The following is a 43,117-nucleotide window of genomic DNA, read 5'->3' on the forward strand; positions in this document are numbered from 1 at the left end:
AAGGGGCCCTCTCCCATAGTCTTCCCGGTCATCTTGTATGGTATTCAAGAATGCTACGCTTTGCTCTTGAATGACATACAAGAAAACCGGAGCCCGACAATGAATACCCTGCGGCACAGCCCCCAAGACCTGACCTGTGACAGTCAGCGAACCGGGTTTGACTCCGGCGGAACCTGGTGTGCAGCCACCCTGCACCGGCCAGCGAAGGCCTCAGCAGAAACACTGCCGGCTATCCTCATGCTGCACGGCTGGGGCGGAATACAGGATGCGTTAACGGTGTCCTACTACGAGGAATTTACCCGGGCGGGCTATGTGGTCATGACTTTTGATTATCGCGGCTGGGGCGACAGTGCCGGCCTGCCGCGACATGTGATTTCCGCCCGCCAGCGGGTGGCCGATGGCGATGCCGCCCTGGCCTTCCTGAAAAGCCAGCCAGGCATCGACCCACGTCGCATCGTGCTGTGGGGCTCATCCTTTGGTGGGGGCCATGCGGTGGAACTGGCCGCCGAGCACCCTGAATTGGCCGGGGCAATTGCCCAGGTCCCCATGCTGGATGGCATGGCCGCAGTACGCGCTGTCCCCCTGCCACGGCTGTTGCGCTTTGGGATCTACGCCATGGCAGACCTGCTTAAGCCGGGCCAGCCGATCTACCTGCCCGTGGTCAGCAAACCCGGAGCGTTTTCCTCCATGGATCGGGACGATGCCGGCAAAGCCCTGCAACTGGCCGAAATCAGCATCGGTCGTCGTTACGACAACCGCGTAGCAGCCCGCTCCATGATGACCATGGGCCCCTACCGTCCTTTCAAGCGCCTCAAGGACATCCGCATCCCGACTCTGCTGCTCGGTGCCAGCCAGGATTCCGTCGCCCCCTTTACGGAAAGTACCCTTCGCAAGGTAAACAACCCCAACCTGACCATCACCAGCATTGAAGCCAATCACTTCGAACCCTATTTCGAACCGGCATTCAGCGGCGTGATACGCCAGCAACTGATGTTTCTGGAAGGACTGGACGGCTTTGCGCAGGAGGCAGATCAAAGGCAGAGTGCCTGACAGTGAAACGTTGAGCCGCTGACGCCACTCTCGTGGCGTCATACCCGTCCAGGTCGATCTGCACGCTTGCCGGCTCTTTGTTTTCCCTTTTTATATGTCCTGACTGCCTCGTTGTTTCTCCACTTTCATCCGTGCCGACGCAATGTTCATCAAACGCCGGAACTGTACGCATTCAAGGTGACTGGGCGCCGGGCATTTTGCCGCATGGCGCAGGCCGTCACGCATGGCAGACAGTTTGCGGATAGTGTCATCCAGCGCATCGGCTTTTGCCGACAAGGCATGCCGGTCGATGCTGGGCTCACCGCCGGCATCGAACATTTCGCCGATTTCATCCAGCGTGAATCCCGCTGCCCGCCCCAGGGCAATCAATGCCAGCTGGTCCAGCACTCGCGGGGCAAATATCCGCTTTAGCCCTCTGCGCCCCGTGGAGAGGATCAGCCCTTTCTCTTCGTAATATCGCAGCGTCGACGCCGGCACGCCGGACCGGCGCACCACTTCGGTAATATCCAACACGACCTTAACCTCAAGCCAGCTTCAAGTTGCAGATTATCATCAAAGTCATCTTGAGGAAGCCCCATGGATAACGTCACTGAGTTCCTGAGCAGCATCATTGTCATCGGGATTTGCGCCACCCTGGTCATGGACGCCTGGAGCTGGCTACGCCAGCCCATACTGGGAGTCGCTCCACCCAACTACGCCATGGTTGGCCGCTGGTTGCTGCATATGCGCCACGGGCAATTCCGCCACACCGCCATTGCCACCTCACCCGCCATGCCCGGTGAAAAGGCCACGGGCTGGCTGACCCATTATCTTACCGGCCTGGCCTTCGCGGGGATTCTGCTGGGTATAGGAGGGCAAAGCTGGATCGACCAGCCCACCCTGGTGCCGGCATTGCTGGTTGGCATCGGCACTGTTGCCGCGCCGTTTCTGTTGATGCAGCCAGGCATGGGGGCCGGCATTGCGGCCTCCCGCATGCCGACGCCCAACGCTGCCCGCCTGCAAAGTCTGCTGACCCATACCGTATTTGGCCTGGGCCTGTATCTGGGTGGCTGGGTGTCACAGGGGATACTGGGTTGATGATCACGCTGAACATGGCACCCGGCGATAGTAACCATTGGCCTGTGCAGCCATGTATCCTGTACCAACCTCTGCACCTTGCCCGTGTCTCGCGGGCAGGCCTGGACACATCATCAGGAGCGCCATGACCACCTTACTGCTGAATCTGCGCCGGGTTCCGGACGACGAGGCCGATGAAGTTCGCGCCTTGCTGGAACAGCACCAGATCCTGTTCTATGAGACCGCCCCGAGCATGTGGGGGATCTCCTCCGGCGGCATCTGGCTGACCCAGCCCGATGACCGGGAGCGAGCCAAGACATTACTGGCCGACTATCAGCAGGAACGCGCCCGGCGTCAGCGAGAGGCCTATGAGGAGGCGCAACGGGAAGGGACGGCCCCGACACTGGCAGGGCGACTGCGTGAACAGCCGCTTCGCGTGGCAGGATTGTTCGTGGTGGTGCTGGTGCTGTTACTGGTAACGCTGCTGCCGTTTCTGACTCTGGGTTAGGGACACTCTGGAGAATTCCTTTTCTACCATGCCCCCGGTCTTGTTGCTCAGTGCTTGCGTGCACCCAGCACTTTGCGCCAGAGCGGGCGCGGCTGCTCCTTGCGTTCTTCATCCATGCGGGAAAGCATGCCGGTAATGGCATCCGAGACCTGTTCACGCAATTGCCAGAGCACCGCAGGATCTTTTTCCTGGCCTTGCAGGTGAGCCGTTGGAATGGGCTTGCCGATGGCAAAGCGGAAAGGCTCGGCCTTGGGCAGCAAGGTAGGCCCGATGCCTTTCACTAACGGCATGAACAGATCACCGCCGCGCATCAGCGAGTTGATCTTGTCGTTGCCCAGCAACCGCTTGCCAAGCCAGCCGTTGGCAAAATCGTCACCGTCATAAACGATGTCGTAGGCCTCATCACAGCCCAGTGAGGCAAAGGGGATAATGTCGAACCCCTGCTCAATGGCCATGTAGACAAAGCCGGTTCGTTTCTTCCACACCAGCTGGTTGATCTCGTCCCGACGCTTGGCCACCTCGCGGGCGCCGCCCGGAAAAACCAGCACATGCTGGCCGCTTTCCATCAGTCGGCGACAGTTTTCACGGGTACCCGGCACGGCGCCAAAACGAGTCACCAGCTTGCCCCACACCGGCGTCGGGAAGTGGAAGTGATCCCCCAGGGAGCGCGGGAACACCCCGGTCTGCCGATACAGTTCGTAGACGAACAGCGGGGAATCCAGCACGCCCATCAGCGCGTGATTCCCCACAAACAGGCCCGGTCGCTGCGGGTCCACATTCTCCGCGCCTTCCAGCGTCGCGTCGAAATAGCGGCGCTGCATGGCCGTCACACCGGCCATGGTGCGCAGGGACGGCGGGCGGAAATCTTCAATGGGGATCTCGATATCGGACACGGTTACCTCGGTCTGTCTTCGCTGGTGTCAGCGCCAGGGTGGGCAAGACTAGCATTATACAGGCTGGATACCATGGCAGGGCCGCCGCTGACGGCCAGTCGACAAGGGCTTGAAATCAGCGACGAGAAGGGTTCCCGTCCGGAAGTGCCAGCGGCAATCACTCGGATGTATCGGCTTGCGCCAATTGCAGCAGGTCGCGGGCGTAGGCATTCACGTCAAAGGACGCTTCTTGGTTCATGCTGACAGCAATATGCGCTGCCAGCACATCCGCCATTTTTTCCAGCGCTTCTTCACGACCCACCCCCTGGCCGATCAGGTCCATGATCACCAGCCCCGCCTCACGGGGGTGGCCATCGGCAATCTGGTTTTCCACCGCGTCCACCAGAGCCTTCTGTGCAAAATCGTCTTCTGCCTGTTCCATTTCCTGCATGATACGTCCCGTTCTTTATTCACTTAGCGTCGTGCACAGGATATCACCTGGTGTTCCATCCCATAACAACAGACAAGCCATCCTCGGCCCTTTCACCGCCAAACCACCACCGGGTAAAGGGCGGCTCTCCATAAATGTATATACATTGACTATCTATATGATAGCCGATAGGGTTATTGAGTGCCGCGCTTAAACCGGCGAACATGCTGCCCTATTTTCTTAATGACGGTTATCGATATGTCGAAGACCAAAACGCCAAAGAAAAATAGCCAGCTGATCATTCGCATTAATGATGAAGAGCGTGCTCGGTTTGTCTCACTCTGTGAGGAGCTAGATACCAGTGCTGCACGTGAGGTACGCCGGTTTATTCGCAGCTTTATCAAGGACCAGGAAAAGCAGTCCGGCAATTAGCCGTATTTCCCCGGCCCGCTACAACTATCCAGAAAAGGAAACTGCGATCATGTCCAAGCGTAAAAAACTGAAGAAAGCGATCAAGAACAGCAAATCCAAAATCTCCAAGCAGGAAAGCACGCTGAAGAAGTTGAAGAAGAAGCTCAAGAAGCTGTAAGCGCTTCCAGAATCAAGGGCCAGTTCCGCTGGCCCTTCTTGCCCTGATCCAGATCAGACCTTCCCGCCCCGCCTCAATCCTGAATCAACCAGGCAGTCAACTTTGACGCCAATATATCCAGCACGGCCTCCTGATCCATCCCGGACGGAGCCATCAATACCAGATGCAGCAAACTGCCGGCGGTTGAGGTAGCCATCAGGTAGAGCGAGTAAGGATGCACCTTCACCCGATACTGCTGACGGGTTTTCTGCAAGCCGGTCTGCAAAACTTCCTGCAATTCTTTCTGCAGTTGCCGGGTCGCAGGTAGCCGGTGCAGATACGGCACCTGAAATACCAGCACCCGCAACAGCTTGCGATGCCTGCGCATCAGCGAATACAGCGCGCCCAGAAAATGGCGCATGGCCACATGCAGGTCGTTACGGTTATCGGTCAGATCCAGGCGGTTTTGCAGCAGGGACGTGGTTTCCGACAGCAGCTCTTCCGTAAGGCGGGCCACCACGGCTTCCTTGCCCGGGAAATACTCATACACCGAACCGATGCTGACTCCGGCCACCTCGGCGATGGCATTGGTGCTCAGCCCCGTATAACCATGACGTTCCAGAATCCGAGCACAGGCGCCCACCATGGCAGCCACCGACGCCTTCGAGCGCGCCTGCTTGGGTTCTTTTTTCATTTTGAAATCAGCAGCTTGCCACTTTTCTGTGCGCATGATTCAAAGGCCTGTTCCAGTCAGCAAATCCGAGTTTTTCCGAGTATATGCTCAGATTACAATGGCTGCACGAATACTCCTTGCCGCAAGTTATGAGACCCGTATGGCCAACGATATCCAGTTCAGACGCCCTAGAATCGGCCCCTATATCAGCCGCTTTCGTAATCATTGGGCCTGGAATGCCAAAAGCCTGCTGACGCCCCGGCAGGCCCTGCACGACCGCGTGCAAGGCAAGGTGGTATTACTCACCGGTGCCAGTTCCGGCATTGGCGAAGGCGTGGCTGAGAAACTGGCCGATGCCGGCGCCACCCTGTTGCTGGTGGCGCGCAATGCAGAAAAACTGGAAGCCATTGCCAGCAAAATAAAAAAACGTGGCGGCAAGGCCTGCATTTATCCCGGCGACCTGACCGACCTGGAAGAGTGCGACCGCATCTGCCAGCAGGCTCTGGCGGATCACGGGCGGGTGGATATTCTGATCAACAATGCCGGCCGCTCCATTCGCCGCTCGATCAAATTTACCGTGAACCGTTTCCACGATTACGAGCGCACCATGCAGCTCAACTATTTTGCCGCGCTGCGCCTGGCCGTGAACCTGTTACCGGGTATGGAAGCCCGCGATGAAGGCCATATCATCAATGTATCCACCGTGGGCGTGCAGGCCAACCCGGCCCGCTTTTCCGCCTACCTGGGTTCCAAGTGGGCACTGGAAGGCTGGACCTGGGTAGCGGCCAATGAATATGCCCATACCAACCTGCGCTTTTCTTCCATCAACTATCCGCTGGTGCGCACGCCAATGATTGCGCCCACCAAAATCTATGACTACCTGCCAGTGATGTCTCCAGAAACGGCGGTGAACTGGCTACTGGATGTGGTCATCACCCAGAACAAACGCAAGCTCGGCATTTTCGGCAAGGGAGCCCTGGCCATGTATTACCTGCTGCCGAAGACCTCTGAGTCCATCGTTAACCTGAGCTACCAGAGCCTGTTTGAAACCCCGCCGGCAGATTATGTGTCGCGCAAGGATCGCTCTACAGGCGACGATGCCATAGCAGACAGGGACAACGACAGAAAGGTGAGACCGTTTCGTGCCAGAGAGAACAAACACCGGGCCTAGCTGGCCCGTCTGCTCAGTGAACACCCCAGCGGGCCGGGAGCCGGCCTGGACCGGAATACACACTCAGTGCCGTCACCGCCACCAGTATCAATATAATGCCAACAACCTGAGAACCAGCCAGGCTTTCATGCAATATCAACACACCAAATAATGACGCGGTCACCGGCTCAACCATGGCCACGATGGAGGCCACGGCCGGAGCCACATTCCTGAGGCCGACCACATAAAGCACAAACGACAGCCCTGCGCCCAGAACACCCAGCCCGACAAACAGCGGCCAATCCGATGACTTGGCGGCCGCCATAATCTGACCAATATCCGCCGGCCACACCAGCATCATGACCAACACCGAAAATGCGATGAACAGAATCGCCTGGGGACTGCCATGGGGTGCGGCGTATTTGAATCCGAAAATGAATACGGCATAGCAGACCCCGGCCAGCATACCGGCAGTAACGCCGATCACCGTCACCCCTTGCGCCCCCATGTCATACACGCGGGTCAGCAAAACGATACCCAGCATCACCACCGCAATGGCGGCCCACTTCAAAACAGATGGCTGCTCAAGTCTCAAGGCAAACGACACCAGGTAAACGAACACCGGTGCGCAGTACATCAGCGTGGCCGCCACCGCCACACTGCCCTGGGAAATACTGAGAAAATAGAACGCGAAATTACCGGCGACACCCAGGCCGGCAATCACAGACCAACCCCATAAGCGCTGACTCGTCAGGCCATGCCCACCCGGCTGCAGCATCAGCCAGACCAGCACCAGGAGCAGACCAATCGCGCCCCGGTAGAACGACACCAGGTACGCACTCCAGCCTTCGGCCATCAACATACCGCCAATGCCACCTGACAGCCCCCAGCACAGGGCCGCCACAATCACCAACGCTGTGCTCACGCGCGCCATCTGCACTCCCGCCTCCCTGGCACCCTGCAAGGCGCGCCAGGCGACAACGAACGAACCAACACGCAAGCCGCATTTTCATGGGCTCTCATCTGTCACTGAAACGCAGATTTTTTCTGTATCCAACATCCGCGGAAAGCACCGCAGGCAGGTCGGAAGCAGTCAGTCGTGGTCGTCACAGGACCACGGGAACGTGATCACCGGTGAGAAAAGGGAAGGTCATAAACGCCGGCTGACACCACGGTCATGCAGACCATGATGCCAGCCCTCAAGAAACAGGCGGGAACAATCAGGCGGAGGCAGCCGCTTCCTGCTCAGCCAGGAAACTGTCGATCTGCAGCAGCAACTCACGGTTATCGTGATCCCAGGGATGGAAACCCGGGCGGAAGTAATCCAGGTAGTTGCCTATCTGCTTACGCAGCATGCCGATATCGCCGAAGGTGTAGTGGAAAAACTTCTGCCAGCCCTTCCAGTCCGTCAGCTTGCCCTGCTCGCGCAACACTTCAAGAAAGACCGGAATCACCAGCCCCCAGAACACCACCGTTGCCAGACCCAGTCCGAAACAACGCAGCCCATAGGCGCCAACACCTTTACCCATGACCGCCGTCCAGACATCAAATGCCACCGCCTTGTGCTCGGTTTCTTCCAGTGCATGCCAGCGCCACAACGCGGCATAGGCCGGGTCGGCGCCTTCAACAACGCGAGGATCACTCAACACACTATCCGCGAGCAGTCCGGTGAAATGTTCCAGGGCAATGGTGCCGCTCAGGGACACCGGGGCACTGTACTTGTTGAAGGTCTTGAGCACGCCCTCCACCAGACGCTCGAATTTGGGCGCCACCGAGGAAACCGCAAACAGGGCATCGTTATATTCTTCATGCTCCCGGCCATGCATGGCTTCCTGACCGATGAACGCGGTCACCGCCTTCTTCAGCTCGGGGTCGGTAATCTGATCCCGGTAGGCACGCACACTGTCGATAAAGAAGCGCTCACCCACAGGCAGGATGGTGGAGAAGGTGTTCAGAAACGCCGTCAGCACGGGCCCGCCCGGAGTGTGCCAGTCTGAAATCCGTTTGGGGTCCACGTTGAAGCGAATACTCCTGCGCGTCGGCACCAGCATGGGCTTGGCGCGGGTATTATCTGTTACCAGACGTAGCGCTGCAGACAGCTTTCTCATTGTAATCTCCAGTCATCATAATGCCCTCAGGCACACTGATAGCATGCCGGGAAAAACAAGGGCCTCATCTAAACATACGCAGGGACCCTTGGCACGATGCTAAAACTTGCATCGCACAAGCCATTATTCATAAGGCACCAGCCGCCGTTAAAGCCACGTGAGCCCTGATTCAGCATACCGCAAAGCGCGATGGGAAATGGCCTTATCAGGGCGACTTTTCACTGTCTGCGGTTTGTATGGAAAAGGTCTCAGGAGCGCCCTGCCGGTCACACAAACAGTACTTACCACCACAAAAACCCGGTGATAATCTGTTTCACTGACGTTGTGATGGATATCGGTACCCGCCCCCACCAGCGAACCCTGGCCGGAACAGATGCCTCTGTCGAGCCGCACCGTAAATAACAGACAAGAAAAGGGATGCAGCCATGGAAAACGACTTTGACTATCTCATTATCGGTGGGGGATCCGCAGGGTGTGCCCTGGCCGGGCGACTGAGTGAAGACCCGGACACCCGCGTCTGCCTGCTCGAAGCCGGGGGCCAGGGTGACGGGCTACTGGTCAATGTGCCCTCCGGCGCCGTGGCCATGCTCTCCAAGCCCATCAACAACTGGGTCATGGAAACCGTGCCGCAGAAAGGCCTGAATGGCCGCCAGGGTTTCCAACCCCGTGGCAAGTGCCTGGGCGGCTCCTCCGCCATCAATGCCATGGTCTATATCCGTGGCCACCGCGAAGACTACGATCACTGGGCCGCGCTGGGTAATGACGGCTGGTCCTACAACGATGTGCTGCCCTACTTCCGCCTTAATGAACACAACGAGCGTCTCGATAACGAATACCACGGCACCGACGGCCCGCTCTGGGTCAGCGACAGCCGCACCGGCAACCCGTTTCAGGATTACTTCCTGGATGCCGCCCGAGAGTGCGACATCCCCATTACCGATGACTTCAACGGCGCCGAGCAGGAAGGTGCCGGGGTCTTTCAGGTCACCCAGAAGGATGGCGAGCGCTGGAGCAGCGCGCGGGCTTACCTGTTTCCCCACCTGGATCGGAAGAACCTGCAGGTGGAAACCCTGGCCCAAGTCCAGCGTATTCTGTTCGACGGTAAGCGCGCTGTGGGTGTGGAATTCAAGCAGGGCAAACAGCTGCGTACTCTCCGCGTCCGCAAGGAAGTGCTGCTGTCTGCCGGGGCCTTCCAGTCTCCCCAGCTGCTGATGCTGTCCGGGGTGGGCGATATGGAGGAATTGAAAAAGCACGACATCCCTGTGGTGCATCATCTGCCCGGCGTGGGCAAGAACCTGCAGGATCATCCGGATTTCATTTTCGGCTACACCACCGACAGTCCGGCTACCTTCGGCCTGTCACCGGGCGGCATGTGGCGGGCGCTAATGGCCATGGCAACCTATCGCAAGGAACGTCGCGGGCTGTGGACCTCCAACTTTGCCGAAGCCGGCGCCTTCCTGAAAACCCGGCCGGAACTGTCCGCCCCGGATCTACAACTGCACATGGTCACCGCCCTGGTGGATGATCACGGTCGCAAGATGCACTTCACCCAGGGCTACTCCTGTCATGTCTGCCTGCTGCGCCCGCGCAGCCGGGGCAGCGTGCAACTGGCCAGCGCCAACCCGGACGACCTGCCCCTCATCGATCCGGCGTTTCTGGACGATCCCCAGGATCTGGAAGACATGGTGGAAGGCTACAAGATCACGCAGAAAATCATGGAAGCGCCGTCACTAAAGCGCTGGATGAAGAAGGACATGTTCACCGAAAATGTGAAAAGTGACGACGATATCCGTGAAGTGATCCGCCAGCGCGCCGACACCGTTTACCACCCGGTGGGCTCCTGCAAGATGGGTACCGACGAAACTGCTGTGGTCGACCCGCAATTACGCGTTCACGGCATCGAAGGGCTGCGCGTCATCGATGCCTCCATCATGCCCACCCTGATCGGCGGCAACACCAACGCGCCGGCAATGATGATTGCAGAAAAAGCGGTGGATATGATTCGTGGGAAGAGCCGGATTGGCTAGCCGCTAGAGCAAACCCACCAAACGCCCCGCCGTCGGGACTCCAATCCGGGTCATGCACGGATTTTGCGAATGGCCTTCGCAGAATCCATGCTTCCGGGAGCTTCAGCTCTATCATTTCGTTCAGTTATGCGTGTGCTCTTTTCCTAGAAGAAGCCTGCTGCGCGATTGCCTTTCCACAAAGTTTCCCATCCTACCATGGCACTCTAGCCATTTCGTCCAGGCCTGACTGTAACGAACTCTGCCTACTGACATCAAAGCGCTAACGGAAAACATAGGACATCTCTTATGCGAGCGCCGCTCAGCCTCTTTCTTGTTCTTGTATCTACCCTGCTGAATGCTGACAGCAGGCCCCTGACATTCAACAGCGGAGAACAAAAAGTCTCACTGATTGAGCTTTACACCTCTGAGGGCTGCAGCAGCTGCCCGCCGGCAGACCGGTTTCTTCGATCGCTGGGAAAGCAAGAAGGGCTATTTTCAACGTTTATCCCATTGTGTTTTCACGTGGATTACTGGGATTACATCGGTTGGGCAGACCCTTATGCCAGCCCGGCCTTTAGTGACCGGCAACGTCGCTACGCTCAGATTCACGACTCAAATCGCGTATACACCCCTGGTTTTTTCATCAACGGCAATGAGTGGCGCGGCTTTTTTCAACGTGATCGTAACTGGCGGGGTTCCCTATCACGGAAAAAGGTTGGTGTTCTTTCGGTTACCTACCAACACCCGACATTGCAGGCCACGTTCGAGGGCAAGCTTCCCGATAGCGCACGGCTCAATACCGCATGGATCGGCCTCGGCCTGGAGTCCTCAATACAACGTGGAGAGAACCGCGGCAAAACCTTACAGCACGATTTCGTTGTTTTGCAGTGGAAAAACCAACCCATGCCGTCTTCTACCGTGACCCTCACGCTACCTTCTCCACCCGACAACGGACAACAACGCACCGGGCTGGTGGCCTGGATAAGCCAGAGCAGCGACCCCAGGCCCGTACAAGCCGCGGGCAGTCTCCTGCCGTCAAAAACCACAATTCATTAAAGTCTACGGAGACTCCATGTTTGCCAACAAATACTCTTCGGCATGTATTCGTAACGTCGCCGCCAGCCTTCTTTTTCTTTCCTCTTCACTGGCCGTGGCAGCCCCGACCGCTATCAACACGCCGCTTTCTCGGGCTCCCCTGGATGACACCAGCCACTTCGGTATCGGCGCCACAACGTCAATCACCGAACGGCCTTTTGTCGGTGTCGATAAACAAAACGAAGGGCTCCCCTATTTTTCCATCCGCTATAAACGCTTCAGCCTGGAAGGCCTTGATGTCGGCCTGGATCTCTTTAAAAAAGACAATAGCGTATTGGGGCTGGTCGTCACGCCTCGCTTCTATGAAGTCACCTCAGGCTTTGCTGACAATGGTGAACTTAACGGCATAGAGACAACACACCGCACCGTCTTTGCCGGGCTGTCTTATGACTATCAGCATTCCATGTATCAAATATCTGCCAACCTATTGAAAGATATAGGCAATGAGAGCGACGGCCTGGAAACGAGCATTACTGTCAGCCGCGGGGTTAACTGGGGAGATTTCACCATCGCGCCATCTCTGGGACTGGTTTGGCAGGACGGTCGATTAGTCGAGCATTTCTACGGGGTGGACGCCGATGAAACTGCGCCCGGCCGACCCGCCTATGGTGAACATAGCTCACTCAATTATCAGGCCGCCTTGACCGCTATCTGGACGCCGGGAAAACACTGGCACTTTCTTGCTGTCGTCAAAGAGGATTATCTTGGAGAGGGAATTTCCGATAGCCCTATCATTAATGAACGGTCGCTTACCTCCGTCGCGATAGGCGGAATATTTTATTTCTGGTGATATGCCAGGAACGATCGCCGTTTTAAAACGGACAATTTAAAACGATAAAACGGGCATTTCATTCATCAAATCTGCTATCGCTGATTTTTATTATTTCTACCTGATCTATTGCCCTGGATCAACGACCGGCCCATCTTTTTGGCAACATCCGCTGATCTATGCCACCCTTTTCAATGTGAAATCTAGTGATGCAATCACTGACTCGGAATAAGGAGAAATGCCATGTACCGGAAGATACTCGTTCCCATCGACCTGGCACACACCGACAAAATGCCGAAGACTCTCAGCACAGCTATCGACATTGCCAAACACTATAGCTCTACGCTGTGCTACGTCAGCGTGACCAGCAGCGCCCCGTCTTCTGCAGCGCACAGCCCGGAAGAGCTGGCGGAGAAGCTCAGTGCCTTTGCCAAGGAACAAGGTCTGGCCCACGGCATCGACACCGACAGCAAGGTCATATCGACACCTGACACCGCCGTGGAACTGGATGACCGGCTCTTGGAAGCCATCAAGGACACGGGCGCTGACCTGGTTATCATGGCTTCGCACACCCCGGGCATTGCCGACAAACTTCACATTCTTCGTTCCAATGGCGCAAACATCGTCAAACACAGCGATATATCGGTTTTCATCGTGCGTTAGGCATGCGGCAAGCCGGGCCTTTCATATCTGGCGAAATGGGTGGGCAGACGACGCCATCCATGTCCTGCCTTGTTTCTCAAAGCAGAGGGGCACGCATAAATTCAGTCATTGCCGGGGCCCCTTATTCGCCTGCTGACTCTAGCTACCTAGTAGGCCTTCCAGCAACTCATCAATTTCCGCTTTGAGTTCTTTGTCCTCAATCTTGTTAGCGCTGACTTTTGCTTCTTCCAGCTTCCTGATTGCCGCATCGGTTTGGCCTAGATCAACATGCAATTTCGCCATGGAGAATGCGATAGATGAGAGGTGGTCTTTGGAGTTGATCTTCTCGGCCTTCGCCAGGGCTTTTTCGTAGCCCTTCAGTGCCTCTTCCAGATCTTCGGTAAAGTCAGCCAGGGTCTCCCATTGCTCCGGGTGGTCCTTGTCGGTGTTTTCATTCTCGGTACAAATGGCCTGTAGCTGCGCATAAAGAGAATCAAACTCGCCTTTATTGCCTTTTCTATCAGCCTCCATCAGCTGTTCAGCCAGCCCATAAACTGCCTTGTATATCTTGGTGTTAATCATTTTCGCTCTACTGCCAGTGTGTGTGTACTGCCGATTAATGTTTATAGTTTGGCATGCTGCTCAGGGCTACCCAAGCGGGGGAACGCATCAATCAAGTCGCCACGTAAAATCCGGCTAATGCGTATTAGCGGCGACGGCGCCCGGTAATCATGGACAAGGGAAGGTTTTCCTTGAGGCGATAGCTTTCATACAACGCCCCCAGGATGTGGAGAACAACCAACCCCAGCAATGTCGTAGCGAAGCCCCAGTGCAGGTCTTTCACCCATTCAACCCCCCAGAACATGTCGGTTTCTTCCATCATATATCCGGTAGCGGCGAGTCCTGCCAGACACGACATCATGAGGATCATCACCACGGCACCAAGTGGTGTATGCCCTAGCCGACGGTAACCATCGCCACGCATCAAGCTGCTCCAGTGTGCAACCAGCCGTGACGGTGTAGGGAAGAAATCAGACCAGCGTGCAGCACCATGGCTCACAAACCCCCAGAAAAACCGCAGCACCAACATTCCCGCTGCGGTATAACCCAGAATAATGTGGAGATCGCCACCTTTTTCATTGAAAAAATAGTTGGCGACAAAGACAACAGCAACCGTCCAGTGAAAAATCCGGATCAGCGGATCCCAGACCTGAACAGTAGCCATTTGAATCAGTCCTTGATCTCGGTCTTCAGTGTTTCGCCGGTGACTGGATCATAGTAAATCTCAACTTTCTTGCCTTCCTCATTCCAGCCATACAGCTCGTAACAATCGCCATCAGTGATCTTGAACACCTTGACCTTGTAGCCATCGTCAACCAGCTTCTGCTCGAAAGCATCCTTATCCATCCATTTTGTACGATCTTTCTCCTGGCACTCAGGACCCGCAACGGCAGCGGCGCTCAGGGCAAGCAATGATGAAACGAGAACAATACGCATGTTTTTCCTCTTCGGGGTTGAAAACAAGGAGGCTGTACCGACCAGCATTCAACGGCACGGCCAGCAAGTTTGCCATATCTTTTCAGTCAAGTAACAAGCCGCAAAGTTCCTTGGCAGCTCATCCTGCCCGAGGCAAGCCTTCCTTGGCCGGCACCGTGCGGCACATTCACAAACCGTTCACAACGATGTTGGAAATTTTCCAATTAATGAGTATCACCTACTGCGCCGCACCCCGCAATTGGACAAGGCTCCGCTGCGTTATCGAGACACAGCCACCTTTATCGTCTGTCAAACCAAACGATGCACCGGCACGTTTTGTCTATCCCCCCAAAAAAGATCGGCCCTCAGCCATTCCTGGAAGCGTTGACCGCGACGCTTATCCCGGCAGACACTAGCACCCTCAATATTTTTAAAAGAGCGCACCATGGCCACCTTACTCAATGCAAATTTCGATCAACGCGTGGTCATTCGTCCCACGGATTACCGATGGGTCACCTCACCCATGCCCGGCGTTGAGCGCATGATGCTGGACCGGGTCGGCGATGAGGTGGCACGGGCGACCTCCATCGTATGTTATGCCCCGCATAGTGCGTTCTCTTCTCACACCCATGATGGCGGTGAAGAGTTTCTGGTGTTAGAGGGGGTGTTCTCGGATGAACATCAGGACTACCCAGCGGGCACCTACGTGCGCAACCCTATTGGCACCACTCACACGCCTCGCATCGGCAAGGAAGGCGCAACGATACTGGTGAAGCTGCATCAATTTGATCAGGACGACACCGAGCCAAAAGTGATCGACACCTTGAACACTGCCTGGCGACCGGGACTCGTCGAGGGACTGACGGTGATGCCCCTGCACGATTTCAAAGGTGAGCACGTGGGGTTAGTGAAATGGGCGCCCCATACCCAATTCCAACCGCACCAGCATTGGGGCGGGGAAGAGATTTTTGTATTGGAAGGTACCTTTTATGACGAGCATGGTTCCTACCCAACAGGAAGCTGGCTTCGTAGCCCCCACCTGAGTCAGCACGCGCCGTTTACCAGAGAAGACGGGGCGTTGATTTATGTGAAAGTGGGGCACTTATAAATGCATAACCACACCCTTCGGCACCTGTGACCATCAAAGCCGGTACTGCATGCCATTCTAATTCGGGACACGCATAAATTTAATCAAAAGAAATCCTCATCAATCAGCATGCGATTAGGTTTTGTCCCGACACCCATTTACGGCCTGTCGAGGCGGCATAGGCTTTCAATCTTTCCAGGCTGCCGACCGCAACAGGCAGTCTCTGCTTGCGCGGCTGCATATGCCGCAGCCAGGCCCTTTCATCAATACCAAGGCGATCCAGAATCCCTGCGGCCCGCTCCGAGATTGCACCACGCTTGTCTACACGCACCGCCCTTCCCGTACTGTCCACGAGCTCCAGATAGTCCATCAGCCGAAAACGGCAAACCGTATCATCGTCTTCAATTTCCACTGTCTCACTATTTACCATCGGGAGAAGACGAGGCATTTTCTTCGTTGCCTGGCGATCCCTGACCTCGCTAGCTCGTTGTTTCACCGAAGTATAATCCGGAGTTTCACGAGTACCGGCCATATCCGCCCGAACAGGATTGAGGTCCACATAGGCCATACACTGCAATAGCGCCTTTTCATCCAGTAACGCCTGGCACTTATAACGACCTTCCCAGAAGCGGCCCTTACAACAATCCTCTTCGTTCGCCCGCCGGGCAAGATATTCATTGAGACATTTCATGAACCAGCCAAGATCATAAAGCCGCTCCCGCCATTGGCCGACGATCTCAAGTGCCTTCAATGCCTCACCTTCCTGTGTTTGCCCGCTTAGCCAGCGCCTCACAATCAGTGGCCCACTGAATAACCGCATCCATCGCTCAGCGACTTCAGTATCTGACCAGGCCTGCGCCTGCTTCTGATTGAGTCGAACAACAACGTGATAGTGATTGGACATGACCGCATAGGCACAGAGATCAATGGCAAACACCTCGCCCAGCACCGCAAGACGATCCACCACCCATTGGCGGCGATGCTCGTAATCCTGACCGGAATAGTGGTCCTGACCACACAGAAAGGCTCGCCGAACACAGCGGCAGATGCAGTGATAGTAGGGAGTGGAGTCTAGAGAAACCTGGGTATATCTAGCACGGGTCATGGAGCGCCTCCTTGCTTATCCATGACCTCAATATACTGACCTTAAAAACAGTCACGTATCAGACATCGGCCATACTCAGCGTAGGAGATCTTCCAATTTATGGGTGTCCTCTATTTTCTGCTTCACAGGCCCCAGCGTAGTGGAGCCGGTTGCGATATAATGAGCGTAGCGAATCGCAACCGGCGGAACGTAGCTGGGGTCCTGTGCATGCGTTTGTTAGCAGCTTTTCGACAACTTATTAAAATACGCGCAAACATAGCTTTTGTATACTTTCACCAACTGATCTCTAAATACATCTTCGTCATCGCCAAAGGCCATATTTATTGCTTCTTGTATCTCGGGAAGATGTGAAAATCGACCTGAAGCGTTAGCCTTTTTGATTTCATGTATCAATGGCCAGCCTTTAACATTCCACGTTTGATATTCATCCCAAGCATCAGACAGCTCGCAAAGTAATGATATGGCAGAACCAGATTGTAAAAGATGAATATCTATTGCAAACGTATAACCCTCTGGCTCATAAATTGGTGCATCAACAAAATCAAGAGGCGAAAACCTGCCTCTCTGAATGTTATGCCCAAAACCTCTATATGACTCAACCATGTCGACATACATAAATAGGATGTCTCTTATTGCGTCGTACGCTTCTTGATAATTTTCTTCTGTTATATCCATACCATCCTTCTGGCCGGCTGCTAACAGCGTATTAAATTGCAGATGCGATATATCACTTCGCTGTATATCCCAGACCTACCCCACCCGAAGGATCACAGCAAACTGGCTACCGATCAGCAGCTTACCGCAAAATTACGAATCGCTCTCAACAGATTTTTCTTGCACTTGCGTGTTGAACGGGAATTTTTACTCGGACTTTTCTTGCATCCGCTTTTGCTAAAACTAACCTTGTCTCAGCAACTTACAAAGTTCTGTAAGCCATATCTTACAAATTCAAGTTGTGCGCTGATGAAAAACGGGACGCTACCCCCGACCTGGAAGGCCGGGGATATAAGATTATCGCTGTAACCCTGCTACCTTCTCCTTCGAAAACACCCCATAAAGACTAGGCAACACCAACAACGTCAACGCCGTGGCCGATACCAGCCCACCCACAATCACCACCGCCAGTGGCCGCTGCACCTCACTGCCCACGCCAGTCGCCAGCAACATGGGAATCAGCCCCAGCATGGAAGTCAGCGCCGTCATCAGTACCGGTCGCAGGCGTGATACCGCCCCTTCGAAGATCGCCGCCTCCAGGGCTTTGCCTTCGCGCAGGCGATGATTGATGGCTTCCACCATGACCACCCCATTGAGCACCGCCACCCCGAACAGGGTGATAAAGCCCACGGAGCTCGGGACGGACAGGTACTGGCCGCTGAGGGCCAGGGCGAGGATGCCGCCGATGAGTGCCAGGGGAACGTTGACCAGAATGAGAGCCGCCTGGGCTACGGAGCCGAAGGCGAAGTAGAGCAACAGGGCGATCAGGCCCACGGCGACGGGGACCACCATGGCAAGGCGTTGCTGGGCACGCTGCTGGTTTTCGTACTGGCCGCCGATGTCCACGCTGTAGCCGGCGGGCAGGTCGACGTCGTTGTCGATGGCCTGCTGGATGTCGGCGACTACGGAGCCCATGTCGCGGCCGGCCACGTTGGCCTGGATAACCACGCGGCGTTGCACGTCGTCGCGGCTGATCTGGGGCGGGCCGGAGACCAGGGATACCTCTGCCACATCCATCAGCCGCACCCAGGCACCGTCTGCCGCCTTGAGGCGAAGGTTGCGGATGGCTTCGGCGTCCTTGCGGGCGTTTTGCTCCAGGCGCACGTAGATATCGTAGCGCTCGTTGCCGTTGATCACCTGCCCGGCGCTGCCGCCACCGAGACCATTGCTGACCAGATCCATGATCTGATTGACGCTGAGGCCATAACGGCTAAGGGCGTTGCGGTCCGGGGTGACCACCAGCTGGGCTTCCCCGGCGATCTGTTCCAGTTGCACGTCGGTGGCACCGTCCACGGCTTTCACGGCCTGGGTGATGGCTTCGCCTTTTTCCTGCAGCACATCGAGATCCGGTCCGAACAGCTTGATGGCGAGCTGGGCCTTTACGCCGGAGAGCAGTTCGTCCACGCGCATGGCGATGGGCTGGGAAAAGTTGAGCAGCAGGCCGGGGTGTTTTTCCAGTTTCTGCTGAATCTTTTCCTGTAGCTCAAGACGATTGCTGGCGCTTTCCCATTCGCTGACAGGCTTGAGGCCGATATAGATTTCCACGTTGCTCACCGGCTCCGGGTCGCCACCGATTTCGGCGCGCCCTACCCGGCTGAGCGCGTAGGTGACTTCCGGGAAGGTCATGATTTCCTTCTCCAATTTTTTCCCCACGTCCAACGCAGTATCGAGACTGGAGGACGGCGCCAGCGTCACACGTAACGCCAACGTCCCCTCTTCCAGTACGGGCACGAATTCAGTGCCAATAAACGGCGTGGTAGCCAGCGCCAGGGCAAACAAACCCACCGCTCCACCGACCACCACCTGGCGGGCCTGCATGGCTTTGCCCAGCAGGGTGCGATAGCGGGCTTCCAGCCAGTGCATCAGCTTGTTGGGCTTTTCTTCCACGCCATTGCGGAACAGAAACCCGGCCAGTGCCGGCACCACGATCAGCGCCACCAGTACGGCGGCGGCCATGGCTAGCATGATGCTGATGGCCATGGGCACGAACATCTTGGCTTCCACCCCCTCGAAGGAGAACAGGGGCAGGAACACCACCAGAATAATACTGGCGGCAAAGAACACCGGGCGCGCCACTTCCTGGGCGGCGTCTTTTACCCTCAGGGCGATGCCACCCTGTGAGTCGTGACTGCCCTCTTTGCGGCTCAGGTGTTTGAAGATGTTTTCGACCATCACCACGGAGCCATCCACCAGCATGCCGATGGCCACGGCCAGACCACCCAGTGACATCAGGTTGGCGGACATGCCCAGGCTGGCCATCGCCAACAAGGCCAGGCCAATGGAAAGCGGAATGGACAGCAGCACCAACGCGGTGGCGCGGATGTTCATCAGGAACAGGGCCAGCACGATGACGATAAACACGAAGGCCAGCAGCAAGGCGGTGACCACGGTGCTCACCGCTTTTTCCACCAGATCCGCCTGGTCGTAGAACACCTCGAACTGCACACCGTCCGGCAGGGCCTTCTGGATGCGCGCTTCGCGGGCCTTGATGCCATCGATGGTGGCCTTGGTATTGGCGCCCATGCGCTTGAGCACGATGCCGGCCACCACTTCGCCCAGGGCTTCCGGTTCGCCGTTGGCATTGCGGCGGGTCATGGTAAGGGCGCCCTGACGAATCTCGCCGCCGAACTCCACTTCTGCCACATCGCTGACGCGTACTTGGGTGCCGTCCACTTCCTTGAGGGGAATGGCGGCAATGTCGCCGAGCCCTTGCTCGCCGCTGCCGACCCAGCCCATGCCACGAATTACCAATTGCTCGGCGCCGCGATCCAGATACCAGCCACCGGCGTTGCGGTTGTTGGCGGCGATGGCGTCCATGACCTGTTGCAGTGACAAGTCGTAGGCCAGCAAACGGGTGGGGTTAACGTTGACCTGATACTGGCGCACTTCACCGCCATAGCTGAGTACATCGGTGACGCCGCCCACCGGCATCAGCAGCAGTTTCACCACCCAGTCGTTGAGGCTGCGCAGTTGCATGGCGTCCACATTGGAGCCCGGCTCGGCGGTGAGCAGGTATTGATACACTTGGCCCAGGCCGGAAGTGTTGGGGCCCATTTCCGGGGTACCGACGCCGTCGGGGATATCTTCCCGTGCCGCCTGCAAGCGTTCGAACACCAGCTGGCGGGCGAAGTAGATATCCGTGCCTTCCTCGAACACCACGGTAACGATGGACAGGCCGGTCTTGGAGATGGAGCGCACCTCGGCCACCTGGGGCAACGCGTACATGACCGCCTCGATGGGATAGGTGATCAGTTGCTCCACTTCTTCCGCAGCCAGGCCTTCGGCTTCGGTGTTCACCTGTACCTGGACGTTGGTCACGTCCGGGAAGGCATCCAGTTTCAGGTTGGGGAGTTGCCAGCCGATCACGCCGATGGTGATGATCAGTAGTAGCAAGACAATGAGGCGGTTGTTCACCGCCCAATCGACAAGTCGATTAAACATGACGGTGATCCTCAGTGATTGTGAATATCGAAACCGGACTTGGCCATTTCACTGGCCAGGAAAAAGGCACCACGGGTGACCACGCGTGTGCCCGGTTTCATGCCAGTGACGATGCGGCGGTTTTCCAGTTGGCCGTTGAGTTGGATTTCCACGGGTTTGTAGTAACCCGGCTCTTCTTCCACGAACAGTTGCCAGTCGCCATCGGCGCTTCGAGTGAGCGCCTCTTCGGGCACGGTGAGCGCATTGTTGGGAGCAGCCAACGACAACGCCACATCGGCGAACATGCCCGGGTGCAACAGGTGGCCGGCATTGGGGATGGCCACGCGTACGGACAGGGTGCGGGTGACCGGGTTCAGGCGGTGGCCGGATTGGATCACTTGGCCGTCCACGGTGGTGTCACCCACAATGACCCGCGCCGGGGTGCCGGTGGCGATCTGCAGACCCGGCGTGGGAGGCAGCGCCGCTTCTGCCCACAGTTCGGATTCATCCACCAGGGTCACCAGGGCGCTGCCGGCGGTGAGCCACTGGCCTTGCTGAAAAGCATCTTCCAGCACCAGGCCGTCATCCGGGGCGGTGAGAGTGTAGACGCCCTTTTCGCTTTTGCCGGCTTCGATGGCAGCGATGGCTTCGTTATCCAGGCCATAGCCTTTAGCGCGGGCGCGCAGGGCCTGATAGTCGCCACGGGCATCCAGGTAACGCTGGTTGCCCACGGTGCGACGGCCCAGATTGTTGACCCGCCGCCAGGCATCGGCGGCCACCTGCAAATCACTTTGCAATTGCGCCATGGCCGGGCTGAACAGGGTGGCGATGGGCTCGCCCTTTTCCATGTGCTGACCCAGGGTAGCGCTGCGCGATTGCACCTGGGAGTCGATGCGTACCGGTACTACCCAGGTGCGATACTGGTTGCTGATAATTTCTGCCGGGACGGTCAGGGTCCGGGTGGCGTTGGGTTCCGGCTGCAGGGTGATGACCTGCAGGTTCAGCATGTTCTGCTGTTCGGTGGTTAGCTCCAGGACCGTTTCTTCCTCATGGGTATCTTCGGAGGCATCACCGTGGTCATGGCTATCGTGGCCGGCATTGTCGTCCGGTGCCAGTTGCTGGGCATGCTGCTGTGTTTCGTTGCTTTCGTTGTGGGCATGGGCGTGGTTTTCTTCGCCCCAGGCGGGGAGAGATAACGTCGCCAGCAGCGCTATCGCCAATGGCTTTTTCTGAAGTTTCATTTTGATTTTCATAAAATTTCCAATTTTTTTGTAGGAGCGCCGTTAAGGGCGCGAAGAAGTTGGCACCGCTTGTCGCAGAAACCATTCGCGCCTCAAGTGGCGCTCCTACAGCAATTGTTAAGGTCAGTCGTAACCTGATGGATTAGTTCGCCAGCTGATTCAGCCAGTCGTTGAGCTGGGCACTTTCCCGGAGCCATCGGACCCAAGCCTGTTGCATGGCTTCGCGCAGGGCGATACCGGACAGGCGGGTATCGAGACGCTGGTTAAGGGCCTGCAGGTAGTTCTGGGTGGTGAGCTCGCCTTGTTGCCAGACCCTTTCCAGCAGTGCGTCGCTGCGGGCCAGGGTGTCGCCGGTCAGTTGCTGCCAGGTTTGCCAGCGCTCACGACGCTGCTGGTAATCGCGCAGGGCACCGTCCAGGCGGGCGGCGATATCGGCGCGGGTTTTCTCCAGCAGGGCACGGCGGGCGTCGCTGTCGGCCAAGGCGGCCTGGTAGCCGGCTTTGCCGGTATTGAACAGTTTCAGGGGCAGGCTGATGTCCACGCCCCACAGGTTATCGTCGCCTTCCTTGCCGACACTGACACCCAGGGTGGGATCGGCCCGGCGCTGCCGGCCCGCCACGGTGGCGTCCTGCTCGGCCAGCGCCAGCTGCTGCTGGGCCAGACGCAGATCGAAGCTGGCCGGCAAGCGTTGTGAGGCATCGGTACTGACGGCAACCGCCTGCCAATGGCGAGCCGCCGGTAGAGGTTGGCCCGGCTGGGCACTGGCCAACACCTGCCGCAGCCGGGTGGCGGCAGCGGTGGCGTCACTTTCCGCTTGCGCCAGGGTCTGCTGGGCCTGGGCCAGCGATAGCCAGGCCAGCTGTGCATCCACCTGCCCCAGGTCACCGGCCTGTTCGCGGCGGCGTATCAGCTCGCTGAGTGCAGACAGCTGCTGTTCCTGTTGTCGGGTGGCCGCCAGGCGGGTACGGGCGGCATCGAATGCCACCAGGGCATTGAGGCTGTCGGCCAGCAGGCTGGCGCGGGCCTTATCGGCGCGCAGTTGTGCCAGGGTGTCGCGTACCACTACCGCATCGCGGCGGGCGCGGGCCTTGCCGGACCAGTCCAGGGTCTGGCTGAGGCCCACGGTTCTGGTGGTGTCGGCACTGTCTTCATAGCCGATGTTCAGTTCCGGGTTATAGAGCGGCTGGGCCGCATCGCGGTTTTCCGCCATCCAGCGCTCCTGCTCGGCATTGATGGCCCGACTGGCGGGCAGGCGGTTGAGTTGTTGCTGCAGCCAGCCGGCCCACTGGCCGGGGGGTGTTTCTGCCTGCGCGCCGGTGGCGCATAGCAGCAGTAGCAGTGCGCAACGGCGCACTACTGCGGACAGACTTTCCATGGGAAAGCTCCTGATCGATTATCCGAAATCTGTCGCGCTCAGGCGCGACACGGGGTCGGGAAAACGATCAGGCGATGGGAGGGCGGAACGGATTGTCAGCCGGGGCATCCGGCAAGGGAGGGCGCAGCGCCAGCACCCGGGCCGGCGGTGCGGGCAACCGTGCGGGGGCGCAATCCGCGCTGGCCATGAAACCATGGCACTGGCAGCAGTGATCACCACCGGCATCGAGCACATCCAGCTGAGCGGGAGCGGCGTCGAGCTGCTCCATGGCCACGTCGGCATCGTGCTCATGATGCATGGCATCAAGCACCAGCACGTGTGTGCAGATGATCAGCAACAATGTCCAGACCAGTGCTTTCATGGTGCCAGCCGTGGGTTAAGGGGGTTCTACTCTGCGACTAGTGAAGACCCCGGTCAAGGGATTTAGTTTCATTCGGTCATTCACAGCCCGCATCGCACGAGGCAGAGTAATAGCCCCCTTTACCTGACGAGAGAGACCATGAGCCGCCTGGAAGAAGTCCATGATTCCGTTCTTGCCCACCCCCTGCATAGCGCCTGCGAGCTGGAATTGCTGAGCGCCGGCGAAGGCCGCAGCGAGGTGCGTTTTGCGGTGAACGATTTCACTGCCAATCCCATGGGCGCCCTTCACGGCGGCATTGTCTATGCACTGATGGACGTGGCCTGTTTTTTTGCGGTGGTGCCGTCGCTGTCCGAAGATCAGCAGCCAGTCACCGTCGAAACGCACAGCAGCGTCCTGCGTGCCGCCATGAAGGGCGAAAGTGTGGTCATCCGCGCCCGGCTGGATCGACTGGGCCGCACCCTGGCAGCCATGCGCGCGGAAGCCCTGGCGGTGAATGCCAGCGGCGAAGAGCGGCTGATTGCCACCGGCTCGGTGACCAAGGCCATTACCACTGTCCGCTAGCGACGATTTTCCGAAATCGGGACATCCCTGACCAACGGCAGAACAGGCAGCATGACTGGGACACAGCACGGCCTGCCATCAATTGTCAGCACCGACACCGGCGAGTATCGTCAAAGATGACGGCCCGGCGCAGCCTCCCCCAATGCATTATTTAGCACTGCGCCCACAAGGCCAAGGATGAGGATCGCGATATGTATCAGGTCATGCTTGTCGATGATGAGGATTACATCCTCAAGGCCCTGAAGCGCACCATCAACGCGTACACCGACTGGGACGTGGAAACCTACCAGGATCCACGAGAAGCCTTACGTCGGGCACGCACTACCGTTTTTGACGCGGTCATTACCGATTACATGATGCCGGAGATCAACGGCCTGGAGCTGTTGCAGGAACTGCGCGATATCCAGCCGGATACCATCCGCATCCTGCTCACTGGCGTGATTGATATTGAAACCGTCATGTCCGCTATCAACAAGGCCGGCGCATTCCGTTTTATTCCCAAACCCTGGGATGACGAACAACTACTCGACAATATTCGTGAAGGACTGAAGTTCCGGGATATTCTTCTGGAAAATCGCATCCTGGCGGAAACCGTTCGCGAACAGAAAAAAACCCTGCGCAGTCTTGGCTATGAAAGCTGATCACGGCTAGCCAAATACGGGAAGGCGTTTTCCATGGAAAGCATCATGAACAAAACCGATATCGGTTTCGGCATGGAGGCACAAGGACTGTTCCTGGTCTCCTCCACTGTCATTCTCCTTATCATTATCTTCTTTCTCTATAAAACCTATCGCACTTCCATCAATGTGGAAGCCAAGCTGTCCGAGTTCGCCTCCCTGACAGACAACCGTTTCGGGCGCAAAATGCATCTGATCGAGGTCAATGCGGACGAATACAAGCTCAACAAAAGTTTGCTTGGGCCTCTGGCACGTATCATTGATGAATACTGTGTGCTGACCACAGACAGCCAGGGCACCATCACGTTTGCCAATGGCAAGTTCCTGTCACTCAGCGGCCATACCTTTTCCCATCTGGTCAGCAAAAACGAAAGCATCAATCATCCACAAGGCCATGACAGCTGCCTCCCCATCATGCAGTGCAAGCATGCGGAGAACGGTGTCTGGAATGGCGAGGTCTGCAATCAGCGCGCGGATGGCAGCCTTTACTGGATGAACATGTTCCTGTTCCCGCTTTCCTATATTTCGGATGAGGACGATGGCTACATTTACTTCGGCACGAACATTACCGATATCAAGACAGAGAACAATCAGCTGATCCAGGAGGTCAAGGAGAAGGACCAGAAACTAAGCCATGTGGAAACCATGCTACTGCACTCTGAAAAAATGGCATCCCTGGGCACTATCTCTGCGGGCATTGCTCATGAAATCAACAACCCGATTGCCATGCTGTCATCCAACCTGAATCGCTCTCGGGAATATATGGATGCCATGTCGAAAGTGATCAGCGGTCTGCAGAAACGCATCAGCGAAGAGAAATTCGAGCAGTTTCTTCAGGCTGAGACCAAACTGAAAATTGATCACAAGAAACTTCGCTTTATTCTGGAAGACCACCCCGCGCTGATTGATGAAACCAGCGAGGGCATTGAGCGCATCAAGCAGATCATCCGCGACTTGAAAAACTTCTCTCACAATCAGCCGGAATTCTTTTCACCTACCAACATTGCCACCTGCATCGCCACGTCGCTGAATCTGGCCAAGCACGAGCTGAAAAACCGTATCAATGTCACCCATACCAACCTGGAAACCCTGCCATTGATTCCTGGCTCGGAAAGCCAGCTTTCACAGGTTTTCATGAACCTGTTCGTGAATGCGGCACAGGCTATAGAGGGCAAAGGCACCATCACCATTACCGCGGACTATGACGATCAGTGGTGCACCTTGAAGGTGGCCGATGACGGGCCCGGCATAGCCAGCGAGACGCTGGAGCAGATCTTCGAGCCTTTCTACACCACCAAACCCATCGGCAAGGGAACCGGGCTGGGGCTGTCGATTTGTCATGACATCATTCGCCATCATGGCGGCGCCATGACCGTGGAAAGCCACCCAGGTACGGGTACGGCTTTCTTTATCAAGCTGCCACTGAAACAGTCTGAAAAAGTTCATGCAGCCTGATTATGTGTACACCCTCACCACTCCTGAAGGCGAGCAACAACGCATTGCCATCGAACTTGTCGATGACACCGTTTCCATCCCGTACAGTTTCACGCCCCCTGCCTGGGCAGAACTGACTTACCAGCAGTGCAGCCACTGCCCCCTGGACAAAGAGACACATCGCTATTGCCCCATCGCGCTCAACCTGGCTTTTCTGCTGCCGGAGTCTGCGCTGGGTGACTCTTTTCAGCCGGTTTCCGTGCAGGTAGAGACTCCACAGCGGCAGTACAATCAGACCAGCACTCTACAACGGGCACTCAGTTCTCTGTTTGGTCTGATTTGCGGTCTCAGCGACTGTCCACACACACGCTTCCTGCGCCCCATGGCCCGATTCCATCTGCCACTCAGCACCGAAACTGAAACCCTGGTACGCACTGCCAGCCTGTACCTGCTGCAACAGCATTTGAGCCAGCGCCAGCAGAGTGGCACTTCACTGGCCGATCTCAACGCCCGTTATGCGGCCCTCAATGAATTGAATCGCTGCTTTACCAAACGTTTGCGCGGTAAACGCCAGTCCGATGCGCCAATCAATGCACTAATACTGCTGCATGTGACCGCGCGGGAAATGCACTGGAATCTGGAAGAGGAGCTGGCCAGTCTGGCGCCGCTGTTTCGGGATGACAGCGACGCCTGAAGGCTCGGGAAGACGGGGAGGACTACTGGTCGGCACCAAGGTAACGGTTCAGCACCAACCGCCATTCCTGGGAAGGCAGGATATCGAGCATGGCCTGGTCGATGGGCTCACGCAGTTGGCTGCCATTGGCCACTGCGAACGCATAGCTTTCCTCTCGGACCAGTTTGGGTAACACCAGCACCTGGGAAGTATCTCGCTCGCGCAGCATGTAGCGCATCACCGGGGCATCAGCGACCAGAGCATCCACTTCACCGAGCACTACCGCACGCATAGCCTTTTCCAGATTTGGATAGCTGCGGTAGCTTAGCCCTTCACCCACCAGCCATTGCTCACCGCTGGTGGCGTCCACCACGGCCGTTTCCACTCTGGGCAAGTCGCCAGCACCCGCTACCCGGGTCTGCAACTGATTGACCGTAACACTGGACGCAATGGCAGCCGTAAAACCGGAAATGGTAATGATGCTGACAAACATCCACACCAGACCGATAGCCCGCCCGGCTGTACTCACCGGTGCCTTGTCGCCATAACCTACCGTGGTCATGGTTACCGCCGACCACCAGAAACCACTGCCAATGCCCTGGCCTGCGGAACCGCCAAACTGTTCCGGGTTTTTCTTGCGTTCGAACAACCACACCAGAAATCCCACCAGCAACAACACCAGCCCGAGCGCCAGCACAGCAGATAAGAATTTCCAGGAAAACAGCCCGCGCAGGGTGGTCATCCAGCCACTGGCTTCCGTACGGGTGGCGATGCCGAGCCCGCCCCGATACATGGGCTGGGTGAAATCCAGCCGCCGCTCCCGGTCGCCGGTGACGCTGATGGCACCGATGGCCACATCCGCCTGACCCAGTTCCACCGCTTCGATCATGTCGGCTACTGTCTTGTAGGGGCGAAAGCGGTATTCATAACCGGCCTGCTCTGCGATCTGTTCCCACAGCTCGACGCTGACACCATCCCAGCGATCACCATTCTGAAAACTGAATGGGGGCGAGGCCTTTACCGCCACAGTGAGTGGTGCGGCACTAGCAGACGCTACCCACACGCACAGGCAAGCCATCAGCAAAACACGTATTCTTGTTCTCACAGAGATCCCTCCACTTCATACACGATGCCATGCCTGACCGACTGAAATATCCTATTGTTGTGCTGCTGGCCGGCACGCTGTCTTTACCGCAGGGTAGCGGGGCCCATGGCTTTCTGCCAGACGAGATACCCATGGCAGCAGGCACGGCACTGCGAAAGCCAGTGGATTTACCCATCCTGGCGGCGAGTTTTTACAATTCCTGGACGCCAGCCCACCTGGATATCCCGCATCAACACAGTGTGCGGTTACGCCTGACAAACCTCAGTGATGATTGGCACCTGTTTGCTTTGGGAGATGACACAGCTCTTCGCGACCAGGATCTGATCCACAAGTTGATGCCGGATCTGCGCAAGGATTACCCCAACACCCGCCTGAGCGAGCCGGGCACGACGGTAACCTTGCCATGGCGATTTGACCGGGAAGGACTATTCAGCCTGCGCTGTGTACGGGCGTCGCATCAGGCTCGGAGTGAGGCTCTGACTATCGAGGTATCGCCGCGCGCTCACTGATTTATGTAGGAGCGAGCGGAGCAACCGCCAAGATGGGAGCGAAGTGCATAACCCCGAAACCTGAAAAAACAGGCACAGAGTTCACAGAGAAAAACCTGCCTTTCCTCTGTGAACTCTGTGCCCTCTGTGGTGGAAACGCTTTTGATCCTGGTCTTATATGGCACCGCGAGCAACGCTCCTACAGCAGTGTTTTTTCCAAAAAAAAGCCCCGGCAGTACCGGGGCAAGGGGAAGCCGGTGATAACCGGCATTTCATCAGCGTTCGTTGTGTGTAGCGGGGGCGTGTTCTTCCTTGACGCGGAACCAGGCGGCATAGAGTGCAGGCAGAAACAGCAGGGTCAATGCCGTTGCCACGATCAAGCCGCCCATGATGGCTACCGCCATGGGGCCGAAGAAAACGCTGCGTGACAGCGGGATCATGGCCAGTACAGCGGTCAGGGCGGTGAGTACGATGGGACGGAAACGGCGCACGGTGGATTCGATGATGGCATCCCAGGTGCTGAGCCCCTGGTCCATATCCTGGCCAATCTGGTCCACCAGAATCACCGCATTGCGCATGATCATGCCAGCCAACGCAATGGTGCCGAGCATGGCCACAAAACCGAACGGCTTCTGGAAAATCAGCAGGAAGAAGGTCACCCCGATCAACCCCAGCGGTGCGGTGATAAACACCATTAGCGATAACGGCATGCTGCGCAGTTGCAGCATCAGCAAAGTGATCACCACAAGGATGAATAACGGCATACCGGCATTCACTGATTTCTGCCCGCGAGCGGATTCCTCCACGGTGCCGCCCACTTCCAGCAGGTAGCCCGGTGGCAGATCGGCACGTACCCCTTCCAGTTGCGGCATGATCTGGCTGACCAGGGTGGCCGGCAGGGCATCGTCCTTCACGTCGGCGAGAATGGTCACCGTCGGGAGACGGTCGCGATGCCAGATAATGCCTTCCTCGAAACCGTACTCCAGGGTGGCAATCTGGTTCAGCGGTACGCTGCGGCCGCTGTCGGTCTGTACCGCCAGGTTGCCGAGCAGTCCCAGGGCATGGCGTTCGTGGCTGTCGCCGCGCACTTCCACATTGATCAGCTCGTTATCTTCCCGGTACTGACTCACTGCCACACCCGACAGGGAAGCCTGCAGGGCAGTGGAGAGCTCTGCAGTCGTGATGCCCAGCGTTCGTGCACGATTCTGGTCCACGTTCAGGCGCACCACCTTGCTGGGCTCTTCCCAATCCAGATGCACGTTCTGGGTGTGAGGATTATCGCGCACATGCTCTGCCACCCGCCGGGCCAGTTCACGAACCTGGGGAATGTGCTCCCCGGAGACCCGGAACTGCAATGGATAGCCCACCGGCGGGCCGTTTTCCAGCCGCGCCACACGGGTACGGACCATGGGGAAATCCCGGTTAAGGATCTCTTCCAACCAATCCATCACCTGTTCCCGTTCCTCGATATTGCGCGTCAGAATAACGAACTGGGCCACCGAAGCCGCCGGCAGTTTCTGGTCCAGGGACAGGTAATAACGGGGGGAACCACTGCCCATGTAACCCACGTAGTTTTCTATCAACTCATTCTCAGCAAGCATGGCTTCCAGACGAAGGGCTTGCTCCTGGGTGGCGGTGAGCGAGGCACCCTCCTCCAGCTTCATGTCTACCATCAGTTCCAGCCGACTGGACGACGGGAAGAATTGCTGGGGCACCAGGCTGAACAACAGTAGGGAAAACACGAAGATCCCCACGGTCAGACCGATAACGGTTTTGCGGTAGCGCACGCACCACTCCACCACGTTACGAAAGCGCTGGTAGAAGGGTTTCTGATAAGGGTCGTGCACGTCGCCACTGGCATCGCGTTTCGCCAGGTTCGGCAGCAGCTTCTCACCCAGATAGGGCACAAATACCACCGCCGTAATCCAGGAAGCCAGCAGCGCAATGGTCACCACCTGAAAAATCGAGCGGGTGTATTCCCCGGTGCTGGATTGTGCGGTGGCAATAGGCAGAAAGCCGGCAGCGGTAATCAGGGTGCCGGTGAGCATGGGAAAGGCGGTACTTTTCCAGGCAAAACCAGCGGCCTTGATACGGCTGAAGCCCTGCTCCATTTTAATCGCCATCATTTCCACGGCGATGATGGCGTCATCCACCATCAGGCCCAGCGCCAACACCAACGCGCCCAGAGAAATCTTGTGCAGGCCGATGTCGAAATACTTCATCGACACGAACGTCATGGCCAACACCAGCGGGATGGACAGGGCCACTACCATGCCGGTACGCCACCCCAGCGAGAAAAAACTCACCAGCAGCACGATCACCAACGCTTCTATCAGTACCTGAACAAATTCACCGACGCCGGCTTCCACCGCCGCCGGCTGGTCGGAGACCTTGCGAAGCTCCATACCCAGCGGCAACGATAGCTGTAGTTCCCGGAAAGCCTGGTCCAGATTTTCGCCGAGGGCGAGTATGTCGCCGCCTTCTTTCATGGACACGGCAATACCAATGGCATTCTCGCCCATGAATCGCATGCGCGGCTGGGGCGGATCGCTGAAACCACGATAAACGGAGGCAATATCACCCAGTTTGATGGTGCGGTTGTCCACCTGGATGGGGAAGTGACGAATGTCTTCCACGCTGGTGAATTCTCCAGACACCCGCAGGCGCACCCGACTGCTTGGGGTTTCAAAGAAACCCGCGTCGGCCACCGCATTCTGCGACTGCAACGCCTGCTGCACGGTGACCAGGGGAATGCCCAGGGACGCCAGCTTGGTGTTGGAAATTTCCACCCAGATCTTTTCGTCCTGCAGGCCGACCAGCTCCACCTTGCCCACATCGTCCACCCGCTGCAGGGCCAGCTGCAGGCGGTCGGCGTAGTCTTTCATGATGGCGTAGTCGAAACCCGGGCCGGTGAGGGCGTAAATATTGCCGAAGGTGGTGCCGAATTCGTCGTTAAAGAAAGGCCCGCGCGCATCCTGGGGCAGGGTATGGCGAATATCACCCACCTTCTTGCGCACCTGGTACCACAGGTCCTTGATCTCCTTGGAGCGCATTTCGTCACGAGCCATAAACATGACCAGCGACTCACCCGGGCGGGAGTAGGACGTGATGCGCTCGAAGTCACCGGTTTCCATCAACTTCTTTTCGATACGCTCAGTGATCTGCCGGGAGACTTCTTCAGCGCTGGCGCCGGGCCACTGGGTATTGATGGTCATCAGCTTGAAGGTGAACGGCGGGTCTTCGCTCTGCCCCAGGCTGGCATAGGAGATCGCTCCCATGACGCCGAGAAGAAGCATGGCGTAGAGCACCAGAGCGCGGTTCTTCAGCGCCCATTCCGAGAGATTGAATGACATGGTGGTACTCCCCTATTCGCTCTCGGTCTCGGCGTCGACATCCGTTTCCGGGCCAGCCGAGTCAGCACTCGCCAGCTCGATCTGTCGGTTCTGGCGATCCACGGGGATCACCGTTTGCCCTTCACGCAACAGATGGGTGCCTGCCGCTACCACCCAGGCATCCGCCGACAAGCCGGACAGTACCGGTACGGTTTCCGCGCTATAGGGGCCGGTTTCCACGGGGGTTTTCACCAGCGAGGTGTCATCGGGATTCACCACCCACACATAGCGCTGGTCCCCTTCCGCAGTGACGGCCGGCAGGGGGAGGGTGAGCACGCCATTACCGGCAACACCACTTGCCACCACCCGTGCCGACTGGCCCAGGTCTGCGCCCACATCATCGTTGTCGAAGGCCACCCGGGCTTCAAAGGTCCGCGAACGCGGGTCCGCCGACGGGGACAGCTCCCGCAGGGTGCCGGGGAACACCTTGCCCTTGCGTGACCACAGCTCGATAGCCACCGGCATGCCGATCACGAAACGACCTACGTCCTGCTCCGGCAGGTCGATACGCACTTCCCGGTCTCCATCGACCGCCAGCACAAACACTGGCTGCCCGGCAGCGACCACCTGGCCGGCTTCCGCCCGGCGCTGGGCGATCACCCCATCCTGGGGCGCTTGCAAGGTGGCGTAGTCAGTCTGGTTGCGGGCCACATTCAGGTTGGCGCGGGCCTGGCGCAACTGAGCCTGGGCTGCATCGAAACGACTCTCTACCGCGTCGTACTGGGAGCGGCTGATGACCTGGCGTTCCAGCAGCGCCTGATGGCGATCCAGCTCGGTGCGGGCCAGCTTGTGGTCCGCCTGGGCGGAGGCAAAACGGGCACGGGCCGCATCCAGCTGCAGGTTCACATCATCGGTATCGAGGGTGGCCAGCACATCGCCCTTGCTGACGCGATCGCCCACATCCACCTTGCGCTGGCTGATCTTGCCGGCAATACGAAAGCCCAGCTCCGGCTCGTAGCGGGCGCGGACTTCGCCGGGGAAAACATCCTGACTGGCCCCGGCGGTCAGCGGCTGGACCACCAGCGCCGGACGCGGCGCTTCGGTTTTCCCTGACTCTGCATCGGAGCAACCCTGCAGGCCGAGAGCCCCCACGGCTCCGACAATCAGCCCCGATATCAACAATGAACGAAACATGGCAGCTACCCTCTAGCCTTGCTAACCCGTGTATACCTCGAAAGCCACCGACGGCGACCTTTCCAGTATGCTATACTGTCCGGTATAGTAATTTTATTAAACTGAACCGTCCAGTATTGAAATATGACCGAGATGACAGACACCTCAGCCCCTGCCGCCCGTGGCCGCCCCAAGGATCCAGCCAAGCGTGCTGCCATTCTGAATTCCGCCAAGAAACTCTTTGTTTCCCAGGGGTTTGCCGGCACAAGCATGGATGCGGTGGCCAAGGAGGCCCAAGTCTCCAAACTGACGGTTTATAGCCATTTCAGCGACAAGGAAACGTTATTTTCCGCGGCTATCGAAGCGAAATGCCAGAATATGCTGCCGGTGCCGATCTTTGAGCTGGACGAAAACCAGCCTCTACGCACTACCCTCACCAAGATCGGCCTGGCTTTTCTCGAGCTGATCCACAGCCCGGATGTCGTGGCGCTGCAACGGCTGATGAACAGTCAGGCTACCCAGGACCCGGAAATGTCCCGGTTGTTTTTCGAGGCGGGCCCGCTACGCACCCTCACCGCCATGGAAAATCTGATCCGCAGCGCCAATGCCTCCGGTCAGCTTGACGTCAGTGACCCCAAGCAGGCATCGGAAAACTTCTTTGCCCTGTTGCAGGGCTGCCAGCACATGCGGGTGATGATCGGCTATCAGCCGCCGATGACTGCCAGCGAAGCTCAGCCCCATGCGGAACAGGTGGTGAGTTTGTTTTTGCAGGCGTACGGGACAGGCAGTTAAGAGTTAGTAGTTCGCGGAATGGTCCCTGCTGGCACTGAAAACAAAGAGGCCGCGTTCCTGGATGGAGCGCGGCCTCTTTTTTAAAACCAAAAAGACACTCGATCACTAAACTGGTGAAATAAAATTATCCGTTGAATGATAAAGATAGAAGTATTTTTCCTGGAGTAAGAAGAAAAACGGGATCCGAAAGCGGATCCCGGGTCAGGATGATCAGAAGGATTTCCTTACACCAATGGAGAAGTGATCGTAATCCACGTCAACCTTGGTATTGCCAACCTCGGCTTCGTGACTCGCATCCACATAACCCAGCACCAGTTCAGGCGCATCCGGTGCAAATGCAATAGCCACATCCAGACCTAGCAATTCCGGATCAATATCAACACTACCCGGTCCCACGCTAGCATCAGTATCGGTATCGCCCATATTGTACCAAAGGGATGCTGTCACCATATCAAAGTTGGCCCGAGCACCCACTTCAAAGCCGAACCCTTCGCCTGCAAAACTTGTCAGAGTGGGGCGACTAAAGCCTACTGCGCCATAGAGATCCACCACATCGGCAAGCGGAAAATGTGCGCCCACGCCAATAAATGTCATGTCATTTAGCGCAGTATTCTCAACACCGGTAAGACCGGCGCCCTGATCATCGTCATAGTCCAGCGACAGATGCCGCCCCAGGACCATGACATAATCACCCACTTCAAAACCGCCTTGCAGCCCAAAACCCTGCTGAAGGTCTAATGAGTCCGACAATCCTCCACGGCTAACTTCCGAGTCACCGGATAGAACATAGTCGAACTGCACGTAATTGAAAGAAGGCACTTCAGCCATGGCAGTCTGGCTGATGGCACCGGCAAGCGCGGCAATCGCAAACACTGAAATTTTCTTATTCATGACTTTCTCCCTGATTAATATAAGTGAACCAAGGCCATCCTGAGCCCGTTCATGGACTCCCTTGGTCCGCGTTAAGTAGCAACCCAATTGTAAAAAAACCGCAATATTCACAAGATTGCCTTTGGATCGGCGTTGATTAATGGATTTCTCGTTATCAAAAGGGCCCAACAGGCCTATGCAAACCACAACATTTAGAGTGATTGAGTGCTTTCAGCATTTCCCTGCCGCGTCTGCGTGCGCCCAGCTGCCACCAGATAAGGCCCAGCCACAACAACGCATCCCTGTCCTCAACATTACTGGCCAAGGCCTGCTGGGACAGGCGCAGAGCCCGTTCCAGCAAGCCGCGACGAATAGCGGGGAAACGTCGGCTGGCACGCAGTAAGCGTGCAATGCGGCTACTGCTCATGCCGATCATCCTGGTCGCTTTTTGCTTTCGCCATGGCCTTGCCGGGGACGGCAAAGGCATACCAGTCAAGGTTTCGGGTAACAACCATAACCAGGGTCAGGGCAGCAAACAGCAACAGGGCACCGAGTAACAGGGCATAGTCTTCCGCCATCAGGATGCCGTAGATCAGGCCCTGCACCAGCAGCAAACTGATGGCAAAGATCCAGCCTGCTTTCGGTGATCGCAGTACGGCCATCAGGTAGACGCCGATCAGGGCACAGCAGGATAGCGCCGCCACCAGGTAGGCCAGGGCAAAATCAATATGCTCGCTTAACGCCACCAGCAACAGATAGAACATGGCCAGCGCCAGCCCCACCAACAGGTACTGCATGGCGTGTAACGGGTAGCGGCGCAATATTTCGAACAGGAAAAAGGCAGCAAACGTCAGCCCGACAATCAGGTAGCTGTACTTCAAGGCCCGCTCGCTCGACAGCAAACCGGTTACCGGCTGCACCAGTCTTACCCGGAGTGCCTGACTGGCATCACCGCAGGCACCGTCACCCCGGGCACAGAGAATGGCACTGGCCGCTGCCAGGCTGTTGGTGCGCCACTGGCTGGTGAAGCCGTCCGCATTGATCTCTCTTTCTACCGGTAATACCAGCCCTTCGAAGCTGGGATGCGGCCAGTCTGCGCGCAAGCCGATGCGGGTTTCCTTGGCCAGCGGCAAGGCAGCCAAGGATTCCGTACCGTTCAGGTTCAGGCGCACCTTGACGGTAAAGGCACCGGCCAGTTCATCGGGCAATTGCACTGCCACCGCGTTCGCGCCCAGCCCCGACGGCAACTGTTCGGTTTCCACCAACGGCAGAGGCACATCGTTAACCAGAATTTGCGGACGCTCCACCAGACCACGCAGATCACTGATCTGCAGCACCAGCAACGATGGCCGCGACGCCAAGACTTGCTCCGGCTGTTTGATTTTCTGCCAATTGGCCGGAAACACCGCTTCCAGATGTAACAGGCTGCGATAGACCGGCGTTCCGTAGATGCCCCGGTAACGCATCTGCGTCTGTAGCTGGCCATCCACATTCAGCACATCGGGAATCTGGCTTTCCAGTACGGTGCGTTTTTCCACCACGGTACAGCTGTCGCCGCGACGACAGTCCGCCTTCTCCACCAGTTGTTTGCGAACCCGCTGGGTCACAATCACCGGGCCACTGATCTGCTGCTCGCCACTGACCTGCCGGGCGATTTGTTGTTTTACCTGCCAGGCTTCCTGGCTGCGGTCGATAACCTTGTCCTGGATCATCAACAGGGGGATCACCAGCACCAGGAGCAGGCCGGCAATGGTGAGCATCTTCAATAACAGGTTGGGTCGCATGGTTCCTCTCCCTCATATGGAGAGGCCAGTGTGCGAAGTCAGCTTGGGGGTTTTGTGGGGATTGTGTGGGGGAAGATAGCTACAAGCTTCAAACTGCGAGCCACAAAGAGAATCAAATCCAGACCTGGCCGTAGGAGCCCCTCTTGAGGGGCCAAATAGAATGCAATGGAAGCGCCAAGCAGGTGCCCGTCTATTCTGTGAAGAGCTGTCGAGCGATAAAAGCGCCTGATCGTCCTGCGGGCGATTTCCGCACAAGCGCGGTTCGCGGCTCAAGCGCCGCTCCTACGAATATCCCCTGTAGGAGTCTACTTGCAGACGAATCGGGTGTTCTCTGCGATCAAAGTGGTTCGCTTGCAAGCAAGCCCCTAGAGGAGGTTAGTGCTCTTGTTGGGGGATGGTCAGGGTGGAGCGGACGCCGTTGTCGGTGTTGGCCAGTGCCAGACTGCCGCCGTGCAGGCTGGCGATTTCGTTCACCATGGCCAGGCCCAGGCCGGAGCTTTTGTCGTGGCCTGGGGCGGGCAGGGAGTAAAAGCGTTCGGTAACGCGGTCCAGGGCGTAGTCGGGGATGGCCGGGCCGATGTTTTCCACGGTCAGGGCGTTGCCTTCAACGTGTACTGTGAGTGTGGTTTCCGCATTGGCAAAACGCAGGGCGTTGTCCAGCAGGTTGAACAACGCTAACGTCAGCGTTTCCTCTTCCGCTTGCAGAGTGCCGTCGTTGACACTGACGTGCAGATGTTTGTCCGCTAACAACCCATAGCGGCTGCGCCGCCACTCTTCCACCAGCGTGGCGATATTGACGCGACGCTTGCGGGCCGGCAGGCTTTCCAGTTTTTCCAGCCTGGCCATGGCCAACAACCGATCGAGTAGATCACAAAGCCGCTGACTTTCATGGATCACGTTATCGGTGAAACGCGTCAGTGACGGGTCGCTGATTTCATCGTGGAGAATTTCCCCGGCACCGCGAATGGCCGCCAGCGGGCTTTTCATTTCATGGGTCAGCAGGCTCACGTTATCTTCCAATCGCGCCCGCTCTTCCAGGCGACGCCGCATGGCGGTAACCGCATGCGCCAGATCACGGATTTCATCGCTACCCCGAAACACTGGCGGCGCCGGGCGTTCGTTGTTGGCCACCGCCTCCGCATAACGGCGCAAGCGATTGACCCGACGGCTTAGCCACCAGGCCAGCAGCACACCTACCACCAGACAGCCGAACAGGGCCAGACCGCCATACAGCATCAGATGACGCTCTGCCTGCTGCACAAAAGGCTCGATGGCCCGGCCCGGTTTGCCCAGGCTGATCACGCCGACCAGGCTGCCGCCATCGCGGATCGGCGCGGCCACATACATCACCGAGGTGGATGGGTCCTCAGGGTCCGTGCGGGTGGTGCGCGCTCCGTAGCGCCCCTGCAGGGTCAGGTGCACATCGTTCCAGCGGGAAAAATCCTCGCCTTCATCTTTTCCTCTGGAGTCGAACAGCACCACACCGGTGGGGCCTGTGATATAGATATGGGTATGAATGCGATCTTTTTTCAGACCCCAGATATCCGCATCCGGGGTACGGCCGGCATAACGATTGAGTGCCTGGCGCAGGGACGGGGTAATCACGATCTCGCCGTTATCCGCATCCTCAGCAACGATTTCCGCCAGCAGGTTGGCCGCGTCCACCAGGGTTTCTTCGGCGGACTGGCGCACCAGCGGCTTGGCCTGGCCGAACACCAGATCCAGCACGAACCAGCCCACCAGCCCGAGAATCAGGAAGTAGAACACCAGTAAGCGCTGCCCGAGTTTCATCTGTTTTTAACTCTCAAGGTAGTAGCCGATACCGCGACGGGTGGCGATAAGACTCTCGCCGTCCAGCGGCCGTAATTTCGCGCGCAGGGTCTTGATATGGGTATCCACACTGCGCTCGAAGCTGTCTTCATCGCTGTCGCAGATATCCAGTAACTGCGCGCGGGTGAATACCTGCCCGGGGTGTTTCAGCAGGGCGGAAAGAATACGAAATTCGGAACGGGTCAACATCAGCGCAGCACCCCGGAACAGGATCCTCGCTGCGGCCTCATCCAGTTGCCACAGACTGGTAGAACTATCATCGGCGCGCGGGGAAAGCCGCTTAAGGATGGCACGGATACGTGCCACCACTTCGCGAGGGCTGAAAGGCTTGATCACGTAATCATCGCCGCCCAGTTCCAGGCCGAGGATACGATCCACTTCATCCTGACGGGCGGTGAGAAACAATACCGGTACCTGGCTGGTTTGCCGCAATTGCTTGAGCACCTCGAAGCCGTTCAGGTCTGGCAGGCCCACGTCCAGCACCACCAGATCAAAGACCTGAGTGACCAGACAATCCAGCGCTTCCTGACCAAGCAGCACATGGTCCACCGCGAAATGTTCGCGCTCCAGCGCAAACATCAATGGCTCCGCGATGCGTGGTTCATCGTCCACAATCAAGATTCGACTCACAGCCACCCCCTCCCAAGACCATCGCATCATAACCACAGAGGACAGTCAGCCCAAGGAAAGGGCGCATGGATCATCACAATGGCGTCATCAGGAGGCCTGCCGGACGGCCAGTTTCAATGCCTCCAGCAGATCCTTGCCGGCACTATGCAGCTCGCGGATATCCTTCAGGAAAAAAGTCTTCTTCGCTTCCGTCTGCACCACCAACACCCCGTAAAGCCGACCGTCTTGTTCCAGGGGAATACCCAGATAGCTCTGAAAACGTTCCTCACCGGAGCCGGGCACATAGTGATATTCATCGTGTGCCTTGATGTCACGGGCCACCACCGGCCCTCGACTGCGGGCCACCTTGCCGGTAAGCCCCTGCTGGAACGACAGCGTGGCGCCCCGCGCTTTCTGGTTGAGGCCACTGGTGGCAACTATCACCAGAATTTCCCGGATCTCATCCGCCTGGTAGAGACTACATACCGGCACATCCAGACGGTTCTTTACCGCATCCACGCGGGCCTGCATAAAATCGGGAGGTAGAGGCACGAGACACCTTATATCGCATTCCGGAGTTACCAGGCTCATTCAATTTATGTGCCGGTTTCGGCTGCAAGGCTGACTTCGTTTACACTGTAAGCCCAAATCCCCGCCCCGGAGCTCCAGCTTGGCGAAGAAGCCCAAAACCGACGAAGAAATTGCCGCTTTCCGCGACAAGGTCTGTGATGTGGCCACCCGGCTGTTTATCGAGCGGGGGCCGCAGAATGTGACCATGCGTCAGATCGCCAGCACCCTCGGGGTCAGCCCGATGACTCCCTACCGCTATTTCCAGGACAAGGACGAGATCCTTGCCACCGTGCGCGCAGAAGCCTTCCACCGCTTTTCCGCCAACCTGGAAAAGGCGGTGCAGCAGGCCCCGGATGCCCGCGCCAAGGCCCGGGCGGTGGGCGATGCCTATGTGGCCTTTGCCAAGACCTACCCGGCGGCCTATCAGCTGATTTTCTCGTTCACCCAACCCGACGAAGAGCGTTACCCGGAGCTGCGTCAGGCCAATCTCCGTGCCCAGGAAACCATGGTGGCCTACGTGCGCGAAATGATTGACGCCGGGCTGCTGGAAGGGGACGCCCAGCTGATCGGCTATATGTTCTGGGCCACCCTGCACGGCATCGTGGTGCTGGAGCTGGCCAGCGGCCTGCGCGGCATGGATGGTGACACCCTGCGCGAGAAAATCATGCGCACCTTGTATGCGGGTATGCGCGTTAATCCCCCTACCCTGGAGCATTGACCGATTCGCTCAGCGGCCTGGGCCGGCAAGACTTGACCTTTAACTTATACAGTGTAAATTTTACAGGGTAAATCAATTATTGGAGGACCCATCATGTCCCTGCCCGCTTCCATTGCTGACCGCCTGCGCCTGCCCGTGATGGGCTCACCCCTGTTCATTATTTCCAACCCGGATCTGGTGCTGGCCCAGTGCAAGGCCGGCATCATCGGCTCCTTCCCTTCCCTGAATGCCCGTCCTTTATCGCAACTGGACGAGTGGCTGCACCGCATTACCGAGGAGCTAGCCGCCTGGGACCGGGATCACCCTGACCAACCCGCGGCCCCCTTTGCGGTCAACCAGATCGTGCATCGCTCCAACGACCGCCTGGAGAAAGATCTGGAGCTGTGTGAGAAGTACAAGGTGCCGATGGTGATCACCTCACTGGGCGCCCGCGTGGAAGTGAACCAGGCAGTGCACGGTTGGGGCGGCCTGGTGATGCACGATGTGATCAACGATCGCTTCGGTCGCAAGGCCGTCGAAAAAGGGGCCGACGGCCTCATCGCGGTCGCCGCTGGCGCCGGTGGCCATGCCGGCACCCAGTCCCCCTTTGCCCTGATTCAGGAACTGCGCACCTGGTTTGATGGCCCGCTGGCCCTGTCCGGGTCCATCGCCAATGGTCGCAGCGTGCTGGCCGCCCAGGCCATGGGTGCCGACCTGGCTTATATCGGCTCCATGTTCATTGCCACCGAAGAAGCCAATGCGGCCCAGGGCTACAAGCAGATGATCGTGGACAGTCGTGCGGACGATATCGTCTACAGCAACCTGTTCACCGGAGTGCATGGTAACTACCTGGCACCCTCCATCATCAACGCGGGCATGGACCCCAACGACCTGCCGGAAAGCGACCCGTCTGCGATGAACTTCGGTTCCGGCGGCGATTCCGACAAGAAAGCCTGGAAAGATATCTGGGGCTGCGGCCAGGGCATCGGGGCAGTGGACGCTATCCAGGGTGCCGGCGACGCCATCGCCCGGCTGGCAGACGAATACGAGCAGGCCCGCCGCGCACTGAATGCAGCCTGAAGGAGATAACCCATGGCGAATATTGATGCCTGGCACGCAGTGGTGAAAACCCGCGATCCGCAATTACTCAGTGATCTGATTGCCGACGAAGCCGTGTTCCACTCTCCGCTGGTACATACCCCGCAAGCCGGCAAGGTACTGACCACCGCCTATCTGACCGCGGCCCTGCACGTACTGCTGAACGACAGCTTCCGTTACGTGCGTGAAGTGCATGACGGCGAGCATTCGGTGCTGGAGTTCGCCCTGGAACTGGACGGCATCGCCGTCAACGGGGTGGACATGATCCAGTGGGACGCAGACGGAAAAATTCTGGACTTCAAGGTGATGATCCGTCCCTACAAAGCCATTGAGGTGGTGCGTACCCGCATGGCGGCCATGCTGGAAACTCTGAAATAGCGACACCTTTCACGACGCAAGCGCCTGATCCAATGTGGGAGCGGCGCTTCGACCGTGATTAGCGGATATGGCCATGGCTGGATACACTGAATGGACCATTCCGCAACCTGGACACCGTCACTTCCCATCGCATGGAGCGCCGCCCCGTGACTCTCTTTATTGTCGTTCTGCTGGCCAGCCTTGCGGTGGCGTATTACCTGAAAACCGCCGCGCGCAAACCGCAGCTTGTCTACCGCGATACCGGCTTTAACCGGAATATGCTGGCTCGACTGCCGCAGCTGTCGCAACGGTTTTTCCCCACACCCTGGCTGTTCAATACACATCTGCAGCTGATAGTGCTCGGGCTGAAAAAAGCCTTTTCTCCGGCACTGGATTATTCCCACACCGATATTCTCACCATGCGCGACGGCGGCACCACCTCGCTGGATTGGGTCGGCCTGGATACCCCCACCGACACCCCCACCTTGCTGGTCCTGCATACCATTACCGGTTCACCGAAAAGCATGCGCGAGTTGGTAAGGGATCTGCATCAGCAAACGGGCTGGCGGGTGGTAGTCTGCACCCGGCGCGGCCACGGCGATCTGCCATTGACTGCACCGCGCATCAACACCATGGGCGACACCGATGACTTGCGCGAACAGATCGCCGCCATCCAGCAACGCTATCCGCAGTCTCCTTTGTACGCCGTTGGCATTTCGGCGGGTTCCGGGCTACTGGTCCGCTACCTGGGTGAAGAAGGAGAAAGCGCCCCGTTTCGCGGCGCCATGGCCTATTGCCCCGGCTACAACATTGAGGTGGCCTTCCGCCGTGCCCGGCAACCCTACAACCGCATGATGGCCCGCAAACTGGCGCGCACCTTTGTCACCGCCAATGCCGAGGCATTCAGAAAACTGCAAAGCTATGACGCCTGTGCCAGCGCCCCGGACCTGCATGCGTTCCATGCCAACCTCCATGAAATGGCCGGTTACCATAGCCACGCCGATTTTCTGGAAGCCAGCAATCCCATGATGGTCATGAAGCGAATCAGCATCCCTTTGCTGGTGCTGAACGCGGAAGACGATCCGGTGTGTGTGATCGGCAATGTGCGCGAATACGAATCGCTGGTGCGCGAACTGCCTCGCACCCTGCTGGTGATTACCCGCAGGGGAAGTCACTGCGCCTACTTTGAAGGCTTGCGGCCACGAAGCTGGGCCAACCGGTTGATCGCGAATTTCTTGCTGAATCTGGAGAAGAATCCCGGCCTGAATCCGTGATGGCGAAGCATCAGACCAGGACTTCTTCTATTCGTAAAAACCCGCCGTATTCCAGGACGCAGGGTGCACTGAGCCTAAGGCGAACTG

43 protein-coding genes are annotated in these 43,117 nt (G+C 57.6%); 20 read left to right on the forward strand and 23 right to left on the reverse strand.

Going from position 1 to position 43,117, the window contains the following annotated elements; translation table 11 throughout:
* Window positions 1–99 precede the first annotated feature (99 nt).
* On the forward strand, window positions 100–1,050 hold the full coding sequence (locus B3Q33_RS10290; RefSeq protein ID WP_273010271.1) for an alpha/beta hydrolase: 951 nt from the start codon (window positions 100–102) through the stop codon (window positions 1,048–1,050).
* A gap of 90 nt (window positions 1,051–1,140) precedes the next feature.
* On the opposite strand, the gene B3Q33_RS10295 is transcribed toward B3Q33_RS10290, so the two are convergent.
* On the reverse strand, window positions 1,141–1,563 hold the full coding sequence (locus tag B3Q33_RS10295) for a helix-turn-helix domain-containing protein (protein WP_035245442.1): 423 nt from the start codon (window positions 1,561–1,563) through the stop codon (window positions 1,141–1,143).
* Window positions 1,564–1,626: 63 nt separating this feature from the next.
* Here B3Q33_RS10295 and B3Q33_RS10300 point away from each other — a divergent pair, with 63 nt between their 5' ends.
* Entirely contained in the window at window positions 1,627–2,127 is a 501-nt protein-coding gene (locus tag B3Q33_RS10300; RefSeq protein ID WP_273010184.1) for a DUF2938 domain-containing protein, read from the forward strand.
* A 124-nt stretch (window positions 2,128–2,251) separates the two neighbouring features.
* The gene (locus B3Q33_RS10305) at window positions 2,252–2,614 is read left to right on the forward strand and encodes a DUF6164 family protein (protein ID WP_273010183.1); all 363 of its coding nucleotides are present in this window, start codon (window positions 2,252–2,254) and stop codon (window positions 2,612–2,614) included.
* 47 nt (window positions 2,615–2,661) lie between these two features.
* On the opposite strand, the gene B3Q33_RS10310 is transcribed toward B3Q33_RS10305, so the two are convergent.
* A complete protein-coding gene (locus B3Q33_RS10310; protein WP_272961629.1) occupies window positions 2,662–3,507 on the reverse strand; it encodes a lysophospholipid acyltransferase family protein in 846 nt (281 codons plus the stop codon).
* A gap of 157 nt (window positions 3,508–3,664) precedes the next feature.
* Window positions 3,665–3,937: a hypothetical protein gene (locus B3Q33_RS10315; RefSeq protein WP_273010182.1), complete on the reverse strand. Its 273-nt coding sequence runs from the start codon at window positions 3,935–3,937 to the stop codon at window positions 3,665–3,667.
* Window positions 3,938–4,174: 237 nt separating this feature from the next.
* Between B3Q33_RS10315 and B3Q33_RS10320 the strand changes: the two genes are divergently transcribed.
* Window positions 4,175–4,348 carry a hypothetical protein gene (locus B3Q33_RS10320; RefSeq protein ID WP_198030612.1) on the forward strand — a complete coding sequence of 58 codons (174 nt, stop codon included), beginning with the start codon at window positions 4,175–4,177 and terminating at the stop codon, window positions 4,346–4,348.
* A gap of 230 nt (window positions 4,349–4,578) precedes the next feature.
* Here the strand turns inward: B3Q33_RS10320 and B3Q33_RS10325 are convergent, their stop codons facing one another.
* A complete protein-coding gene (locus B3Q33_RS10325; protein ID WP_273010181.1) occupies window positions 4,579–5,178 on the reverse strand; it encodes a TetR/AcrR family transcriptional regulator in 600 nt (199 codons plus the stop codon).
* A 139-nt stretch (window positions 5,179–5,317) separates the two neighbouring features.
* Here B3Q33_RS10325 and B3Q33_RS10330 point away from each other — a divergent pair, with 139 nt between their 5' ends.
* Window positions 5,318–6,328: an SDR family NAD(P)-dependent oxidoreductase gene (locus tag B3Q33_RS10330; RefSeq protein WP_273010270.1), complete on the forward strand. Its 1,011-nt coding sequence runs from the start codon at window positions 5,318–5,320 to the stop codon at window positions 6,326–6,328.
* Between the two features lie 13 nt (window positions 6,329–6,341).
* Here the strand turns inward: B3Q33_RS10330 and B3Q33_RS10335 are convergent, their stop codons facing one another.
* Both B3Q33_RS10335 and B3Q33_RS10340 read right to left on the reverse strand, forming a co-directional pair.
* A complete protein-coding gene (locus tag B3Q33_RS10335) occupies window positions 6,342–7,241 on the reverse strand; it encodes an EamA family transporter (RefSeq protein ID WP_272961633.1) in 900 nt (299 codons plus the stop codon).
* A gap of 286 nt (window positions 7,242–7,527) precedes the next feature.
* On the reverse strand, window positions 7,528–8,415 hold the full coding sequence (locus B3Q33_RS10340) for a metal-dependent hydrolase (RefSeq protein WP_052042478.1): 888 nt from the start codon (window positions 8,413–8,415) through the stop codon (window positions 7,528–7,530).
* 425 nt (window positions 8,416–8,840) lie between these two features.
* On the opposite strand from B3Q33_RS10340, the gene B3Q33_RS10345 reads away from it, so the two are divergent.
* The 4 genes from B3Q33_RS10345 (at window position 8,841) to B3Q33_RS10360 (ending at window position 12,948) form a co-directional block, all read left to right on the forward strand.
* Window positions 8,841–10,442: a GMC family oxidoreductase gene (locus B3Q33_RS10345; RefSeq protein WP_273010179.1), complete on the forward strand. Its 1,602-nt coding sequence runs from the start codon at window positions 8,841–8,843 to the stop codon at window positions 10,440–10,442.
* Between the two features lie 285 nt (window positions 10,443–10,727).
* Window positions 10,728–11,477, forward strand: a complete 750-nt coding sequence (locus B3Q33_RS10350) for a DUF1223 domain-containing protein (protein WP_273010269.1) — start codon at window positions 10,728–10,730, stop codon at window positions 11,475–11,477.
* Between the two features lie 16 nt (window positions 11,478–11,493).
* On the forward strand, window positions 11,494–12,306 hold the full coding sequence (locus B3Q33_RS10355) for a MipA/OmpV family protein (protein ID WP_273010268.1): 813 nt from the start codon (window positions 11,494–11,496) through the stop codon (window positions 12,304–12,306).
* A gap of 222 nt (window positions 12,307–12,528) precedes the next feature.
* Window positions 12,529–12,948 carry a universal stress protein gene (locus B3Q33_RS10360; RefSeq protein ID WP_035245466.1) on the forward strand — a complete coding sequence of 140 codons (420 nt, stop codon included), beginning with the start codon at window positions 12,529–12,531 and terminating at the stop codon, window positions 12,946–12,948.
* A 138-nt stretch (window positions 12,949–13,086) separates the two neighbouring features.
* Here B3Q33_RS10360 and B3Q33_RS10365 read toward each other — a convergent pair whose 3' ends face one another.
* The 3 genes from B3Q33_RS10365 to B3Q33_RS10375 form a co-directional block, all read right to left on the reverse strand.
* Window positions 13,087–13,509 (reverse strand): tetratricopeptide repeat protein, encoded by a 423-nt coding sequence (locus B3Q33_RS10365; protein ID WP_272961639.1) that lies wholly within the window; start codon window positions 13,507–13,509, stop codon window positions 13,087–13,089.
* 124 nt (window positions 13,510–13,633) lie between these two features.
* Window positions 13,634–14,152 (reverse strand): cytochrome b/b6 domain-containing protein, encoded by a 519-nt coding sequence (locus tag B3Q33_RS10370; protein ID WP_272961640.1) that lies wholly within the window; start codon window positions 14,150–14,152, stop codon window positions 13,634–13,636.
* A 5-nt stretch (window positions 14,153–14,157) separates the two neighbouring features.
* Window positions 14,158–14,424 carry a PepSY domain-containing protein gene (locus tag B3Q33_RS10375; RefSeq protein WP_035245471.1) on the reverse strand — a complete coding sequence of 89 codons (267 nt, stop codon included), beginning with the start codon at window positions 14,422–14,424 and terminating at the stop codon, window positions 14,158–14,160.
* Between the two features lie 424 nt (window positions 14,425–14,848).
* Between B3Q33_RS10375 and B3Q33_RS10380 the strand changes: the two genes are divergently transcribed.
* Complete coding sequence (locus tag B3Q33_RS10380; protein WP_272961641.1) at window positions 14,849–15,511, forward strand: cupin domain-containing protein; 663 nt, start codon at window positions 14,849–14,851, stop codon at window positions 15,509–15,511.
* A 103-nt stretch (window positions 15,512–15,614) separates the two neighbouring features.
* Here B3Q33_RS10380 and B3Q33_RS10385 read toward each other — a convergent pair whose 3' ends face one another.
* From B3Q33_RS10385 to B3Q33_RS10410, 6 genes are all read right to left on the reverse strand, one after another.
* Complete coding sequence (locus B3Q33_RS10385; protein WP_272961642.1) at window positions 15,615–16,595, reverse strand: transposase; 981 nt, start codon at window positions 16,593–16,595, stop codon at window positions 15,615–15,617.
* Window positions 16,596–16,811: 216 nt separating this feature from the next.
* Complete coding sequence (locus B3Q33_RS10390) at window positions 16,812–17,270, reverse strand: hypothetical protein (RefSeq protein ID WP_272961643.1); 459 nt, start codon at window positions 17,268–17,270, stop codon at window positions 16,812–16,814.
* 336 nt (window positions 17,271–17,606) lie between these two features.
* The gene (locus tag B3Q33_RS10395; RefSeq protein WP_273010267.1) at window positions 17,607–20,750 is read right to left on the reverse strand and encodes an efflux RND transporter permease subunit; all 3,144 of its coding nucleotides are present in this window, start codon (window positions 20,748–20,750) and stop codon (window positions 17,607–17,609) included.
* An 11-nt stretch (window positions 20,751–20,761) separates the two neighbouring features.
* On the reverse strand, window positions 20,762–21,970 hold the full coding sequence (locus tag B3Q33_RS10400; protein WP_232222153.1) for an efflux RND transporter periplasmic adaptor subunit: 1,209 nt from the start codon (window positions 21,968–21,970) through the stop codon (window positions 20,762–20,764).
* A gap of 142 nt (window positions 21,971–22,112) precedes the next feature.
* The gene (locus B3Q33_RS10405) at window positions 22,113–23,345 is read right to left on the reverse strand and encodes a TolC family protein (protein WP_035250551.1); all 1,233 of its coding nucleotides are present in this window, start codon (window positions 23,343–23,345) and stop codon (window positions 22,113–22,115) included.
* 67 nt (window positions 23,346–23,412) lie between these two features.
* Window positions 23,413–23,706: a hypothetical protein gene (locus tag B3Q33_RS10410; RefSeq protein ID WP_035250560.1), complete on the reverse strand. Its 294-nt coding sequence runs from the start codon at window positions 23,704–23,706 to the stop codon at window positions 23,413–23,415.
* 138 nt (window positions 23,707–23,844) lie between these two features.
* Between B3Q33_RS10410 and B3Q33_RS10415 the strand changes: the two genes are divergently transcribed.
* From B3Q33_RS10415 to B3Q33_RS10430, 4 genes are all read left to right on the forward strand, one after another.
* Complete coding sequence (locus B3Q33_RS10415; RefSeq protein ID WP_035250562.1) at window positions 23,845–24,267, forward strand: PaaI family thioesterase; 423 nt, start codon at window positions 23,845–23,847, stop codon at window positions 24,265–24,267.
* Between the two features lie 191 nt (window positions 24,268–24,458).
* The gene (locus tag B3Q33_RS10420; protein ID WP_035250564.1) at window positions 24,459–24,908 is read left to right on the forward strand and encodes a response regulator; all 450 of its coding nucleotides are present in this window, start codon (window positions 24,459–24,461) and stop codon (window positions 24,906–24,908) included.
* Window positions 24,909–24,953: 45 nt separating this feature from the next.
* Window positions 24,954–26,399, forward strand: coding sequence for a PAS domain-containing sensor histidine kinase (locus tag B3Q33_RS10425; protein WP_232222154.1), 1,446 nt, complete (start codon window positions 24,954–24,956; stop codon window positions 26,397–26,399).
* Window positions 26,389–27,072, forward strand: coding sequence for a DUF6901 family protein (locus B3Q33_RS10430; protein WP_272961646.1), 684 nt, complete (start codon window positions 26,389–26,391; stop codon window positions 27,070–27,072). Before B3Q33_RS10425 ends, B3Q33_RS10430 begins: the two co-directional genes overlap by 11 nt.
* Before the next feature lie 22 nt (window positions 27,073–27,094).
* On the opposite strand, the gene B3Q33_RS10435 is transcribed toward B3Q33_RS10430, so the two are convergent.
* Window positions 27,095–28,156 (reverse strand): transporter substrate-binding domain-containing protein, encoded by a 1,062-nt coding sequence (locus tag B3Q33_RS10435; RefSeq protein WP_272961647.1) that lies wholly within the window; start codon window positions 28,154–28,156, stop codon window positions 27,095–27,097.
* 131 nt (window positions 28,157–28,287) lie between these two features.
* Between B3Q33_RS10435 and B3Q33_RS10440 the strand changes: the two genes are divergently transcribed.
* A complete protein-coding gene (locus tag B3Q33_RS10440) occupies window positions 28,288–28,665 on the forward strand; it encodes a hypothetical protein (RefSeq protein ID WP_286827515.1) in 378 nt (125 codons plus the stop codon).
* Window positions 28,666–28,919: 254 nt separating this feature from the next.
* On the opposite strand, the gene B3Q33_RS10445 is transcribed toward B3Q33_RS10440, so the two are convergent.
* Together B3Q33_RS10445 and B3Q33_RS10450 are read right to left on the reverse strand one after the other, a co-directional pair.
* A complete protein-coding gene (locus B3Q33_RS10445) occupies window positions 28,920–31,997 on the reverse strand; it encodes an efflux RND transporter permease subunit (protein ID WP_273010266.1) in 3,078 nt (1,025 codons plus the stop codon).
* 12 nt (window positions 31,998–32,009) lie between these two features.
* Window positions 32,010–33,170 carry an efflux RND transporter periplasmic adaptor subunit gene (locus B3Q33_RS10450; protein ID WP_035250576.1) on the reverse strand — a complete coding sequence of 387 codons (1,161 nt, stop codon included), beginning with the start codon at window positions 33,168–33,170 and terminating at the stop codon, window positions 32,010–32,012.
* A gap of 123 nt (window positions 33,171–33,293) precedes the next feature.
* Here B3Q33_RS10450 and B3Q33_RS10455 point away from each other — a divergent pair, with 123 nt between their 5' ends.
* Window positions 33,294–33,941: a TetR/AcrR family transcriptional regulator gene (locus B3Q33_RS10455; protein WP_035250578.1), complete on the forward strand. Its 648-nt coding sequence runs from the start codon at window positions 33,294–33,296 to the stop codon at window positions 33,939–33,941.
* A 210-nt stretch (window positions 33,942–34,151) separates the two neighbouring features.
* Here the strand turns inward: B3Q33_RS10455 and B3Q33_RS10460 are convergent, their stop codons facing one another.
* The 5 genes from B3Q33_RS10460 to B3Q33_RS10480 all read right to left on the reverse strand — a co-directional run bounded on the left by B3Q33_RS10460 (window position 34,152) and on the right by B3Q33_RS10480 (window position 39,586).
* Entirely contained in the window at window positions 34,152–34,832 is a 681-nt protein-coding gene (locus B3Q33_RS10460) for an outer membrane beta-barrel protein (RefSeq protein WP_272961656.1), read from the reverse strand.
* Between the two features lie 395 nt (window positions 34,833–35,227).
* Complete coding sequence (gene creD, locus B3Q33_RS10465) at window positions 35,228–36,595, reverse strand: cell envelope integrity protein CreD (RefSeq protein ID WP_035250584.1); 1,368 nt, start codon at window positions 36,593–36,595, stop codon at window positions 35,228–35,230.
* 375 nt (window positions 36,596–36,970) lie between these two features.
* Window positions 36,971–38,386 carry a two-component system sensor histidine kinase CreC gene (gene creC, locus B3Q33_RS10470; protein WP_273010264.1) on the reverse strand — a complete coding sequence of 472 codons (1,416 nt, stop codon included), beginning with the start codon at window positions 38,384–38,386 and terminating at the stop codon, window positions 36,971–36,973.
* Window positions 38,387–38,392: 6 nt separating this feature from the next.
* A complete protein-coding gene (gene creB, locus B3Q33_RS10475; protein ID WP_272962231.1) occupies window positions 38,393–39,055 on the reverse strand; it encodes a two-component system response regulator CreB in 663 nt (220 codons plus the stop codon).
* Between the two features lie 87 nt (window positions 39,056–39,142).
* Complete coding sequence (locus B3Q33_RS10480; protein ID WP_273010263.1) at window positions 39,143–39,586, reverse strand: GAF domain-containing protein; 444 nt, start codon at window positions 39,584–39,586, stop codon at window positions 39,143–39,145.
* Window positions 39,587–39,704: 118 nt separating this feature from the next.
* On the opposite strand from B3Q33_RS10480, the gene B3Q33_RS10485 reads away from it, so the two are divergent.
* The 4 genes from B3Q33_RS10485 (at window position 39,705) to B3Q33_RS10500 (ending at window position 43,030) form a co-directional block, all read left to right on the forward strand.
* Window positions 39,705–40,322, forward strand: coding sequence for a TetR/AcrR family transcriptional regulator (locus B3Q33_RS10485; RefSeq protein WP_273010262.1), 618 nt, complete (start codon window positions 39,705–39,707; stop codon window positions 40,320–40,322).
* Window positions 40,323–40,415: 93 nt separating this feature from the next.
* Window positions 40,416–41,381 carry an NAD(P)H-dependent flavin oxidoreductase gene (locus tag B3Q33_RS10490; RefSeq protein WP_035250597.1) on the forward strand — a complete coding sequence of 322 codons (966 nt, stop codon included), beginning with the start codon at window positions 40,416–40,418 and terminating at the stop codon, window positions 41,379–41,381.
* 12 nt (window positions 41,382–41,393) lie between these two features.
* Window positions 41,394–41,777 (forward strand): nuclear transport factor 2 family protein, encoded by a 384-nt coding sequence (locus B3Q33_RS10495; RefSeq protein ID WP_273010261.1) that lies wholly within the window; start codon window positions 41,394–41,396, stop codon window positions 41,775–41,777.
* Window positions 41,778–41,923: 146 nt separating this feature from the next.
* Window positions 41,924–43,030: a YheT family hydrolase gene (locus B3Q33_RS10500; protein ID WP_273010260.1), complete on the forward strand. Its 1,107-nt coding sequence runs from the start codon at window positions 41,924–41,926 to the stop codon at window positions 43,028–43,030.
* Window positions 43,031–43,117 lie beyond the last annotated feature (87 nt).

The sequence above is a fragment of the Alcanivorax sp. UBA3183 genome, assembly GCF_002364155.1.
In the GTDB taxonomy this organism is placed as follows: Bacteria; Pseudomonadota; Gammaproteobacteria; order Pseudomonadales; family Alcanivoracaceae; genus Alcanivorax; species Alcanivorax jadensis.

What these genes read in the sequence shown, in the direction of transcription:
- B3Q33_RS10290 (WP_273010271.1), top strand. Translation starts at nt 100, where the DNA reads ATGAATACCCTGCGGCACAGCCCCCAAGACCTGACCTGTGACAGTCAG.
- B3Q33_RS10300 (WP_273010184.1), top strand. Translation starts at nt 1,627, where the DNA reads ATGGATAACGTCACTGAGTTCCTGAGCAGCATCATTGTCATCGGGATT.
- B3Q33_RS10305 (WP_273010183.1), top strand. Translation starts at nt 2,252, where the DNA reads ATGACCACCTTACTGCTGAATCTGCGCCGGGTTCCGGACGACGAGGCC.
- B3Q33_RS10315 (WP_273010182.1), bottom strand. Translation starts at nt 3,937, where the DNA reads ATGCAGGAAATGGAACAGGCAGAAGACGATTTTGCACAGAAGGCTCTG.
- B3Q33_RS10320 (WP_198030612.1), top strand. Translation starts at nt 4,175, where the DNA reads ATGTCGAAGACCAAAACGCCAAAGAAAAATAGCCAGCTGATCATTCGC.
- B3Q33_RS10325 (WP_273010181.1), bottom strand. Translation starts at nt 5,178, where the DNA reads ATGAAAAAAGAACCCAAGCAGGCGCGCTCGAAGGCGTCGGTGGCTGCC.
- B3Q33_RS10330 (WP_273010270.1), top strand. Translation starts at nt 5,318, where the DNA reads ATGGCCAACGATATCCAGTTCAGACGCCCTAGAATCGGCCCCTATATC.
- B3Q33_RS10335 (WP_272961633.1), bottom strand. Translation starts at nt 7,241, where the DNA reads ATGGCGCGCGTGAGCACAGCGTTGGTGATTGTGGCGGCCCTGTGCTGG.
- B3Q33_RS10340 (WP_052042478.1), bottom strand. Translation starts at nt 8,415, where the DNA reads ATGAGAAAGCTGTCTGCAGCGCTACGTCTGGTAACAGATAATACCCGC.
- B3Q33_RS10345 (WP_273010179.1), top strand. Translation starts at nt 8,841, where the DNA reads ATGGAAAACGACTTTGACTATCTCATTATCGGTGGGGGATCCGCAGGG.
- B3Q33_RS10350 (WP_273010269.1), top strand. Translation starts at nt 10,728, where the DNA reads ATGCGAGCGCCGCTCAGCCTCTTTCTTGTTCTTGTATCTACCCTGCTG.
- B3Q33_RS10355 (WP_273010268.1), top strand. Translation starts at nt 11,494, where the DNA reads ATGTTTGCCAACAAATACTCTTCGGCATGTATTCGTAACGTCGCCGCC.
- B3Q33_RS10360 (WP_035245466.1), top strand. Translation starts at nt 12,529, where the DNA reads ATGTACCGGAAGATACTCGTTCCCATCGACCTGGCACACACCGACAAA.
- B3Q33_RS10365 (WP_272961639.1), bottom strand. Translation starts at nt 13,509, where the DNA reads ATGATTAACACCAAGATATACAAGGCAGTTTATGGGCTGGCTGAACAG.
- B3Q33_RS10370 (WP_272961640.1), bottom strand. Translation starts at nt 14,152, where the DNA reads ATGGCTACTGTTCAGGTCTGGGATCCGCTGATCCGGATTTTTCACTGG.
- B3Q33_RS10375 (WP_035245471.1), bottom strand. Translation starts at nt 14,424, where the DNA reads ATGCGTATTGTTCTCGTTTCATCATTGCTTGCCCTGAGCGCCGCTGCC.
- B3Q33_RS10380 (WP_272961641.1), top strand. Translation starts at nt 14,849, where the DNA reads ATGGCCACCTTACTCAATGCAAATTTCGATCAACGCGTGGTCATTCGT.
- B3Q33_RS10385 (WP_272961642.1), bottom strand. Translation starts at nt 16,595, where the DNA reads ATGACCCGTGCTAGATATACCCAGGTTTCTCTAGACTCCACTCCCTAC.
- B3Q33_RS10390 (WP_272961643.1), bottom strand. Translation starts at nt 17,270, where the DNA reads ATGGATATAACAGAAGAAAATTATCAAGAAGCGTACGACGCAATAAGA.
- B3Q33_RS10395 (WP_273010267.1), bottom strand. Translation starts at nt 20,750, where the DNA reads ATGTTTAATCGACTTGTCGATTGGGCGGTGAACAACCGCCTCATTGTC.
- B3Q33_RS10400 (WP_232222153.1), bottom strand. Translation starts at nt 21,970, where the DNA reads ATGAAACTTCAGAAAAAGCCATTGGCGATAGCGCTGCTGGCGACGTTA.
- B3Q33_RS10405 (WP_035250551.1), bottom strand. Translation starts at nt 23,345, where the DNA reads ATGGAAAGTCTGTCCGCAGTAGTGCGCCGTTGCGCACTGCTACTGCTG.
- B3Q33_RS10410 (WP_035250560.1), bottom strand. Translation starts at nt 23,706, where the DNA reads ATGAAAGCACTGGTCTGGACATTGTTGCTGATCATCTGCACACACGTG.
- B3Q33_RS10415 (WP_035250562.1), top strand. Translation starts at nt 23,845, where the DNA reads ATGAGCCGCCTGGAAGAAGTCCATGATTCCGTTCTTGCCCACCCCCTG.
- B3Q33_RS10420 (WP_035250564.1), top strand. Translation starts at nt 24,459, where the DNA reads ATGTATCAGGTCATGCTTGTCGATGATGAGGATTACATCCTCAAGGCC.
- B3Q33_RS10425 (WP_232222154.1), top strand. Translation starts at nt 24,954, where the DNA reads ATGAACAAAACCGATATCGGTTTCGGCATGGAGGCACAAGGACTGTTC.
- B3Q33_RS10430 (WP_272961646.1), top strand. Translation starts at nt 26,389, where the DNA reads ATGCAGCCTGATTATGTGTACACCCTCACCACTCCTGAAGGCGAGCAA.
- B3Q33_RS10440 (WP_286827515.1), top strand. Translation starts at nt 28,288, where the DNA reads ATGGCAGCAGGCACGGCACTGCGAAAGCCAGTGGATTTACCCATCCTG.
- B3Q33_RS10445 (WP_273010266.1), bottom strand. Translation starts at nt 31,997, where the DNA reads ATGTCATTCAATCTCTCGGAATGGGCGCTGAAGAACCGCGCTCTGGTG.
- B3Q33_RS10450 (WP_035250576.1), bottom strand. Translation starts at nt 33,170, where the DNA reads ATGTTTCGTTCATTGTTGATATCGGGGCTGATTGTCGGAGCCGTGGGG.
- B3Q33_RS10455 (WP_035250578.1), top strand. Translation starts at nt 33,294, where the DNA reads ATGACCGAGATGACAGACACCTCAGCCCCTGCCGCCCGTGGCCGCCCC.
- B3Q33_RS10460 (WP_272961656.1), bottom strand. Translation starts at nt 34,832, where the DNA reads ATGAATAAGAAAATTTCAGTGTTTGCGATTGCCGCGCTTGCCGGTGCC.
- creD (WP_035250584.1), bottom strand. Translation starts at nt 36,595, where the DNA reads ATGCGACCCAACCTGTTATTGAAGATGCTCACCATTGCCGGCCTGCTC.
- creC (WP_273010264.1), bottom strand. Translation starts at nt 38,386, where the DNA reads ATGAAACTCGGGCAGCGCTTACTGGTGTTCTACTTCCTGATTCTCGGG.
- B3Q33_RS10490 (WP_035250597.1), top strand. Translation starts at nt 40,416, where the DNA reads ATGTCCCTGCCCGCTTCCATTGCTGACCGCCTGCGCCTGCCCGTGATG.
- B3Q33_RS10495 (WP_273010261.1), top strand. Translation starts at nt 41,394, where the DNA reads ATGGCGAATATTGATGCCTGGCACGCAGTGGTGAAAACCCGCGATCCG.